We start from the raw sequence: 55,965 nt of genomic DNA, 5'->3' as shown, positions 1-55,965 counted from the left end.
TGGACCGCGTGGCCATGCACGGCTCCATCAGGTCCAGTTCCTCGCTGAGAACGATCCTGATGTCGGTGTCGGCGGCGTGCACGGGCGCCAGTCCGGCGGCGAGCATCAGCGCGCCAAGCGCAAGCGTAGTCTTCATCACAAACCTCCCAAGGCGATGCGGGACGCGGGCATGAAGCTCCTCCTCCGGACCCTCCCCATCTGCGGAAAGAACATGCGCCGGGGGTACAAAGTTGTCAATGTCGGTTTGTGTAAATGCGGAGATGTCCGGAAAACGAAGGTATATAACCCTTTATTTCATCACTTCTGGAAACGCATGAAGGCTGCCACGCCAAGAAGAAACTACGCTTCAACTTGACAACCTGTTGTTACGCGTTGACTGTCGGGGCAAGGATGGAGGAGGAGGATTCGATGACGCCGGAGCAGATCGCCCAGGCGATGACGGGGCGCGTGACGCCTGTGTCGCCGGAGCGGGCGGAAGGGTTCCTGCCCTCGCCCATGATCCAGAACCACGCCTCATTCCTGTCGCTGATGCCGGATGGCGCGCTGCTGTGCGTGTGGTTCGGCGGCACGCTGGAAGGGAAATCCGACATCTCCATCCATGGCAGCCTTCTGCCGGCGGGCGCGGATCAATGGGGCTCGGTCCGGGTGCTGAGCCATGATCCTGACCATTCCGAACAGAACCCCGTCGTGTTCCACGCGCCGGACGGGCGGATGTGGCTGTTCCACACCTCCCAGCCCTCGGGCAACCAGGACGAATGCCGCATCCGCATGGCGCACCTGACGCGCGATGCGGACGGCGTGACTGTCGGTGAAGGGCGCTATCTGGACCTGCCGCGCGGCTGCTTCGTGCGCGGCAACGTGGTCGTGCGCGACGATGGCGGCTGGCTGTTGCCGATCTTTCGCTGCGCGTCCCGCCCCGGTCAGAAGTGGAACGGCAGCCATGACGACGCCGCCATGGGCATCTCCCTCGACCAGGGCCAGACATGGCAGCTGGAGGCGGTGGAAGGCTCCATCGGTTCCGTCCACATGAGCCCGGTGCCCATGGACGGCGCCATGTCCGCCTTCTTCCGCCGCCGTCAGGCCGACCACGTCTTCCGCAGCGACAGCAGGGACGGCCGCCACTGGTCGGCACCCGAGGCGACGGATCTGCCGAACAACAACTCCTCCATCGCGGCCACACGGATCGCGGACGGGCGCATCGCGCTGATCTGCAACCTGTCCTCGGCCGCGACCAGCACCGACCGGCGCGCCTCGCTTTATGACGAGCTGGGGGAGGAGGACGACCGCCCCGACGCCGACCCCACGGGGGGATGCGTGCCCGTCTGGGGCGTGCCGCGCGCGCCGGTGGCGGTGTGCCTGTCGTCGGATGGCGGGCGCACCTTCCCCGACCGCCTGATCGTGGAAGACGGCCCCGGCACCTGCACGTCGAACGATTCCACCGACGGGCGGAACAAGGAAATGTCCTATCCCTGGCTTCTGGAGGGCCCGGACGGGACGCTGCACATCACCTACACCTACCACCGCCGCGCCATCAGATACGTCCGGCTGTCGCCGGGCTGGGCGGCCAACGCGACGAGGCTTGCATGAGCGACACCATCGGCATCACCATGGGCGACCCCGCGGGCGTCGGCCCCGAAATCAGCGTGAAGGCATTGGCCGGGATGTCGCCCGCCGACCGCGCCCGCACCCTGATCTATGGCAACCGCGCCACGCTGGAAGCGGCCAAGGTCGCCGTCGGCTGCGATGTGGAACTTGAGGGGCATGTCGTGGACCTGCCCATCGAAGGCGCCCCCCTGCCCTGGGGCCAGCTGTCGCCCGTGGCGGGGGACGCGGCCTTCCGCTTCATCGAACAGGCGGTGCGGGACGCGCAGGCGGGCAAGATCGGCTGCATCGTCACCGCCCCCATCAACAAGGAAGCGCTGAACGCCGCCGGTCACCACTATGACGGCCACACGGGAATGCTGCGGTCGCTGACCGGATCGGCCGCGGCCTACATGCTGTTGGCTTCGGAAAAGCTGAAGGTGATCCACGTCTCCACCCATGTCTCCTTGTCCGAGGCGATCCGGCGGGCGACGACGGAACGCGTGCTGGCCACGATCCGCGCCGGCAACGCCCACCTGAAGCGCATCGGCATCGCGGCCCCGCGCATCGCGGTGGCGGGCATCAACCCCCATTGCGGCGAAAACGGGTTGTTCGGGACCGAGGATGTGGACCAGATCGCCCCCGCCGTCGCCGCCGCGCGCGCCGAAGGAATCGACGCGTCGGGCCCTATTTCGGCCGACACGGTGTTCCACCGCGCCTTTTCCGGCGCCTTCGACCTGGTGGTCGCGCAGTATCACGACCAGGGGCACATCCCGATCAAGCTGGTGGCCTTCGACACGGCGGTCAACGTCTCGGTCGAGCTGCCGATCGACCGCACCTCGGTCGATCACGGGACGGCCTTCGACATCGCGGGCAAGGGCATCGCGAACCACGGCAACATGATCGAGGCCATCGCCTATGCGCGCAAGCTGGTCGCGGGGAAAGCAGCATGAGGAACATCACCATCCACCTGCCCAAGCGACTGGAGATCGGGGCCGGCGCCTCGGCCCGCGTGGGGGAGGTCTTTGCGGCCCAACGCGCCTTCGTGCTGGCCACGCCGCACACGGCCGCCTTCGCCGACAAGCTGGGCCTGACAGGGCAGATCACGATCTTCGACGACCTGCCGGGGGAACCGGACATCGCCTGCCTTGAGGCGGCGCTGACGGCGGCCCGTGCCGCGCGTCCCGATCTGGTCGTGGGCCTTGGCGGCGGGTCGGCCATGGACGTGGCGAAGCTGGTGGCCGCGCTGTGGGACGGCGAACAGACGCTGGCCGATGTGGCCGGTCCGAACAAGGTGGCGGGCCGGCGCACCGCGCTGGTGCAGGTCGCCACCACCGCCGGCACGGGGTCCGAAGCCGGCATCCGCGCGCTGATCACCGATCCGGGCGCGGGCGCCAAGATCGCCGTGGAAAGCCCGCATCTGATCGCGGATCTGGCCGTGCTTGATCCGGTCCTGACCTTCAGCGTGCCGCCCGCCGTCACGGCCGCCACCGGCATCGACGCCATGGCCCATTGCGTGGAGGCCTTCACCAACATCAACGCCCACCCCGTGATCGACGGCTTCGCCCGCATGGGGATCGGCCTTGTGGGCCGCTTCCTTAAACGCGCGGTGCAGGACGGCACGGACACCGAGGCGCGGGAGGGGATGATGCTCGCCTCCTTCTATGGCGGGATCTGCCTTGGACCGGTCAACACGGCGGCGGGGCATGCGCTGGCCTATCCGCTGGGCACGCTGCTGCACCTGCCGCATGGCTTGGCCAACGCGATCATCTTCCCGCATGTGCTGGCCTTCAACGAGGAGTCGGTGCCCGACAAGACGGCCGAAGTGGCGCGTGCGCTTGGTCTGACGGGCGATCTGGCCGAAGCCGCCCACCGCTTCTGCGCGGACCTGGGGGTGGAGATGCGCCTGTCGGCCCATGGCGCGACGGAAGATCAGCTTCCCCGTTTCGCCGCCGACGCCCATGCCATCCGCCGGCTGATGAACAACAACCCCCGGGACATGAGCGTGGAGGACGTGCTGGCCATCTATCGCGCCGCCTTCTGATCCCTATCCGTCGGACCAGAGGCTGGACAGCGGCACCGCGAACAGCTTTTCGCCGAAAGGCACCACGCGGTCGCCGTCATACAGCACCACGCCTTGGACGAAGCGATCCTCCAGCGCGGTGGCGAGCTTGCGCAGCCCCTTGAAATCCTCCGCCCGCACGGTGGCGGAGGCCTTGATCTCCACCCCCGCCACGGTGCCGCGGCGGGTTTCCAGCACGATGTCGACCTCGGTCTGGTCCTTGTCGCGGAAATGGCCGAAGGTGGGGCGCTCGTCGCTCCACGTCGCGATCTTGCGGAGTTCGGAAAAGACGAAGGTTTCCAGCACCGCGCCGAAGGCGGGCCGGTCCTGCCGCACGCGCTCGGGCGAGAGATCCCGCAGGGCCGCCAGAAGGCCCGCGTCCAGAAAATGCAGCTTCGGCGATTTCACCAGCCGCTTGATGCGGTTGTTGAACCAGGGCGGCAGCGTGTCCACGAGAAACAGGCTTTCGAACAGGCGCATGTATTTCAGGGTGGTGACGTGGTTCAGGTCCACTTGCGCGCCAAGCGCCGAGGCGTTGACGAGCTGCCCCGAATGTTCCCCCATCATCCGCAGAAGGCGCGGCAGAAGGCCCAGCTTCTCGATCTCGGCGATGTCGCGGACGTCGCGCTGCACGAGGGCGTCGACATAGTTCAGGTACCAGTCCTGCCGCCGGCTCCAGCGCGTCCGCGCCACGGCCTCGGGATAGCCGCCGCAAAGCACCATCTCCACCAGGTCCTGCCCCAGGATCAGGTCGCCCACCGTGGCCGGACGGCCGGTCAGCAGCTTGTCGAGGAAGCTGGACTTGCGGCCCAGGATCTCTCCGCGCGAGAGAGGAAGAAGGGGCACCGTCTCCATCCTCCCCGCCAGTGAATCGGCGACCTTCGGCAGGGTCATCAGGTTGGCGGAGCCGGTCAGCAGGAAGCGTCCGGGACGGCGGTCGCGGTCCACCTCGGTCTTGATGGCCAGAAGAAGGCCGGGGGCGCGCTGCACCTCGTCGATGACCACGCGGTCAAGGCCGCGCAGGAAGCCCACGGGATCGGTGCGTGCGGCCTCCAGCGTGGTGGGATCGTCCAGCGTGAAGAAGGCCCGCCCCTTGGCCGCCAGCCCCTCGGCCAGCGTCGTCTTGCCCGACTGGCGGGGGCCGGAGATCAGAACGACCCGCGTGTCCTCCAGCGCCTCGGCGATGCGGGCGGCGGCGTGACGTTGAAACATCGAAGAATCCTTTGACAGGCGTCGGCCGGTTGAAATCTGACGTTCGGCTGATTGAAAGTCAACCTTCGCAGATTTGAAAGCGTGACCGTGTCCGTTCGCAAGCCGTGCAGGGGCGGCGGCCTTCTGGCCGGTTTTGCGCGGCCGAACTTGAAAAACCCCTTGCCCGAATCCGGATTCTCCCTCATTCACTTACGGCAAGAAGCAGATATCACGAGTTCAAGCGTAACACACGCTGAACCACAAGGGGCGAAGATGAAGCGTCAGGAACGAATCGACGTTCTGGTGGGCGAACACGCCCAGCGGCTGTCCGAACGGCTTCAGGCGCATCGTGAACAGCTTTTCCCCCCGGATGCCAGCAAGGAATTGCGCAAGTTCACCAGCGGCGAAGTGGCGGACCTTCTGGGCGTCAAGGACGCCTATCTGCGCAAGCTGCATCTGGACGGGCGCGGTCCCAGCCCCGAAACGCGGGCGGGCGGGCGGCGCTATTACAGCCTGACGGACGTGCAGGATCTTCGCCAACTCCTTGAAAAGGGGACGAAAACACCCGGAACCTACATTCCCGGGCGCCGCAAGGACGACCATCTTCAGGTCATCACCGTCATCAACTTCAAGGGCGGATCGGGCAAGACCACGACGGCCGCCCATCTGGCGCAGAAGCTGGCGCTGGACGGATACCGGGTGCTGGCGGTGGATCTGGATCCGCAGGCCAGCTTTTCGGCCTTGCACGGGTTCCAGCCCGAATTCGACCTGATCGATGGCGGCACGCTGTATGATGCGATCCGATACGAAGATCCCCTGCCCCTGCGCGACGTGATTCGCAAAAGCTACTTCCCCGGGCTGGACATCATCCCCGGCAACCTCGACCTGATGGAGTTCGAGCACGAAACCCCGCGCGCGCTGGCCGAACGGTCGGCTCAGTTCTTCTTTACCCGCGTGGGCGACAAGCTGGCCGAGGTGCAGGACGATTACGACGTGGTCGTGATCGACTGCCCGCCGCAGTTGGGGTACCTGACCATGTCCGCGCTTTCGGCCGCCACGGCGGTTCTCGTCACCGTGCACCCGCAGATGCTGGACGTCATGTCGATGTGCCAGTTCCTACTGATGACCTCCAACCTCCTTGGCGTCGTGGCCGAGGCGGGTGGCAACATGAGCTATGACTGGCTGCGCTATGTCGTGACGCGGTACGAGCCCGGCGACGGGCCGCAGAACCAGATGGTGTCCTTCATGCGGTCGATGTTCGGCGAGCATGTGCTGAACCATCCGGTGCTGAAATCGACCGCCATCTCGGACGCGGGCATCACCAAGCAGACCCTCTACGAGGTGGAACGGGGGCAGTTCACCCGGTCCACCTACGAACGCGCGATGGAAAGCCTGAACGCCGTCAACGGCGAGATCGAGGCGCTGATCCAGCAGGCCTGGGGCCGGAAAGGGGTGACGTGATGGCGCGCAAGGATCTTCTGAAGGGCCTCCTGACCCCCTCGGCCAATCCCCCTGCCCTGTCGGCGCAGCCGCGGGTGACGAAGGGCGCCATCGGGGCGGTCAGCCAATCGATCGCGGACCTGCGGAACCGTTCCGTTATCGAGGTTCCCGTCGATATGATAGACCATGCCGGCCTGCGCGACCGTCTGGATGAAGATCCGGACGGCATCGCGCTTCTGGCCGAATCCATGCGCGAATATGGCCAGCAGGTCCCTGTCCTTCTGCGCCATTCCCCCAACACCGAGGGGCGGTACGAGATCGTCTATGGCCGCCGCCGCGTGGCCGCGATGAAGCTGCTGAACCAGCCCGTGAAGGCCATGGTGCGGGAGCTGAACGACCGCGACCTGATCGTGGCGCAGGGGCAGGAAAACACCGCGCGCAAGGACCTGTCCTTCATCGAGAAGGCGAACTTCGCCCGCCACATGCGCGACAGCGGCTTCGACCGCAAGGTGATCTGCGACGCCCTCCAGATCGACAAGACGTTGATTTCGCGCATGTTGTCCATCGCGGACGCCATCCCCCCTGCCCTTCTGACGGCCATCGGCGCGGCCCCCGGTATCGGCCGCGACCGGTGGCTGACGCTGGCCACGCGCATCAAGGACATGGACGTCCCGTCCCTGGTGGGGGCGGCCAAGGGCGACGCGTCCGATGCGCGGTTCGAGGCGGTCCTGACCCATGTCAGCGCCCCGCCAAAACCCGCCGAACGCCCCGTGCTGACCGGCGCGGATGGCACGCCGCTGGGCGAAGTCACGCGTGGTGCGCGGACGACCACATTGAACATCGCGCGCGACAAGGCGAACGGCTTTGACGACTGGCTTGTCGCGAACATGGACCGGCTTCACCGCGACTGGCTTTCCGGCCGCGGAGAATAAAAGCAACATCAACACAGGAGGCACGACAAGGGACCGCAAAAGAAAAGCCCCCCAGGACATGACATCCCGAGAGGCCGTTTCGTCGATCTAAGCACTCGCACGTAACGGCAAAAGTTGACAGCTGTCAACACCCGTCTGTCCGACGGACCGATTTTTGCATCCTCGTGAATGCGGATGAAACATATTTCCACGACGCCCTTCGGGCGGCGTCCGGCTGCGGCTGACCTTTCGGCACATCGCAGGCTGGCCGATGCCCCCTGCCCTGCCGTTCCCGCCGACAAGTGGGCTTTGCTGCGTGACCTTAGCGTCGCCCGGAAGAGCTTCCAGGTGAGCGACCGCGATCTCCATGTGCTTCAGGCCCTGCTGTCCTTCCTTCCCACCCCGATCCTCGCCGCCGACGTATCCCTGATCGTATTCCCATCGAACGCGCGCCTGTCGGAACGGCTGCACGGAATGCCCGAAAGCACCTTGCGCCGTCATCTGGCCGCCTTGGTGACGGCAGGACTGATCCTGCGCCACGACAGCCCCAACGGAAAACGCTTCGCCCGCCGCGACGCGACCGGCGGCATCTCCCGCGCTTTCGGCTTCGACCTGCGCCCCCTGCTGGTGCGCAGTGAGGAGATCATGACCGCTGCTCGACACGCCGAGGCCGAGGCCGAAGAACTTCAGCTTCTGCGGGAGGCTGCCGTATTGCATCTGCGCGATGCATCGCAGCTGCCGGCTCACGAGGAGCGGACGCTGGCCCTGCTGGACCTTCAACGCAGGCTGCGACGCAAGCTTTCGTTGACCGACATGCGGGAGTTGACGGCCGAAGCGGCCCATCTCGCGCATCAAGCACTCTCTCACCTGCCCCTTGCTGCAGAACATCCGGGCGGCAATGACAGCCAGATTGAGCGGCACATACAGAGTTCAAACAAAACTCTATCTGAATCTGGAACGCGCGTAGACACGGGCAAAAAGCCGTCCTTGTGCCTGGACACGATCCTGTCCGCATGTCCCGACAGTGCGGATTATGCGCAGAGTCCCATCACGACGTGGCGCGGGATGCAGGACACGGCCCAAAAGCTCTGCCCGATGATGGGCATAACTCCGGACGTGTGGCGACAGGCGGAGCAGCATATGGGGCCGAGCCAGGCCGCCACAGCCGTATTGTGCATCCTGCAAAGGTTTGGCCGTATCCAGCGCCCCGGGGCGTATCTGCGAACGCTGGTGTCCAAGGCGCGCGCGGGCAGCTTCGACGCGAGCGCCATGGTGCGGGCGTTGCAGGTCAGTCCCAAGGCGGTGCCAAGTTGACAGCTGTCAACTCTTCCTCATCGGGCGGCCGTACTGCGTCGGATCACAAGGTGCACGGGCATTTGGGTCGTGTCCACCGGACTTCCGTTCTCCATGAGCTCAAGAAGCACATCCGCCGCCTTGGCACCGATGTCGACCCGATGCTGCTGGACCGTCGTCAGTCCGGGCGTGACATGCGCGGCCATGTCGATGTTGTCAAAGCCGATGACCGAGATGTCTTCGGGCACGCGGATGCCTGTGCGCTGAAGCTCTCCCATCAGCCCGCAGGCCATCTCGTCATTGTGGCAAAGGACGGCGTCGGGCCGGTCCTTCATCGCCAGAAGCGTCCGCGCCGCCTGCTGGCCGGAGCCGAGCGAGAAGGTGCCTTCCAGAAGCCAGTCGTTCCGCTGCGTCACGCCCGCCTCGGCCAGTGCGTCGCGGACGCCTTTGGACCGTTCCACCGTCAGGGTGTTGCCGGCCGGGCCGGTCACTTCCGCAATGCGCCGATGACCCAGTTCGATCAGATGCCGGACGGCCAAGGCCGCGCCCCCGCGATTGTCGGCCATCACCCGGGGGGCGGCCAGGCCGTCGATCCATTCGCAAGCCTGGACCACGGGCGGGCAGGCGGGTTGGGTCAGGATCGACATGGGCAGGCTTCCGTCCAGAACGATCAACCCGTCGGCGCGCGAACTGTGGGCGAGGGCGCCCAGCTGCGCGTGCACATCGGGGCCGCCCTGCGTGTCCGCGACCAGCAGCGTCAGGCCACGCGTCCGCAGGACGGAGTTGATGCCCGCGATGATGTTGGAGAAGAACGGGTTCGCCAGGTTCGGCACCAAGGCCAGAACGCTGCCCGTCCGCTGGCGCCGCAAGTTGCGCGCGGCCACGTTCACCGTGTAGCCCGCATCCGCCACGGCCTTCAGCACCGCTTCCCGCGTGGAGGGGGACACGAGGTCGGGGCGGGACAGGGCACGGCTGACGGTCGCGGTCGAGACGTTGGCCATCCGGGCGATGTCCCTGACGCGCGGTGCGTTGCCATTCTTCATCCAAGGATCCTTTGCTGGTCCGCCGGGCTTGGCCGAACACGATCTTCTTGTAAAGTGAATGACGCTGTGCCACGGTTGATGCAACCGATTACATAAACGTGGAATCGGGGGTTGGGAGGATCAATGAAGACCATGAAGGGCCCCGGCCTGTTCCTGGCCCAGTTCGTGGGCGGGGAACCTCCGTTCGACAGCTGGCCCGCCATCACCGGCTGGGCGGCCGAATGCGGTTATCTGGGCGTGCAGGTGCCCACGGGCGATGCGCGTCTGCTGGATCTGGATCTTGCCGCAAGTTCGACCACCTATTGCGACGACCTGATGGCGCAGGCGGGGCCGGGGATCGTCATCACCGAACTGTCCAGCCACATCCAGGGCCAGCTGGTCGCCGTCCATCCGGCATATGACGAGGCGTTCGACGCCTTCGCCGCACCGCAGGTGCGGGGCAATCCCGCCGCTCGCACGGAATGGGCCGTGGATCAGGTAAAGAAGACCCTGTCCGCGTCGCGCAACCTCGGCCTGACGTCGATGGCGACCTTCTCGGGCTCCCTCGCCTGGCCCTACATCTACCCTTGGCCGCAACGCCCGCCGGGGTTGATCGAGACGGCCTTCGACGAACTGGCCCGCCGCTGGCGCCCGATACTGGACCATGCCGAAGATTGCGACGTCGATGTCTGCTTCGAGATCCATCCCGGCGAGGACCTGCACGACGGCGTCAGCTTCGAGATGTTCCTTGATCGCGTGAACCAGCACCCACGGGCCAGGATGCTCTACGATCCATCGCATTACGTGCTTCAGGGGCTGGATTATCTCGCAAATCTCGATATTTACGGGGATCGTATCGGCATGTTCCACGTCAAGGACGCCGAATTCAACCCCACGGGCCGCCAAGGCGTGTATGGCGGGTTCCAGCCTTGGGTGGATCGGGCGGGGCGGTTCCGCAGCCCCGGCGACGGGCAGGTGGACTTCGGGGCCATCTTTTCGAAGCTGACGGCGCAGGGCTTTGACGGCTGGGCGGTCGTGGAATGGGAATGCGCGCTGAAGCACCCCGAGGATGGGGCGCGGGAAGGGGCGCAGTTCGTGAAGGACCACATCATCCGCGTCACCCCCCACGCCTTCGACGACTTCGCGGCCGCCGGCACCGACGCGCAGGCCAACCGCCGCATGCTGGGGCTGGACCGATGAGGGCGCTGCGTCTGGGAATGGTCGGCGGCGGCAGCGGGGCCTTCATCGGCAATGTGCACCGCATGGCGGCGCGGCTGGATGGGCAGTTCGAATTGGTGGCGGGGGCGCTGTCGTCCGATCCCGGCCGCTCCCGCCAGTCCGGCGAGGATCTGGGCCTGCCCCGCATCTACGCCGACTTCACCGAAATGGCGCGGGCCGAAGCCGCCCGCCCCGACGGGATCGAGGTCGTGGCCATCGTCACCCCGAACCACATGCACGCTGCCCCCGCGCGCGCCTTTCTGGAACAGGGCATCCACGTCATCTGCGACAAGCCCCTGACCGCCACGCAAGAGGAGGCTCGCGATCTGGCCGCCGCCTGCGCCGCATCCTCCGCCCGGTTCTTTCTGACCCACACCTATTCCGGCTATGCGATGATCCGGCAGGCGCGGGCCATGGTGGCCGAAGGCGCGATCGGCACGATCCGCGTGGTGCAGGTGGAATACGCGCAGGACTGGCTGACCACGGACGCGTCCTCGAAGCAGGCCGACTGGCGCACGGATCCGGCGCGGTCCGGGGCAGGGGCCGTGGGCGACATCGGCACCCACGCCTGGCATCTTGCGACCTTCGTCACGGGGCTGGAGGTGGAAGCGCTGTCGGCGGAACTCTCCTCCTTCGTGCCGGGGCGGCGGGTGGATGACAACGTGCAGGCGATGCTGCGCTTTGCGGGCGGGGCGCGCGGTTCCCTTTGGGCCAGCCAGGTGGCGCCGGGGAATGACAACACGATCCGTTTGCGCGTCTTCGGCGACAAGGGCGGGCTGGACTGGACGCAGGACGCGCCGGGCCAACTGGTCTTCACCCGCTTCGGCCAGCCGCGCCAGATCCTGATGCAGAACGGCGCGGGGGCGATGGACGCCGCGCGCCACGTCTCACGCGTGCCTGCCGGCCATCCGGAGGGGTATATCGAAGCCTTCGCCAACATCTATGCCGAAGCCGCCCGCGCCATCCGGGGCGAGGCGTCCACCTGTCCCGGCATCGCCGACGGTCTGGGCGGCATGGCCTTCATCGACGCCTGCCTTCGGTCGTCGCAGCAGAACGGCGCATGGGTGGCACCGTGACGCCTGTCCTGGCGCTTGCCGCCGTCACCCGCAGCTTCGGCCCGATCGAGGTGCTGCACGGTCTGGATATCGACCTTCACGCCGGCGAGGTGCACGCCCTGATCGGCGAAAACGGCGCGGGCAAGTCCACCACCATGAAGATCATGGCGGGCTTCCTGTCCCCCACCTCCGGCACCGTGCGCATCGACGGCCAGCCCGTCACCCTGTCCAGCGCGGTGGAGGCCGAGGCCGCCGGCGTCGTGATGATCCATCAGGAGTTCAATCTGGCCGCCCACCTGACCGTCACGCAGAACGTGTTCCTTGGGCGCGAGATGCGGCGCGGCCTGTTCCTTGATCACAAGGGGATGCGCGCGCAGACGCAGGCGCTTCTGGACCGGCTGCACTGCCACGCCTCGCCCGACGCGCGGATTTCCGACATCTCGGTCCCCGACCGCCAGATGGTGGAGATCGCGAAGGCCCTGTCCCGTCGCGCCCGCGTGCTGATCATGGACGAACCCACCGCCGTGCTGACCGACCGGGAAACCGGGGTTCTGTTCGAACAGGTCGAACGGCTGAAGGGGGAAGGGGTCGCGATCCTCTACACCTCGCACAATCTGCCGGAGGTGCGGCGTCTGGCCGACCGCGTGACGATCCTGCGCGACGGCACCCGGGTGCAATCGGGCCCCGCGAACGGCATGACCGAGGATCACATGGCCAGCGCCATGGTGGGCCGCGACCTGTCGGACCTGTATCCCGCCAAACGCACGGGCGGATCCGGCGTCATCCTGTCGGCCACGAACATCCGCGTCCCCCGCTTCGTGACGGAGGCGAGCTTCGAGCTGCGTCAGGGCGAGATCCTCGGCTTCGCCGGCCTTGTCGGATCGGGCCGGACGGAGTTGATGGAGGCCATCGCCGGCCTGCGCCCCCGCGACGGCACCGTGACCGTGAACGGCACGACGCTGGCGGCCGAAGACATGCGCGGCGCGCTGGATCAGGGTCTTGTCTACCTGACGGAGGACCGCAAGGAATGCGGCCTTCTTCTGAACAAGTCGCTGCGCGAAAACCTGACGCTCCTCTCGCTGGAGAAGTTCTCGCGCGGGCTGATCGACCGCCGCGCCGAGGATGCGGCGCTGGACCGCGCCATCGCCGACTGGGACATCCGCATCCCGCACCGCGACGTGCTGGCCGGCAACCTGTCGGGCGGCAACCAGCAGAAGCTTCTGCTGGCGAAAACCATGCTGACCGGTCCGCGCATCGTCATCATCGACGAACCCACACGCGGCATCGACATCGGCACCAAGCAACAGATCTACCGTTTCATCCATCGCCTGGCCGAAAAGGGGCTGAGCGTGATCGTCATCTCCTCCGAACTGCCCGAGGTGATCGGGCTGTGCGACCGCGTGATCGTCATGCAGGCGGGCCGGGTCGCGGGGCAGGTGACGGGCGCGGATGTGAACGAACAGTCCATCGTCCGCATGGCGATGGGCCTTGAGGGAGAGGCCGCATGACCACCGTCGACACGCGCAAGGCGGCCCCGCGCCGCAGCGTCAACCTGCACGCCATCGGGCCACTGGCCGCGCTGGTCGTCCTTCTGCTGATCGGGATGGCGCTGAACGACAACTTCCTCAGCTATTCCAACCTCACGAACGTGCTGGCGCGGTCGGCCTTCATCGGCATCATCGCCGTGGGGATGACCTTCGTCATCACGGCCGGCGGGCTCGACCTGTCCGTCGGCTCCATGGCGGCCTTCGTGGCCGGGGTGATGATCCTGTCGATGAACGCGCTGCTGCCCACCATGGGCCTTGGCGTGGGGGTGATCCTTGTCGGCATCCTTGTCGGCCTGCTGAGCGGCCTGTTCGGCGGCGCGATCAACGGCCTTCTGATCACCCGCGGCCGGATCGAGGCGTTCATCGTCACGCTGGGCACGATGGGCATCTACCGCTCGCTCATCACGTGGCTGGCCGATGGCGGCACCCTGTCACTGAACTACGAACTTTCGGGCGTCTACCGCCCCGTCTATTACGGCACGGTGCTGGGGATCAGCTGGCCCATCCTCGTCTTCGCGCTGGTGGCGATTGGTGGGGAAATCGTCATGCGCCACACCCGCTTCGGCCGCCACTGCGCGGCCATCGGCTCCAACGAGCAGGTGGCGAAGTATTCCGCCGTGAACGTGATGCGGGTGCGCATGGCCACCTACCTGCTCCTGGGCATCCTCGTGGGCGTCGCGACGGTTATGTACGTCCCGCGCCTCGGCTCGGCCTCCGCCGCGACCGGCGTGTTGTGGGAGCTGGAGGCGATCGCCGCGGTCATCATCGGCGGCACCATGCTGAAGGGCGGCTTCGGCCGCGTCTGGGGCACCGTGGTCGGCGTCTTGATCCTGGGCCTGATCGGAAACATCCTGAACCTGACCGACCTTGTGTCGCCCTACCTGAACGGGGCGATCCAGGGCGTCATCATTATTCTGGCCGTCGTCCTGCAACGGGGCGGCCTGAAGGCCCACTGAAACGTCATAGGGAGGAACACCATGACCGTCCGCACGATCCTTGCGACCACGGCCCTGCTGGCGCTGGCATTGCCCGCCGGCGCCGAAACCATCGGCATCTCCATCCCCGCGGCCACGCATGGCTGGGCGGGTGGCCTGAACTATCACGCGCAGGAAACGGTGACCCGCCTGGAGGAGCAGTATCCCGACCTCGACTTCGTGATCGCCTCGGCCTCGGACCCGTCCAAGCAGGTGTCGGACATCGAGGACATGGTGGCCACCCGCAACATCGACGCGCTGGTCGTGCTGCCCTTCGAATCCGAACCGCTGACGGCCCCCGTGGCGCGCGTGAAGGACGCCGGCACCTTCGTGACGGTGGTGGATCGCGGCCTGTCGCAGGACGGGATCGAGGATCTGTACGTGGCGGGCGACAACGAGGGCTTTGGCCGCGTGGCCGGTGAATACTTCGCGGAAACGCTGGACGAGGGCGCCAAGATCGTCGTCCTGCGCGGCATCGCCTCCACCGTCGACAACGAGCGGGTGGAGGCGTTCAACGCCGCCCTCGAAGGTTCGGGGATCGAGGTGCTGGGGATGGAGCACGGCAACTGGAACCGCGACACCTCCTTCACCGTGATGCAGGACTACCTGTCCCGCTTCCCCGAGATCGACGCCGTCTGGGCCGCCGATGACGACATGGCGATGGGCGCGCTTCAGGCGATCGAACAGGCCGGCCGGTCGGACGAGATGTGGGTTGTGGGCGGCGCTGGCATGAAGGAAATCATCGCCCGCATCCGCGACAAGGACAAGATGCTGCCGGTGGACGTGACCTATCCGCCCGCGATGATCTCCACCGCGATCGAGCTGACGGCGATGCACTTCACGGCGGACGCGCCGGTGCGGGGGCGCTTCATCATCCAGTCGGAACTGATCACGCCCGACAATGCCGAAAGCTACTACTTCGAAGACAGCCCGTTCTGATCGACGGCGGGTCCGGCCGCAGGGCCGGACCCTTTTCCTTCACCCCGGCAGCGTGACGATCCGGCGGGACGTCCGTCCTGCGCCCCATTCCCCGAACACACCCGTTCCGAACCCCGGCGAATTCCGTTGACAGGCCGCCGTCTCCGTTGCCATATGTGATGCATGCGTATGCATCAGGCGGCGGGGAGGCTGCCTTCAGGGGAGGATATCATGAGAAACGTCGTCATCGGGGCCCTCGGCCTTGCCGCCATGCTGTGCACGCCCGCCGTCGCGCAGGACTTTCCGGCAAAGCCCGTCACCGTCATCGTGCCCTTCGCCCCCGGTGGCGCCAGCGACACGATCGGCCGGCTGACCACCCAGATCATGCAGCCCGACTTCGCCCAACCGCTGGTGGTGGAAAACAAGCCCGGCGCGAACGGCGCCGTGGGGGCCGCGCAGCTGGCCCGCGCCAAGCCCGACGGCTACACCATCATGGCCGCCTCCATCGGCACCTTCGGGATCAACCCGGCGCTGCAACCCGACCTTCAATACGACCCGCGCGAAGACCTGGACATGCTGACGATCGCCGTCCGCACCCCCAACGTGCTGGTGACCCGCCCCGATCTGGAAGCCACCACGGTCGAGGAACTGATCGCCGAGCTGAAGGCCGAGCCGGACACGATGCTCTTCGCCTCCTCGGGCGTGGGATCGTCGGATCACCTGACGGCGGAACTCTTCTGGCAGCAGACCGGCACCTCGGGCATCCACGTTCCCTACAAGGGCGGCGGGCCGGCACAGACGGACCTGATGGGTGGCCATGCGGACGCGTCGTTCCAGAACCTCGGCTCCATCGCGGGCTTCGTGCGGGACGGCAAGATGAAGATGCTGGCCATCGCCGCCGAGGAACGCGCCCCCGATTTCCCCGACGTGCCCACGTTCAAGGAGTTGGGGATCGAAGGGATGACCGTTTATTCCTGGCAGGCCTTCGCCGCGCCGAAAGGCCTTCCCGCCGAGGTGAAGGCCGCGCTGGCCGAAGACATCACGACTGCGCTGAAGACGCCGCAGATGACCGAACAGATGACGAAGATGGGCTTCGAGGTGCTGGCCAACACGCCCGAGGAAGCCGACGCCTTCGTCGCCGAAGAGATCGCCCGCTGGAGCGAGGTGATCAAGGCCGGCAACATTACCCCCGCCGACTGATTGGCGCGCGCCTTCGGGCGCCGCCACCAAACCTGCCAAGGAGACGATGGCCATGCACAGCCACCGCACCAAGGATTTCTGGGCCGGGGCCATCTATGTCGCCCTTGGCGGCGCGACCATCCTGCTGGCCCGCGACCTGCCGATGGGCACCAGCGCGCGGATGGGGGCGGGGTATTTCCCCGTCGTCCTCGGCGGTCTGCTGATCCTGATCGGCGTCATCTCCCTCGCCCGCGCCTTTCTGCGACCCGGAGAGGTGGTGGAGCGCATCCACCTGCGCCCGGCGCTGTTCGTGATCGGCGCCACCTGCTTCTTCGCCGCCACGCTGGAATGGTTGGGGCTGGTGGTGGCGCTGCCCGTCTGCATCCTGATCGCGGCCGCGGGCAGCCGCACCTTCCGCCTGAACCTTGCGACACTGGCCGCGACAGCGGGGCTGACGGCCTTCTGCGCGCTGGTCTTCATCAAGGGGTTGGGCGTCCCCATGCCGATGTTCGGCACGTTGTTCGGAGGCTGACCCATGGACATCCTGTCCGACCTTTGGCTGGGCGCGCAGACCGCGTTTTCCGTCTGGAACCTGCTTTATTGCCTTTTGGGCGTCTTCCTCGGCACCGCCATCGGCGTGCTGCCGGGGCTGGGGCCGACCGCCACCATCGCGATGCTGCTGCCGGTGACCTTCGGCCTGCCGCCGGAGACGGCCCTCATCATGCTGGCGGGCATCTTCTATGGCGCGCAATATGGCGGATCGACGACCGCAATCCTCGTGAACCTTCCGGGCGAATCCTCCAGCGTGGTCACCGCGCTGGACGGCTACCAGATGGCGCGGAACGGGCAGGCGGGGACGGCGCTGGCCACCGCCGCCATCGGGTCCTTTGCCGCCGGAACCGTGGCCACCGTGCTGATCGCCTTCTTCGCGCCCGCCCTGTCGGCCGTGGCGCTGACCTTCGGGCCGCACGAATACTTCTCGCTCATGGTCCTCGGCCTTGTGGCGTCGATCGTGCTGGCCAGCGGGTCGCTGCTGCACGCGGTGGGCATGGTCCTGTTCGGCCTGATCCTGGGCCTGATCGGCACCGACGTGAACACGGGCGAAATGCGCTTCACCTTCGGCCGGTTTGAACTGGCCGACGGGATCAGCTTCGTCATCGTCGCGATGGGCGTCTTCGGGCTGGGAGAGATACTGTCCAACCTGGAACACGAACACACGCGGTCCGTCTCTCTGGCGAAGGTTACGGGGCTGATGCCCACGCGCGCCGATCTGAAACGCATGATCGCCCCCGTCACACGCGGCACGCTGATCGGGTCCGTGCTGGGCATCCTGCCGGGGGGCGGGGCAATGCTCGCCTCCTTTGCCGCCTATGCGCTGGAAAAGAAATCCTCCAAGACCCCCGAACGCTTCGGCAAGGGCGCCATCGAAGGCGTCGCGGCGCCCGAGGCCGCGAACAACGCCGGCGCCCAGACCTCGTTCATTCCGATGCTGACGCTGGGCATCCCGTCCAATCCCGTGATGGCGCTGATGATCGGCGCGCTGATCATGCAGGGCATCCAGCCCGGACCGTCGGTGATCGAGGAGCAGCCGGTGCTCTTCTGGGGCCTGATCGTGTCGATGTGGGTCGGCAACCTGATGCTCTTGGTGCTGAACCTGCCGCTGATCGGGTTGTGGGTGAAGATGATCTCCATCCCCTACGGGTTCCTGTTTCCGGCCATCGTCGCCTTCTGCGTCATCGGCGTCTACAGCCTGAACAACGCCACCTTCGACATCTGGCTGATGGCGGGCTTCGGCTTTGCCGGCTACCTGCTGCGCAAGTTCGACTGCGAACCGGCGCCGCTTCTTCTGGGCTTCGTGCTGGGTCCGATGCTGGAGGAGCATCTGCGCCGGTCGATGCTGGTGTCGCGCGGCGACGCGACCACCTTCCTGACCCGCCCGATCAGCGCGATCCTTCTGCTGCTGGCGGTTCTTCTGGTCATCAGCATCCTCGCCCCCACCATCCGCAAGAAGCGCGAGGAGGCCTTCACCGACGAGGATTGAACTTTCGCGTCCGGCACGCCAGACAGGGCACCGTCTGGCGACCCTCCGGCCGCCCTTCAGGATGACCCTCATGCGCGCAGCCGAACCGGAGCCTTCGGGCGAACCCGTCACCATGGCGACCATCGCCCGCATCGCGGGCGTCACGCAGCCCACCGTGTCACGCGCGTTCAATCATCCCGAAAAGCTGTCGCCCGAGACGCTGGACAAGATCATGGACGCCGTCCGCCGCACGGGATACGTCCCGAACATGGTGGCGGGGGGGTTGGCCTCGAACCGCAGCCGGATGCTGGCCGCGATCGTGCCGTCCATCACCAACATCATCTATTCCGCGCTGGTCCAGACCTTCGCCGCGCTGGTGCGCGAACGCGGCTATCAGGTGATGCTGATGGAAAGCGGCTTCGACGCCGAGGAGGAGGCCCGGCTGGTCCGCACCGCGCTGGCCCGCCGCCCCGAAGGGTTGCTGCTGACGGGCGTCGATCACAGCCCCGCCTGCCGCCGCATGATCGAAGGCGCGGCCCTTCCCACGGTGGAGGTCTGGGACCTGAGCGCGCAGCCCATCGATGTCTGCGTCGGCTTTTCTCATGACGGGGCCGCCCGCGCGGCGGCAGAGTGGCTGCTGGCGCGCGGCTACACGCGCTTTGCCGTCGTGTCGGCCGACGACCCGCGCGCCCTGCGCCGCCGGACCGCCTTTTGCGAGGCCGTGGCCGCCGCGGGCCATCCCCCACCGGACGAGATCCTGTTTCCCGGCTTTGCCAGCCTGCGGCGCGGGCGGGACGCGTTGTCGCGGCTGGTGGCGGACGGCCTTCTGGCCCCGGGCGGCAAAAGCGCGATCTTCTGCAGTTCCGACGTCCTGGCCCAGGGCATCCTGATCGAGGCGCAGGCACGCGGCCTGTCGGTCCCCCGCGATCTGGGGTTGATGGGCTTTGGCGATCAGGATTTCGCGGTGGACCTGCATCCCGCGCTGACCACGGTGCGGGTGGACCGCAGCATGCTGGGCCAGCGCGCGGCTGAAGCGCTGATCTTGCGCATTGACGCGGTGGCAGGGTCGGAGCGGCGGATCGACATCGGATACCGGATCATCGAACGCGACTCGGCCTGACGCCTTTGGCGGAACAGATGGAGGCGGCGGGATGTTTCCCGTGCGGAAAGCCCGCACCACGGGCGGAGGAGGAGTTTCCATGACACGCACATCCCTACGTTCCCGGCTTCTGACGACCACGGCGGTTCTGTCCGTCGTGCTCGCCTCGATGACGCCGGCCCGCCTTCCGGCGCAGGAAACCGCACCCGCCGAGGTGCCGCCGGTGGCCGCCCCCACGCGAACCGCCCCGCCCGAAGCCGAGGCCCCGGCGCCCGAGCCCGAGGAGGCCGCCCCTGAAACTCCGCAAGCCGTGACCCCCGATATGGAGGTGATGGAGCCGGAACCCGAAGACGAAGCCCCCGCCCGCAAACCCGCCCCGGCCGAGGCCGAGACGCCGGAGGCACCCGATGAAGCCCCGGCCCCCCGCACCCCCGAGGCGACGGAGCGGGACGCCCCCGCCACAGCCCCTGACGAAGCCCCCGCGCCCCGCACGCCAAAGGCGACGGAACCGGAGGCCCCGGCCGAAGCCGTCCCCGAGGAGGAGGTTGCCCCCCGCGCGACCGAAGCACCCGAAGGCCGTGACACCAATGCCGCCGGATCCGAGGGGGCGCCTGCCCGACGCGACGCCCCCGAAACCGAAGCGGACGAACCGGACGCGACACCGGCCGAACGCAACAGCCTGACGCCCGAGGCGGAGGAACCAGAGGCCACCGAGTCCGAGGCACCGCCCGCCCGCCCTTCGGCCGACCGTGAAACCCCCGCCGCCCGCGACACCGAAGCGAAACCCACCGCCGACACCGCCAATGGCGATGACGCCGAGGCGGTGGACACGCTGAATTCCCTGCTGGAGCGGGACGATGCGGCGCCGGTGGCGGCCGCGGCCGCCGCAGCGGCGGCCACCGGCGACGAACCCCTGAACAACGCCACCGTAACGGAGGTCACGGAAGAAAACGCCCGTTCCAGCGACGAGGATTTCCGCACCTCCGCCTCGGGCGAGGAGCGGGAAGCGAACAGGGACAAGGACGACGATGACGACGACAACGATGGCGGGCTGAGCAACCTTCAGAAGGTTGGCCTTCTGGCGCTTGGCGGTCTGGCGGTCGGCGCGCTGATGAACAATGGCGACGAGGTGGTGTCGAACACAGGCGACCGCGTCGTGCTGCGCCAGAACGACGGCAGCTATCAGGTGCTGAAGGACGACGACGCGCTGCTGCGCCAGCCCGGATCGACCGTGCGGACGGAAAACTACGCCGACGGTTCCACCCGTTCGATCGTGGAACAGGGCGACGGGTCGCGGATCGAAACGATCCGCGACGCTTCGGGCCGCGTGCTGCGCCGGGCGCGCATCAACCCCGATGGAACGCAGACGCTGCTGATCGACGACACGCGGCAGGCGGCACCGGTGGACCTGTCCCGCCTGCCGCAAACGCGCGACGATGTGCGCGTGTCGGCCACGGACCGCACCTCGCTCCGCGACGCGCTGGACCGGATCGCGGCGCGGGACGATGCGCGCCTGTATTCGCTGTCGCAGATCCGCGATTACCGTCAGGTGCGTGCGATGGCGCCGGTGGTGGATGTGGACAACATCACCTTCCGCACCGGATCCGCCGCCGTGGAGGCGTCGGAGGCCGAGCAACTGTCCGACCTTGGCACCCTGATGCGCGACATGAACGACGAACGTCCGGGCGAGGTGTTCCTGATCGAGGGCCATACGGACGCCGTCGGCTCGGCCGCGTCGAACCTGGCGCTGTCGGACCGTCGCGCGGAATCGGTGGCGCTGGCGCTGACCGAATATTTCGACGTTCCGCCGGAAAACATGGTGGTGCAGGGCTACGGTGAAAGCGACCTGCGCGTGCAGGCCGAAGGAGACGAGGCCCGCAACCGCCGCGTCGCCGTGCGGATCATCACCCCGATCCTGCAAGTCGCGCAGAACCAGTAACGCGCCCCGCGCGGCAAAAGGAAGCGGGCAGATCCTTCACCGGATCTGCCCGCTTTTCGTTCCGGGGTCGCGGTCGGGGCTGCCCCCGACCGCGCCGCCATCACTCTTTCAGCGCATAGGCGATGACGTAGTCGCCCGGCTTCGTTCCGATGGAACCGTGCCCACCGGCCACCATCACCACGTATTGCTTGCCGCCCACGTCATAGGTCATGGGCGTGGACTGGCCGCCTGCGGGAAGGCGGGCCTTCCACAGTTGCTCGCCCGTGGTCAGGTCATAGGCGCGCAGGTAGTTGTCCACGGCCGCGCCCAGGAAGGCCACGCCGCCGCGCGTGACGATCGGACCACCGATGCCCGGGACGCCCAGTTCGATCTGCAAGGGCAGGGGCGTCATGTCGCGCACCGTGCCGTTCTTGTGCTTCCACGCGACCTCTCCGGTCGTGAGGTTCGCACCGGCGACGTAACCCCATGGCGGGGCCTGGCAGGGGATGCCAAGGGCGCCAAGGAACGGCCCCATGACCACACCATAGGGCGCGCCTTCGTTGCGGTTCAGACCCTGTTCGCTGGCGGTGGCCCCTTCCTCGGCCGGCGGAATGTCCGCGCGGGGCACAAGCCGCGAGGTGAAGGCGAGGTAGGTCGGCATCCCGAACATGACCTGGCGTTCCGGATCCACCGCGATGGAGCCCCAGTTGAACACGCCGAAGTTGCCCGGATAGACGATGGTGCCTTCCAGCGAGGGCGGCGTGTAGCGGCCTTCGTAATGCAGGCGGTTGAAGTCGATGCGGCACATCAACTGGTCGAAGATCGACAGGCCCCACATGTCCGCTTCGCGCAGCGGCGGCGGGTTGAACGTCAGCGCCGAGGTGGGCTGCGTGGGCGCGGTGAAGTCCTCGGCGATCGCGCCGCCAGGGGCGGGCTCTTCCGTCACGCCAAGGATGGGTTCACCCGTTTCGCGGTTCAGGACGTAGATGTCGCCCTGTTTCGTCGGGCCCACCAGCGCGGGCACCGACTGGCCTTGGATCGTCAGGTCCACCAACACCGGCTGGGCCGGCACGTCCATGTCCCACAGGTCGTGATGCACGGTCTGGAACACCCAACGCTGCTGGCCAGAGGCGATGTCGAGGGCCACGATGGAGGACGAATGCGCCTCCACCGCCTCGGACCGGCCCATGCCCAGCTGGTCGGGAACCTGATTGCCGAGGGGGATGTAGACCATCCCGCGATCCGCATCGACCGAGAAGACGGACCAGCTGTTGGGGCTGTTCGCGGTGTAGGTTTCGCCGCCCGCGATGTCGATCGGGGTGGTGTCGTCCGGATTGCCGCTGTCCCAGTTCCACAGCAGCGCGCCCGTGGCGATGTCAAAGGCGCGGATGACGCCGGATTGCGAGTGGATGGAGAAGTTGTCGTTCACGGCGCCGCCGATGATCAGCTTGCCGTCCACCGCCACCGGGGGCGAGGTGGAATAGTAGTAACCCGCCGGGTTGTAGGGCATCCCGGCTTCCAGACGCAGGGTGCCGTTGTCGGCGAAGGTGGAGCACACCTCACCCGTCTCGGCGTTCAGCGCGATCAGGCGCGCATCGGCCGTGGGCAGGTAGACGCGGGTGGGGCAGACCTCGGTCGCGGTGGCCGGGGCCTCGTTCGGGGTGGGGTCCGCGGGCAGGTTTTCCGCCGGCGGGGCCGGTTCGTCCTGCGCGATCTCCGAGCTGGACGGACCGTCCGGCGCCGGCGTGGTTTCGGTGTCGCCCGGCGCGGTCGGGGCCTCGGTATCCGGGCCGGCGGGGGCCGGGGCAACGGGGGCCTGCGTGCCGGCCGGGGCCGGGGCCGCGGCCTGGGTCGCCGGCATGGCGGCCATGTCCCAATAGGTGACGCCGCGGCAGGTCTGGTGCTGGCGGTCGGGGTTCATGCCCGAATTGGCGTCGAACCGCCAGATTTCCTTGCCGGTCGTCGCGTCCAGCGCGATGGCAAGGTTGTGCGGCGTGCAGATGAACAAGCGGTCGCCGACCTTAAGGGGCGTGACCTGATAGGTCGTCTCGTTCACGTCGTCGGGGCGCTTCACGTCGCCCGTCTGATAGCGCCAGACTTCTTCCAGATCGCCCACGTTCTCGGTCGTGACCTGATCCAGCGGGGACCAGCGCTGGCCGTAATTCGTGCGGCCGTACTGGTGCCAGTCGGTGTCGGCCATCGGGTTGCCGGTGTTCACGTTGCCGGCCAGCCGTTCGATGGGCAGTTCCCCGTCGATGTTGGACGGATCACGGAACATGGAGAAGACGGCCACCGCGATCGCGATCACGACGGCAAGACCCAACGGCAGGCCGGGCACGCGGCGTGTGTTGTTTCCGCGGGCCAAAGGCTCCACCCGGTGCAGCGTGTTGCGCACGAAGGGCAGCCACAGCCAAATGCCCATCAGCACCACAAGGCCGCCGCGCGGCATCAGCTTCCACCAGTCGAAGCCGACTTCCCACACCGACCACGCCAGCCACAGCACGATCGTGGCCGCGAACAGCGTCAGCGCCGCAGGCTGCCGCCTGAAAATGAAAAGAGCGGTCACAAGGACCGCCACACCCAGCAACAGATAGGCGACGCTGCCGCCCAGCACGGCCAGCCATCCCCCCATCACGAGCAATACGGCCCCGATCAGGCCGAATATCGCTCCGGTCAACACTCTCATATCCTATCCCCTCGTTCCAGTTGCGTCATTCCTGCTGGATGGCGTGCGGGCTCGCGCTTGGCTGCGACGTCTCCGGCCCGTCATCCTTGCCGAACAGGACGACCGCGAAAACGAACACGACGACGACGATGCCAAGGATCACCATGTTGCGCATGTTCATCCACCCCATCTGGCCCGGGGCGCAGGACCCCGCATCGCAACGCCCGTGCGGACCATTCGGTTCCGCCGGAGGCCGGGGCGTCCGCCGGAAAGGGATGTTTCCGGGCCGCCGAAGGCGGATCAGACGCTGCCCGCGCCCAGCACCATGGACGCGAAGAGCGAGCCGTCATCGCGCACGGTCACCTTCAGGATGTCCTCCATCCCTTCGACGCCGCTCTGCTTGCGGACCAGATCTTCCTCGTTCGTGTAGATGGACACGCCGCGATCCCCGTAGGCCGGATCCGTGGACTGGATGACATTCACCAGCGCCTGCGGGACGTAAAGCTGCGTCGTGATCATCTCGCTCGCACTCAGGAACGCGCGAAGGTGGATGTGGACGGCGCGCGGCGTGTACCAGCCCGGCACGATCGTCTTGAACGTCACCTTGCCTTCGGCGTTCGTGGTCTGCGCGCCGCGCAGGAAGCGTTCCTCGTCGCCCGTCTTGACATGGCCCGTCGCGTCCGGCGAGGCGAGGTCCGGCACCGTGTTCGGGTCGTTGAACAGGTAGCCGCTGTATTCGCCGGCGGCGTTGCAGTGCCAGATGGAGATGACGGCCCCCTCGATCGGGGCGCAGCTGGCATTGGCGTTGACCAGTTGAAGTTCCAGTTCCAGTGGAACACCGGGCTGATCCTCGCGGATGTCGGACCGGACGATCCGCTCATCGATGTAATAGGGCCCTTCGACGGCGGCGGTCGTGACGCGGCACATGTCCGGGATCTGCGACAGCATCTCGTTGGCCTTGGCGTACTGGTCCAGCCCGTTTTGCGCCCGCGCCGGCGATATCAGGCCGGTGATCGGTGTCAGAAAGGTGCCCAGCACGCCCATCAGGGCCGTGCGCCGCCGGATGATCAGCTCGTTCGGGGCTTCGTCATGCTCTTCGACCTCGGTGGAAGGGGCTTCCTGATGGTGGCGTTCTTTTTCCGGGCAATGTTCATCCGGTGAAATGGGGGTCGGGAAAGGCGTGCGGGCCGGGGCTTGATGATCGGGGGCAAGTGCGGCAGGGAAGAAATCACCCACCCCTGTACTGTTGCCTTCCGGCGGACCTGACTGTTCCATGCAAGCCTTTCCCTTCCTTCCGGCAAGGTGCCGGGCCGCCCGGTTGTCCAGGTGGCATGCGGATGAAAGTATACATCCACCACTGTATGTAAAGAGACATGAGAAAGTAAAGGCAGATCATGCGCAGAACCCGAGATGACGCGGAAGCGACGCGGCAGGCCATCATGGACGCGGCCGAGACGGTCTTCCTGAACCATGGCATCGCGAACACGAGCCTCGAGAAGGTGTCGCGGGCGGCGGGCGTCACCCGCGGCGCCTTCTACTGGCACTTCAAGGACAAGTCGGAGCTGTTGCGCGCCCTGAACCAACGGGTCGATCCGCCGCAGGCCGCCATGGCACGCGCCGCAGCCGCCGAGGGCCACGACGATCCGCTGGCCCTGATCGAAAGCGTGGGGCAGGAGATCCTGCGCGAGTTCGAGGGCGACGAACGCCGCCAGCGCATGTTCGAAATCGTGACCGCCAACCTGCGCGCGCTGGACGAGGACACCTCGCTGGCCGAAGCGAACGCCGATGTCTTCACCGTCCTGACGCAGCTGATGACGCTGGCGCGGGACCAGGGGCAGCTGGACCCCGACTTCACCCCGCAGGAGGCGGCCTTCGCGATGATGATCACGATGAACGGCGTGCTGGCCGAATGGCTGCGGGCGAAGAAGTCCTTCGCGCTGTTCGACCTGGGCGGAAAGCTGATCCGCCAGCAGATCCGCAGCCTGCGGGTGGGCTGAACGCCCGCCACAGGTTACAGCGTGATGCGGAACGTCTCGAACCCGCCTTCGGCCGGGCCCACATGGTCCAGCGCCACACCACGGGCGCGCACCTCGTCCAGATAGGTCACGGCCTTGGGGCCGGTCTGGAACAGCACGGTCGCGCCGCCCGCCGGGGCAAAGGTCCAGTTCGCATCGGCCGAAGGGCTGATCGTTTCCTGATCCTGGATGAAGCGCACGACCACGTCGCGGTTCGCGTCCGGCGCCTGCAGGATCGTGGTGCGGCCATCGGCCCCCGCGAACGTCCCCCCGCCCGAGGCACGGTAGTTGTTGGTGGCCACCACGAATTCCTGTTCGGGCGTCACGGGCTGGCCGTTCCACGCCAGATCGACGATGCGGTGCGCGCCTTCGTCCGCCAGCGCCCCCTCCATGTCGAAGCGGGACGGCTGGGTCAGGTCGATGCGATAGGTCACCCCGTCGATCACGTCGAAGTTGTAGGAGCGGAAGTCGGGGTTCAGCAGCGGCTGGTCCGCTTGTCCCGCCTGCACCTGATGGAAGGCCCCGGCCGACCGTTCCAGCCAGTCCGTCAGTTGCGCGCCCGTGATCCGCACGGCGCACAGCGTGTTGGGATACAGATACAGGTCCGACACGTTCTTGATGGCGACCGGCCCCACCGGCACATCGGTGTAATAGTCCGGCCCGCCGCGCCCGCCCGCCTTGAAGGGGGCGGCGGCCGACAGGATCGGCAGCCCTTCATGCTCCGTCCCTTTCAGAAGCTGGGCGACGTACCAGCTTTGCGCCAGGCTGACGATCTGGACCGAGGGATCGTCCGCCACCAGCGCGAAATAGCTGTGAAGCGGCGCGTCCGTGCGGCCCACCTCGGCGCGGATGTAATCCAGCGTCGCCGCATGCGCCGCGGCCGTCGCCTCCACCGCGGGGGCGTAATCGCCGACCAGCGCCACGGTCTTGCCATCCTCGTCCCGCGTCGCGATCGGGTGCAGCGCGGATTCGCCTTCCGACACCGTCCAGCGGTCGCCGTCGCGGGTCAGCATCAGGTCCACCACGCCCAGATGCGATCCCCAGAAACCGGCCATGACGGCGGGCCCGCCGTGGATGCGGCCGGTGGCGGGGTCCATGCCCTCCCCCTCATACGCGTCCGAAGGCCAGGTGGAATGGGCGTGGCCGGTGATCAGCGCGTCGATCCCCGGCACGCGCGCCAGGTGATAGGCCGCGTTCTCCATCCCCGGCGCATAGGCGGCCGTATCGATGCCCGAATGGCACAGGGCGACGACCAGATCCGCGCCTTCGTTCCGCAGCACGGGGATCCAGGCCTTCGCGGCCTCCACGATGTCGCGGGTCTGGAACCGGCCTTCCAGATTCGCGCGGTCCCATTGCAGGATCTGCGGCGGCACGAAGCCGATGATGCCGATGCGGATCGGGTGGGTCTGCCCCTCGCCGTCCTTCAGTTCGCGGTCCAGAAGGACATAAGGTTTTGCCCAAAGGTCATCCTCCACCGGCGAAGCACCCAGCGACCGCGCGAAGTTCGCGCAGACGACGGGGAAGGTCGCGCCCGCGTTCACCCGTTCGAGGAAGGGGACGCCATAGTTGAACTCGTGGTTGCCCAGGGTGCCCGCGTCATAGCCGACGGCGTTCATGGCCGCGATCACCGGATGCACGTCGCCTTTGGCCATGCCGCCATGCGCGGCCCAGTCCCCCATCGGGTTGCCCTGAAGGTAATCGCCATTGTCCACGGTCAGGCTGTTCGCCGCCTCGGCCCGCAGGCCGTCCAGGATCGTGGCGGTGCGCGCAAGGCCCAGCGTGTCGGCGCCCTTGTCGGCGTAGTAGTCGTAGGGGCGGACGTTGCAGTGCAGGTCGGTGGTGGCCAGGATCCTCAGATGCGCCTGCCCGGCGGCGGCGCGCGCGGTGAAGGGGTGCAGCAGCGTGACGGCCCCCGCCGCCCCCGTCAGAAGCAGCGCGCGACGGCTGAGGATGGTGGGCATGGGGCAGGTCCTTCGTTCCAGATTCCTGACCGGACCCTATCGGCCCGAAGGGTATGCGGCAACCTTCGCCATCTTGCGCGCGGCGGGTCTTCGGACCAAGGTGCAGCCCGCTGCAAGAAGGGGACGAACCGTGCGCTGTCTGCTGGTGGAGGATGATGCCGATCTGGCCCTGTGGCTGGTGAAGTCGCTGGCCGGTCACGGGATCATCGTGGATTGGGAAGACAGCGGCCTCATGGCGGTGAAGCGGGGGCTGGCGGGGGATTACGACGTGCTGCTGCTGGATCTGGGCCTGCCGGATCTGGACGGCGCGCAGGTGCTGGCCCGCATCCGCGCGGCGGGCGGCACGCTGCCCGTTCTGGTGCTGACCGCGCGCGACGACCTGTCGGACCGCATCGCCCTTCTGCACGCGGGGGCCGACGATTTCCTGTCCAAGCCCTTTGCCGTGCGCGAGGTGGAGGCCCGGCTGGTCGCCCTTGTCCGCCGCAGCCAGGGCCGCGCCAACGGCGCCTTTTCCTGCGGCGCGCTGGCCTATGACCACGCGACCCGCCGCTTCACGCTGGCGGGCGATCCGTTGCACGTGACCCCGCGCGAACATGCCATCCTTCAGCTTCTGATCCAGCGGGTGGGGGAGCCGTTGTCGAAGACCCACATCCTCGACCGTCTTGTGGGGGAGGACGCCGATCTTCAGCCCGAAGCGATCGAGGTGCTGATCCACCGCCTGCGCCGCAAGCTGGAAGGCCACGACATGCGCATCGTCACCCTGCGCGGCCTTGGCTATTTCCTTGAGGCCGAGGATGCCTGACCGCCGCGTCCGGTCGCTGCGCGCCACGCTGGCGCTGTGGATGATCCCGGCCAGCCTGTGCGTGTTCGGATCGTCGATCTGGCTGACGCAGAACGCCATCGCGCGGCTGGCCGACAGCGCCTATGACCGGTCCCTGTCCGGCGCCCTGCGCGCGATCGAGGCGGACCTGTCCGTGCAAAGCGGCGGCCTTGGGATCGAGCTGCCTTATGCCCTGTTCGCGAACCTTCAGGCGGCGGCCACGGGCACCGTGTATTTCCGCGTCAGCACCGATGACGGGCTGGTGCAGATCGGCGACACGCGTTTGCCCGACCCGCCGTCCCCCACCCGCAAGGCGCAGTTCTTTGACGCGACCTTTCTGGGGCAAAGTCTGCGGGTGGGGGCGGTCCGCAAGCAGCTGGCCGTGCCGCTGTATGGCGCCGCCACCCCCCAGACCGTGCTGATCGAGGTGGCGGAAACTACCGCCTCGCGTGAGGCGTTTCTGGGGCGGATCGCGCGGCTGGCCTTCTGGCGCGACGCGACGGCGCTTCTGGCGGCGCTGGCGGTTCTGGTGGTGGGGGTGGGGATGGCGCTGCGCCCCCTTTTGCGCCTGCGCGACCGCTTCGACCGCCGCGCGCCGGGGGATCTGTCGCCGCTGGACGGATCGGCCCTGCCGGCCGAGGTGCGGCCCCTGATCGACAGCTTCAACGCCCTGATGGCGCGGCACGCCGATCAGGCGGCGGGGCAGAAGCGGTTCTTCGACGATGCCTCGCACCAGTTGCGCACGCCCTTGTCGGTGCTGCGGATGCAACTGGATTACGCGCTGACCACCCCTGATCCCGCCGAACGCCACGCCACGCTGGAAGCGATGCGCGCCGTGGTGGACCGCACGGCCCGCACCACCGGCCAGCTTCTGGCGCTGGCGCGAGTGGACAGCGGCGCGGTGCCCCTGACCGACGTGGACCTGTCGGCCGTCCTGCGCGAGGTGGCGTTCCTGCACCTGCCCGCCGCCCGCCGCAAGCGCATCGCGCTGGATCTGGACCTGCCCGACACCCCCGTGATCCTGCCCGCCGCCGAAACCCTTCTGTACGAGGCGGTGAGCAACCTTCTGGACAACGCGGTCCGCCTGTCCCCTGCGGGCGGCGAGGTCACGCTGCGGCTGGACCGCCGCGCCCGCCACGCCGCGATGACCGTGTCCGACCGCGGCCCCGGCATGACCGCCGACCGTCTGGCCCGAGTGGGCGAGCGGTTCCTGTCGGATGGCGAGGGCGGCGCGGGGATCGGCCTGTCGCTGGCCGTGGCGGTAGCGCGGATGCATGGCGGGACCTTCACCGCCGCGAACCGCGCCGGCGGCGGGCTGGAGGTGGCGCTGGTGCTTCCGCTGACATCGACCTTGTCAAAAAATCGTCTTGTCGGGGGAAATGAAAGCCAATTGTAAGGTGACGTCCGCTACACCTTCCCTTGAGGGCGGGGGTCACACCCCGGAGGGGAACGACAGGAGGGGCAGCTGGTGGCGACCCGACATTTCCTGCATGTCTGGCTTTGGTCGATCGTCATGGCGGTCTGGGCCAGCGTTGCGCATGCGGCACCGCCGCGCGCGGTGAACTGCATCGCCCCCGCGCAGCCGGGGGGCGGGTTCGACCTGACCTGCCGTCTTCTGTCGGACGCGCTGGCCGGGCACGACATTGCCGTGAACCGCCGCTTCATGCCGGGCGGGGTGGGGGCCGTGGCCTTCAACGCCATGATCAACCAGACCCCCGCCGATCCGGCCACTGTGGTCGCCTTCTCCGAAGGCTCGATCTACAACCTGTCGCTGGGTCACTATGGTGATCGCGGTCTGGACGACGTGCAATGGCTGGCCGCGCTGGCCGTGGATCATGGCGCGGTCGTCGTGCGCGCGGATGCGCCGTGGCGCGGCCTGCCGGACCTTCTGGCGGCGGTGAAGGCTGAACCGCAGCGCATGGCCCTTGGCGGCGGCGGGGTGATCGGCGGGCAGGACTGGATGCGCGCGGCCACCATGGCGCGGCTGGCCGGCATCGATCCCGACCGGATGCGCTTTGTCGCCTTCGAAGGCGGCGGCGGCTGCATGGAGGCGCTGGTCGCGGGCTTTGTCGCGGCCTGCCTGAACGACGCGGGCGACAGCCAGACCTCCATCGACGAAGGCCGCCCGCTGCGCATCCTGGCCGTGCATTCGGCCGAACGGCTGCCAGGCGCGCTGGCCGCCATCCCCACCGCGCGCGAACAGGGCATCCCGCTGGACTGGCCCGTTCTGCGCGGGGTCTACACCGGCCCGCAGGTTCCGCAAGCGGATGTGCTGGCCTGGCAGCGGCTGCTGGACGATGTCCTGCGCAGCCCCGCCTATCACGACCTGCTGGCGTCCCGTCATCTGGAACCCATGCCCCTGACCGGCCCAAGGCTGAGGGAGCGGTTGTCCCGCATGTCGCAGGACGCCCGCACCCGCGCCGTCCAGCTGGGCCTTCCCTGACATCCCGCCCCTTCCGCGCCCCGACCCCGAAAAGACCGAAGACATCGCCATGACCCCATGGCGGTGAAAGGAGATCTCGTGCTTACATTCCTTGCCTACGCCATGATCATCACCTTCATGGCCGCCATCATGACCGGACGTCTTTCGGCGTTGATGGGTCTTATCCTTGTTCCGATCCTGTTCGCCGCCATCGCGGGCTTCGGCCCCGAGATCCCCGATCTTGTCATGGACGGGCTGCGCAAGATCGCCCCCACGGCGGTGCTGCTGCTGTTCGCGATCCTGTATTTTGGCCTGATGATCGACGTGGGCCTGTTCGACCCGCTGGTGCGGTTCGTGGTGCGCAAGTGCCATGGCGACCCCCTGCGCGTGATCGTGGGCACCTGCGCGCTGTCGATGTGCATCTCGCTCGACGGGGACGGGTCGACCACGTATCTGCTGGTGGTAACGGCGATGATGCCCTTGCACCTGCGGCTTGGCATCAACCCGCTGATCCTTCCGGCCGTCACGGTGATGCCCAACGCCATCATCAACGTGGCGCCGTGGGGCGGGCCGACGGCGCGCGTGATGTCGGCGCTGCACGTGGATGTGGGGCAGGTCTTCGTGCCGATGATCCCGGCCATCGCGCTGGCCTGCGCGGGATCGCTGGCGATCGCGGCCTATTTCGGCCTGCAGGAACGCCGCCGCCTGGGCACCATCCGCTTCGACCATGTCAGCGACGCCGACCTGGAGGAGCAGATCAACGAGGCCACCCGCGCGGTCGTGCCCCGTTCGGCCCTGCTGAAGGGCTTCAACGCCGCGCTGACCGCCGCGATGATGGCACTGCTGGTGGCGGACGTGTTCCCGCTGGCGCTGGTGTTCATGGTGGGCTTCGCCATCGCCATGGTCGTGAACTTCCCCAACGTGGCGGACCAGCGCGAACGCATCGCCTCGCACGCAAGTTCGGTCCTGAACGTGGTGGCCGTGGTGTTCGGCGCGGGCGCCTTCACCGGCATCATGATGGGCACGGGCATGACCGACGCGCTGGCGCAAAGCGTGGTCGCGATGATCCCGGACGCGGCGGGGCAGTACATCCCGCTGATCACGGCCGTCCTGTCAGCACCGTTCACCTTCTTCCTGTCCAACGATGCGTTCTACTTCGGGGTGGTGCCGGTTCTGGCGCAGGCCGCCGCCGAATACGGCATCCCGGCCGAGGTGATCGCCCGCGCCTCCCTTGTGGGCCAGCCGGTGCACATGCTGTCGCCCTTGGTGCCTGCGGCCTTCGTGCTGGTGGGCCTCGCGAAGGTGGAGTTCGGGGATCACCAGCGCTTCACCATGAAATGGTCGATCCTGCTGGTGGGGCTGATGCTGCTGGGCGCGGTGATCACCGGCGCCGTGCCGATCGGCTGAACAAGGTGCCCGGCCGGCGGACCTGCCGGCCGGGCTCTCGGCGCAAAGGGGTGGGCATCGTCACGATCACAAGGCAACCCACCACCAGCGCCACGCCCAGCCACCCCAAGGGTGGCAGCCGTTCCCCCACGACGACCACCGCCAGAAGGGCGGCCACCACCGGCTCCAGCAGCGTCAGCGTCGTGGCCATGCTGGCCCGCACCCGCGCCAGCCCGTAGCCGAAGGCGACATAGCCCAGGAACATCGGCACCGCCGCCATGTAGACCCCCACCGCCGCGTTGGTCCATGAGGCCAAGAACGCCCCGCCCGTGACGGCCAGCACCGGCATCAACAGAAAGCCGCCCAGCCCGAAGGTGGCCCCCATCGCGACCGCCGACGGCACGCCCCGCAGCATCATTCCCCGCGCCGTCCAGGAATAGAGCGCGTAGGTCAGCCCGCCCAGCAGGCCAAGCGCCACGCCCAAGGGGACGGAGGGACCGCCCGTGCCGTCCCCTTCGGCGCCACAGATCAGGACCATGCCCGCCAGCCCCACCAGCGCGCCGGCCATCCAGCGTTTCGTCAGCGGCGCGCGGTCCAGCCGGTATTCCAGCAGCGCCGACAGCAGGGGCGCCGATCCGATCGTGACCACCGTCCCGATCGTCACCCCCGCCAGCCGCATGGAGGCGTAGAAGGCCAGCGGATACATCGCCACCGCCAGCGCCCCCGCAATCAGAAGACGGCGCTGGTCCCGCAGGGCGGATCGGTGGCGGCGGATTCCGCCCAAGGCCAGCACTGCCTGCGCGAGCCCGCCCAAGCCCATGGCCGCCGCCCCGACGGCGGCCGCGCCGACGCCGGGTGCGAAGGTGGCGGCGGTTCCGGTCGTGCCCCAGACAATGGCCGCGAAAAGGATGGCGGCGGTTCCGGCAAGGTGCGGCGTCATGGGGGTCTTTCGGATGCGGTCGGTTCGGGCCAATACATCGGCAATCCTCCCCGGCGGCAAGACGATCTTCCGCGGCTATGGCGTCGCGAGTGGTAGACCTTTCGGCGGATCGCACTAGTTTCGGCCTTTACGATTCCGATCCTTCCCATGACTGGACACGACGTGACGTCACCGACGGTGCGCGACCTTCTCGCGGCTTTCCCCTCCGACTCCCCCCTGGGTCCCGTCGGGTCTTGGCCGGTCGAATTGCGGGTCGTCATGGAAACGGTCGAAAAGGCCGCCGTCCAGATCGTGCTGTTCTGGGGGCCGGACTACGTGGCGCTGTACAACGACACCTATGCGCCCACGATCGGGGTGAAGCATCCGGCCGCCTTCGGGCGTCCGGCGCGGCTTTACTGGAGCGAACTCTGGGACGACCTGCGCCCCCTGCTGGACCGGGTCCGGCTGGAAGGGGAGGTGATCGCGGCCAAGGACCGGGCCTTCTACATCGAGCGGAAGGGCCATCCCGAAACGGTGACCTTCGACATCTCCTATTCTCCGGTTCCGGCGGCGGACGGAACGGTGGCCGGCGTGCTCTGCGTCGTCAACGAGACGACGACCGCCCGCGCCTACGAGCGTCGCCTGATCGAGGGGGAGCAGCGCTTCCGCAACATGGCCGACAACGCGCCCGTGATGATGTGGGTCGTGAACGAGACGGGGTATTGCACCTATCTGAACACGCGGTGGTACGAATTCACCGGCCAGACACCGGAAGCCGCGGAAGGCTTTGGCTGGCTGGAGGCGACCCATCCCGAGGATCGCGCGCGGTCGGAAGAGGTGTTCCTGACGGCGCTGCAGACCCGCACGCCTTTCCGCCTGGAATATCGCCTGCGCCGGCATGACGGGGTGTACCGCTGGGCCATCGACGCCGCCGAACCCCGTTTCGGCCCGGACGGCACCTTCATGGGCTATGTCGGTTCGGTCCTCGACATCGACGAACGGCACGAGATGGAGCAGGCGCTGGACAGCAGCCGCCGCGACCTGTCGGCCATCGCCCATTCCGTGGACCAGATGATCTGGACCACCCGCCCCGACGGGTATCACGACTTCTACAACGACCGTTGGTACGAATTCACCGGCCTGACCCCCGGCAGCACGGATGGCGACGGGTGGGCCGGCGTGTTCCACCCCGACGATCAGCCCCTGGCGTGGGAGCTGTGGCGCGCCGCGCTGACCACCGGCCAGCCGTACGAGATCGAGTATCGCCTGCGCCACCGGTCGGGCGAATACCGCTGGGTGATCGGGCGTGCCAAGCCCGCGCGGGACGCCGAAGGCCGCATCCTGCGCTGGTACGGCACCTGCACCGACATCCACGACATGAAGATGCAGGAACTGCGGCGCGGCGCGCTGCTGGAGTTGCAGGAGGTGACCCGCAACCTCGAGGACCCGCTGGACGTCAAGCACGAGGCGTCGCGCCTTCTGGGCCAGTTCCTGAACGTGAACCGCGTGGGCTACGGCAACGTGACCGAGGATGGCGATATGGTCATCGTCGAACGCGAATGGACGGCGGGGGCACTGCCCAGCCTGAACGGCGTGCGCCGGTTCCGCGACTATGGCGCGTTCCTTGACGATCTGCGGCAGGGGCGGACGGTGGTCTGCGCCGACATCGACACCGACGCCCGCATGACCAGCCACGCCCCGCGGCTGCGCGAGGTGGGGGCGCTGGCCCAGGTCATCGTGCCGATCCGCGAACAGGGGCGGCTGGTCGCCATCCTGTTCGTGCACGCAGCCGCACCGCGCGACTGGCATCCCGCCGAAGTGGATTTCATGGGTGATTTCGCCGAACGCATCCGCCAGACCGTCGAACGGCGGCGGGCGGAGCGGGAGCTGCGCACCCTCGCCGCCTCGCTGGAGGAGCAGGTGATCGAGCGAACGGAGGCCCTGCGCCAGTCCGACGCCTTGTTGCGCCAAAGCCAGAAGATGGAAGCGATCGGCCAGCTGACGGGCGGCGTGGCGCATGACTTCAACAACAACCTGGCCGTCATCATCAGCGGCCTGAACCTGATCCAGCGCAAGCTGAACAGCGGCCGGACAGAGGATCTGGACATGCTGATGGCGGGGGCCATGGAAGGCGCGCAGCGCGCCGCCACCCTGACGCACCGGCTTCTGGCCTTCGCCCGCCGTCAGCCCCTGTCGCCCGAGGTGGTGGACTGCAACCGCATGATCGCCGGCATGAACGAGCTTTTGTCGCGCACGCTGGGCGAGGCGATCCGGGTGGAAACGGTGCTGGGCGCGGGTTTGTGGAAAACCTCCGCCGATCTGAGCCAGCTGGAAAACGCGATCCTGAACCTGGCCGTGAACGCGCGCGACGCCATGCCCGACGGCGGCCGCCTGACGATCGAGACCGCCAACGCCCATGTGGACGACGCATACGGCCGCCAGCACAACCTCGCGTCGGGCCAATACGTGCTTCTGGCCGTGTCCGACACGGGCGCGGGCATGACCGAGGATGTGCTGCAGCGCGCCTTCGACCCGTTCTTCACCACCAAGGGCGTCGGCAAGGGCACGGGACTGGGCCTCAGCCAGGTCTTCGGTTTCGTTCGTCAGACGAACGGCCACGTGAAGATCTATTCCGAACCGGGCGTGGGCACCGCCGTGAAGATCTACCTTCCCCGCTATTACGGCGAGGAGGAGCATCAGGCGCCCGCGCCCGTTTCGCTTGATCAGCCCGAGGGGCGGGGGGAGGGGATCCTGCTGGTGGAGGACGACGACCGCGTCCGCAGCTTCACCGAAAACGCCCTGCGCGATCTGGGCTACACCGTCACCGCCGCGTCCAGCGGACGCATGGCGCTGGAGATGCTGCGCGGCGGGCTGAAGGTGGACCTTCTGTTCACCGACATCATCATGCCGGAAATGACGGGCCGCAAGCTGGCCGACGCGGTGGCCGAGTTCCTGCCGCACCTGCCCGTGATCTACGCCACCGGCTACACCAGCAACGCGGTGGTGCATAACGGCATCCTCGATCCCGGGACGAACTTCCTGCAAAAGCCCTACATGCTGACGCAACTGGCGCAGAAGGTCCGGTCCGTGCTGGACCGGACCGGGCCGAAGGGCTAGTGGAGGGCGCCCGTAAGATCGGGCGCCTCCCAGCCCCGGCCGGGCATGGCCCCCAGAAGCTGGCGGGTGTAGGCGTCCTGCGGGTTGCCGAACACGTTGTCCACGGTGCCGCGTTCCACGATGCGGCCCTTGCTCATCACGATCAGGTTGTCGCAGATCTGGGCCGCGACGCGCAGGTCATGGGTGATGAACAGGATCGTCAGGCCCATGTCGCGCTTGATGTCGGCCAGAAGCTGAAGCACCTCCTTCTGCACGGACACGTCCAGCGCCGACACGGCTTCATCCGCGATCAGGATCTTCGGTTCCACCATCAGGGCGCGGGCGATGCAGATGCGCTGCCGCTGTCCGCCCGAAAACTGCGCGGGATAGCGGTGAAGGGCCTCCTCCTCCAGCCGGACGATCTTCATCAGCCGTTTCGCCCGTTCCCATGCCACCGCGCGCGACACGCCGAAGTTCATGGGCGCGCCGATCAGCTGTTCCCCGATCGTCCGGCGGGGGTTGAGCGAGCCGTAGGGGTCCTGGAAGACGATCTGGATGTCCTTGCGGGCCGCCCGCAGGCTTTCGCGCGACCCTTCGGCAAAGTTGCGGTTGCCGATCCAGATCGCGCCGTTGTCCGGATCCTGCAACCGGATCAGGCAGCGCACCAGCGTCGTCTTGCCCGACCCGCTTTCGCCCACGATTCCCAGCGTTTCCCCCTTGCGGACGGTGAAGTCGGCCGGGTGCAGGGCGTGAACGGTGCGGGGCTTCTTCATCAGCGTGCCCGGCACGTGATAGGTCTTTTCCAGCCCCTGGACCCGCAGGGCCACCTCCTCGTCCAGAACGGGGGCGGCGCCGTCGCGCTTGCGCGGAACGGCGGCGATCAGCTGGCGGGTATAGGGGTGCTGCGGGCGGTTCAGGACCTCCTCGACCGGGCCCTGTTCCACCACGACGCCCTTCTGCATCACCACCACGCGGTCCGCGATTTCGGCCACCACGTCGAAATCATGGGTGACGAACAGGATGCCCGCGTTGTGCGTGGTCTTCAGCGTCTTGAACATCGACAGGATCTGCGCCTGCGTCGTCACGTCCAGCGCGGTGGTGGGCTCGTCCGCGATCAGCAGCGTCGGGTCCATGGCCAGCGCGATGGCGATGACGATGCGCTGCCGCTGCCCGCCCGACAGCTGATGCGGGAAGCTGGAATACACGCGGGGCGGATCGGGCAGGCGCACCTCCTCCAGCAGGGCCATGGTGCGGGCCTTGCGTTCGGCTTTGGACAGGCGGGTATGGGCCTTGAAGATCTCCTCGATCTGGTCGCCGACGGTGAAGCAGGGGTTCAGCGCCGTCATGGGTTCCTGGAACACCATCGCGATCCGCTTGCCGCGCAGGGCGCCATGCGCGCGGCGCGACATCTTCAGCAGGTCCTTGCCTTCGAACAGCATCTGCCCGGCCGAAGGTTTCAAGGCCTTCGGCAGCAGCCCCATGGCGGTGAAGGCCGTGACGGACTTGCCGGACCCGCTTTCGCCCACCACGCACACGATCTCGTTCGGGTGGATGTCGAAGGACAGGTCCTGCACCGCGTGCGCGCGGTCGCCGCTTCTGGGCAGGTCCACCGTCAGGCCGCGGACGGAAAGGACGGGTCCGGTCATGGCTGCAACTTCCCTTCACCGATGTCCCAGAACAGGCCGGCCATCATCTCCGTCGCTTCCTTGGCGACGCTGACCATCATGTGTTCGTCCGGCGCGTGCTGGGAACAGGAGGGGTGGGAATGCGGGATCCACACCGTCGGCAGGCCCAGCGTTTCGGCAAACACCTCGTTCGGAAGCGATCCGCCGAAGTTGGGTTGCACCGCCGGCTCCTTCCCGGTGGTTTCGGTGATGGACTGCACGGCCAGACGGGTCCAGGCGTTGTCGGGATCGGTGCGGGTGGCGCTGAAGAAGCCGCGGTCCATCGGCTCGATCCGGATGTCGGGGAAACCGTGGGCGTCCAGATGTTCGCGCAGGGCGGGCAGGATGCGGTCGCGGTTCACGCCGACGACATAGCGCAGCTGGCAGGTGGCCTTGGCATGGCCGGGGATGGCGTTCACCGGCGCTTCGGGGCGGCCGCACTTGTAGGCCAGAACCTCGAAATTGCACCAGCCATAGACCTGTTCGGCGCCTTTCAGGTCCGGCTCCCCCCAGCTGTCGTCGATCTGCGGGTCGTCGGGCCCGAACTCCATCTCGATCTTTTTCAGGGCGGCGTGGACGTTGGCGGGGATGGTGCCCGGCGTCCATTCGCGGATGGCGATGCGGCCCCTGGCGTCGGTGATGGTGGCCAGCGCATGGGCCAGCCGGATGCCGGCATTGGGCAGCAGCCCGCCCCAGTTGCCCGAATGGTGCGCGCCTTCGCGCAGGTCGCAGATCAGGTGGAAGCCGTGCCCGCCCCGCGCGCCCAGGAACACCGTCGGCATATGCGTCGACACCCGAGGCCCGTCGGACGCGATGAGCACGTCGGCCGCCAGCAGGTCCTTGTGATCCTCCGCCATCTCGGCAAGGCCGGGGGACCCGGACTCCTCCCCCATCTCGATCAGGACCTTGGTGTTGAAGCCAAGGCGCCCGCGTTCGGCCAGCACGATCCGCAGCGCGGCGAGGTTGATCGTGTGCTGGCCCTTGTTGTCCACCGTGCCGCGGCCATAGATCCGGTCGCCCGCAAGCGTGGCCTGCCAAGGGGAGCGGTTTTCCTTCCAGTCGCCCGCCATGCCCCACAGCACGTCGCCATGGCCATAGGTCAGGATGGTGGGCAGGGACGGATCCTCGATCCGTTCGGCGAACAGCGCCGGGATGCGGTCCAGCTTCGTGTTGGGAAGGATGCGGCAGGAAAAGCCCATGCCTTCCAGCATCGGCACCATCTGTTCGTTCAGATAGCGCAGGTGGTCGGGGCCGCTGTCGTCGCGCGGGGATTCCGACGGGATGGCCAGGCGGGCCTGAAGTTCGGACAGGAAGGTGCCGTCGGTGACGTAGCGGCCGGCGGCGGTGACAACGGTCTGGCGGGTCATGGTGTCCTCAATTCCGGTTTTCGGGGGCAAGGGCGTCGCGCAGGCCATCGCCCATCATGTTGATCGCCAGCACCAGCACACAGATCGCGGCGCCGGGGATCAGGATCAGCCAGCTGTCGAACAGCAGGTATTGCCGCCCTTCGGCCACCATCAGGCCCCAGGACGGGGTGGGCGGCTGCACGCCAAGGCCAAGGAAGGACAGGGACGCTTCCAGCAGGATCGCGTGCGCCATCTCGAACGTGGCGATGACGGCGAGGCGGTCGAAGATGTTGGGCAGCAGTTCCCGGAACAGCAGCTTCGGCGTGGAATAGCCCATGGACTGCGCCGCCTGGATGTATTCCTGGTTGCGGATCTGCATCACCGCCGACCGCATGACGACGGCGAAGCGGTCCCACAGCAGAAGGCCCAGCACCAGCACCACGACGATCAGCGACCCGCCGAAGATCGCGACCACGGCCAGCGCCACCATGATCACCGGCAGCGTCAGCCGCGTCATGATCAGGAAGTTGATGACCAGATCGACCCTGCCGCCGAAATATCCCGCCAGCACCCCCATCACCGTGCCGATGATGCCCGAACAGATGACGGTGAAGATCCCGATCAGAAGCGAGATGCGGGCCCCGTAGATGATCCGGCTGAGGTAGTCGCGGCCAAGGCCGTCGGTGCCCAAGGGATGGGCCCAGTCCGCCCCCTTCAGCCAGAAGGGCGACACGGTGCGGTGCAGCATGTCCTGCTTCAGCGGATCGTAGGGGGCGATCCACGGCGCGAAGACCGCCATCAGGAAGATCAGCCCCAGCAGGACCGAGCCGAAGAGGAAGACGCGGTTCGCCATCGCGCGGGCCACGAGGCCCTTGCGGCGCGGCGTGCCGGCGGCGGGAAGGGTCAGTTCGGGGCTGGTCATTGGATGCGGATCCTCGGGTCGAGCCAGGCGTTGATGAAGTCCGCCAGCAGGACCATGACGACATAGAAGATGGCGACGATCAGCAGCACCGCCTGCACCACCGGCAGGTCCATGCGCGAGATCGATTCCCAAGCGAGGAAGCCGAGGCCCTGGATGCCGAACACCGTCTCGATCACCACGGACCCGCCCAGCATGTTGCCGAACTGCACGGCCGACAGCGACACGACCGGGATGACCGCGTTGCGCAGGGCGTGCTTGAACACGATCTTCCACGAGGAGATGCCCTTCGCCCGCGCCGTGCGGATGTAGTCCGAGGACATCGCCTCGATCATGCCCTGACGGATCAGGCGCATCATCGGCGGGGTGGAATAGTAGCCGAGCGCGATGGAGGGCAGCACGAAATGCCCCAGCGTGGCCGATCCCGAGGGCGGCGCGATCCCCAGCGTCAGCGAGAAGACGACGATCAGGATCAGCGCGAACCAGAAGTTCGGCATCGCCTGTCCCATCACCGCCACCAGCATCGCCGCCCGGTCGATCAGCGAGTTCGGCCACAAGGCCGCCGCCACCCCCAGCGGGATCGACAGCGCCAGCATCACCGCCAGCGACATCACGGCCAGCGTCAGCGTGTTGGGCAGGCGGTGGGCGATCAGTTCGGCCACCGGTTGGCGGAAGAACAGGGAATCGCCGAAATCGCCCTGCACGGCCTGCCCCAGCCATTCGGCATAGCGCACGGGCAGGGGACGGTTCAGGCCCAGATCCTCGCGGATGGCGTCGATCTGGGCTTCGGTCGCCTCTTCGCCCGCGACGGCGATGGCGACGTCGCCCGAAGCGTTCAGAAGCGTGAAGGCAAGAAGCGAGACGGCCACGCAGACAAGCGCCGCAAGACCGATCCGCTGCATCAGATATCGCAGCATGTGTCACCGATGGTTGGCCCGCGCGGTGCACGCACGGGCGCGGGGGTCACTCGTTCCAGGTGGCTTCGAAGAAGCGCGGCGTTTCGTCCGGCACGGGCGTGAAGTTCAGCTCGGCGTTGTAGACGTAGTTCAGCGCATAGGTGAAGATCGGCACCTGATACGCCTGGTCCGAGATGCGGGCGAGGGCCTTGGCATAAGCCGCCTTGCGCGCCTCGGGGTCGATGACGCTGTTGCCCTGTTCCAGAAGGGCCGTCGTCTCGGCGTCGCGGGCATAGTCCACGGCCGATCCGTCATACCAGTAGCCCGGCCCCGCGCTGACATCGAGGATCGAGGACGATCCCCACGCCTGGAACCACATCGGCGTCTTGCCTTCGGACCGCGCCTGCGCGATGGCCGAGGCCTGAAGCATGGTCAGGTTCGCGTCGATGCCCACGGCGGCCAGATCGCCGATGATCGCCTCCACGATGGGACGGTCGCGATAGCCGAAGAAGTCGATGGCGAAACCGTCGGGATATCCGGCCTCGGCCAGCATGGCCTTGGCCTTTTCGGGGTCGTAGTCATAGGTCGTCACGCCGTCGGCGATGCAGCCGAACTGGGCGGGGGCGCAGGCGGCGTTGATCGTTTCCGACCCGGGGCCGACCAGCGCCTCGCGGATGCCGTCGCGATTGATCGCGTGGTTGATGGCCCGGCGCACGTCCACGTTCTTCAGGGGCGTGTCCCCGGTGCGGCCTGCCGCGTCCATGTTCAGCGAGGCGACGCGCAGCGTGGCACCGGATTCGACCTTCAGCTGGTCCTGCCCTTCGAACTGCTGCACGGCGTCCGGCGGGACGCGCCAGATCCAGTCGAGGTTGCCGGTCATCAGCTCGATCGCCTGGGTGTTGAATTCGGCGATGCGGCGGAATTCCAGTGTCTGGATGGAGGGCTTGCCCTTCACGCCGCCGAAGTAGTCCGGGAACGCCTCCATCTTGACGCTTTCGCCGGGGACGATGTCCGTCACCCTGTAGGGGCCGGTGCCGATGGGTTTGCGCGACATGCCATCCGGACCGGCCTCGGCGTAATAGTCGGACGGATACATCGGCACGACGTTGGCGAGGTATTCAAGGACCGCCGGGAAGATGCCCTTCGTCTTCAGGCGGACCGTGTAGTCGTCGATCTTCTCCGCCCCCTCCAGGAAGAAGATGGGCTGGACGGTGGTGTGGGTCGTCACGTAGTCGATGGTGCCCACCACGTCATCGGCCGTGAAGTCGCTGCCGTCGTGAAACTTGACGCCGTGGCGCAGCTTGAATTCCAGCGTGGTGTCGTCGATCCACTCGAACGACTCTGCCAGGTGGGGTTCGATCTGGTTGGTGTCGTTGTTGCGATAGATCAGGGTGTCCCAGATGTGGTGGCCCAGCACGATCCCTTCGCGGATGGTGTGGGTGTAGAAGTCGATGCTGGACGGCATGCTGTCGGACGCCCACACGAGGGAGTTGTCCGCCGGCCCGGCGGTTGCCGGGGTTTGCATCAGCCCGGCCACAAGGGCCGTCGTAAGCGCGAGCGTTCGTTTCATGGGCATCCCTGTCGGTGTTCTTGCTTATGATTTGATCGCCGCTGCAACGGCGCCTGAGTTGAGCGTAATTTTGTATACATAATCCTGTAAAGCCCCCAGCGTGGGGGAAAGGACGATCTTGCCTTCGGAAAGGCGACTGGCGACAAAATGGGCAGGGGCCGCAGCGTTTGACGAAAATAGAGCCGATACAAAGAAGAAGCCTGCCGAACGAGCTGGTGCAGCGCCTGAAGGGCCTGATCGCCGAAGGCGCCCTGCCGCCGGGGGCGAAGCTGGTGGAAAAGGAGTTGTGCGACAGTTTCGGCGTGTCGCGCACCCCGCTGCGCGAAGCGATCCGCGCGCTGGCCGCCGAAGGTGTGGTCGTGGTGACCCCCAATCGCGGCGCGGCCGTGGCCACGGTGACCGAGGATCAGATCCTCGAATCCTTTCTGGTCATGGGCGCGCTGGAAGGGCTGGCGGGGGAACTTGCGGCGCCCCGCATCACCCCGGTGCAGCTGGACGCGCTGCGGCAGGCGCATGCGGCGATGCTCGATCATCGGCGGGCGGGGGATCTGGACGGCTATTACGCGCAGAACCGCGCGATCCATGACGCGATCTTCGACGCCGCCGGCAACAGCACGCTGAGCGAGACGCGCCAGATCATCCACCGCCGCATCGTCAACCTGCGCTTCATCGCGCGCATCGGCGACGATGAATGGGCCACCGCGATCGCGGAGCATGAGGAGATGCTGCTGGCGCTGGAGGCGCGGGACGGCCCCGCCCTGGGCGCGGTGCTGCGCCGGCATCTGGAATCGAAGCGCCGGCAGGTGGCGCGCTGGCTGGCGCGGCAGGGTTAGGGCGTCCGGCGGGAATGCCGCCGGACGGATGCGTCAGATCAGGGTTTCGGGATGGATGGGGAAGCGGCGCGGCCGCACCCCCGTCGCGTGCCACACCGCGTTGGCGATGGCGCCCACCGTGCCGGTCACGCCCAGCTCCCCCACGCCCTTGATGCCAAGGGTGTTCACGAAGGGATCATCCTCGTGCACGGTCAGCGCCTCGATCATCGGGATGTCGGCGTTGACGGGGATGTGGTAGCCCGCCAGATCGTTGTTGGTGAAGCGGCCGGTGCGGGCGTCGTGGATCGCTTCCTCGTGCAGGGCGAAGCCCACGCCCCAGATCATGCCGCCCAGAAGCTGGCTGCGCGCCAGTTGCGGGTTCACGATGCGGCCCGCGGCAAAGGCGCCGACCAGCCGGCTGACCCGGATCTGGCCAAGGTCGGGATCGACCAGCACCTCGGCGAACACCCCCCCGTGAGAGAACATGGCCCGCTGCGCGTCGCCTTCGCGCGCGCCCTTGCCTTCGCCGCGCACGAGGTCCAGCCCCGCGCGGGCGAGGATGTCCTCGTAGGCCTCGCTCCGGCTGTCGTCGTCGTTGCGGTACAGCCGCCCGCCCCGCGCCGTGACGCCCGCGTTCCCCGACCCGAAAAGGGGGGAGGCCGGATCGTTCGTCGCAAGGTCCGCCAACTGCCGCACGGTGTCGGCGCCCGCGTTGAACAGGGCGGTGCCGGCGGTGGCGGTGTGGCCCGACCCCCCCGCGACGCCCGCATCCGGCAGGTCCGAGTGGCCGGACCGGAACTCCAGCCGGTCGACATCGATGCCAAGGCCATCGGCGGCGATCTGCGCCAGCGCCGTCCACGCCCCCTGACCCATATCGGCGGCCGAGGTTTCGACGACCGCGCTGCCATCGGCGCGCAGGGTCGCGTGGGCAGCGGCCTGGAACATCGGGCAGGGGAACTGCGCGGTGCCCATGCCCCAGCCCTTCAGCAACCGGCCCTGCCGCATCGTCCGGGGTTCCAGCGGGCGGTCGTTCCAGCCGAACAGGTCGGCCGCCTGCGCATAGCATTCGCGCAAGGCTTTGGACGAAAACGCCATGCCGGTGGACGGATCGGTTTCGGCATAGTTCCGCAGGCGGAAGGCCAGCGGGTCCATGCCAAGGGCATAGGCGGCCTCGTCCACCGCCACCTCCAGCGCCGCCGAACCGGGGGCTTCGCCGGGGGCGCGCATCGGGCCGGGGGTGCCGGTGTCGGTGCGCACGGCGCTGTGCGTGGTCCGCATCGCGGCGGTGGCATACACGCTGTGCGACGCGTTGGACGCGCTTTCGATGAAGTCGTCGAACGAGGAGGCGACGGCCAGCGTGTGATGGTCCAGCGCCGCGATGTGGCCGTGTTCGTCCAGATCCAGCCGCAGCGTCTGGCGCGTCGCGGGGCGGTGGCCGACGGGGCCGAACATCTGGTCGCGCCGCAGGGCCAGCTTCACGGGCCGGTCCAGATCCTTCGCCACGATCACGGCCAGAAGCTGCGCGCCGAACAGGATCGCCTTGGACCCGAAGCCGCCACCCAGGAAGGGGCTGCGGATCAGGATCTGCGAAGGCTCGATCCCCAGATAGGTGGCGAAGCTTTGCTTGGCGAGGCCGATGGCCTGGTTCGGGGTGTCGATCTCCAGCCGGTCGCCGAACCATTGCGCCACGATGGCGTGGGGTTCCAGCGCGTTGTGATACTGGGCCGCGGTTTCGACGACCGTTTCCAGATGGCGCGCGGCGCCGGCACGGGCGGCGTCCATGTCGCCCGCCTCCAGCGAAGGGGGGCGGCCGATGCTGACGGTTTCAGGCGAATAGGGGTTGTTGCCGTCCAGCCCGATGCGCGGGGCCTCGGCCTCGTATCGGGGGTTCAGAAGACGGGCGCCTTCGGTGGCGGCTTCCAGCGTTTCGGCGACGACGACCGCGATGGGCTGGCCGGCATAGCGGACGGTGTCGTCCTGCAACGCCTCGGTCCGCCAGGCGAAACCGTGGATCTTCGTGTCGGGATGCACGGCCAAGGGCGGCCGGTTGGCGGGGGTGTAGACCTTGACCACGCCCGGATGGGCCATGGCCGCCCCCGTATCCAGATGCGCGACCCGTCCGCGCGCGATGCCGGCGGTGGCAGTTACGGCGTGCAGCATCCCGGCGGGGCGGTTGTCGGCCGCATAGGGCGCCTGCCCCGTGACCTTCAACAGCCCGTCGCGCCGCGTCATGGACTGCCCGGCATTGGACCCAAGGCGCACGTGGCGCTGGATGTTCATCACGTCAGCCATGGACATCTCCTTCAAAGACAGAGGCGGGGAGGGCGGGCATCCGGTCGGGCGTTCCCGCGGCGGCAAGCGACAGGGCGCGCACGGCGATGCGGCGTGCCAGCACGATCTTGGCCGCGTTGTCGCCCGACGGCGCGGCGGCTTCCAGCGCCTGTTCGGCGGCGCGGGCAAAGGCGTCTTCGGTCGGGGGCTGGCCCAGAAGGGCGGCCTCCGCATCAAGGCAGCGCCAGGGGCGGGCGGCGACGCCGCCAAGGGCAAGGCGGGCGTTCACGATCCGGCCCTGCGCCACCTCCACCCCCGCCGCGGCGGATACGATGGCAAAGGCGAAGGAGGTGCGCTCGCGCAGCTTCACATAGCGGGCATGGCGGGCCATGCCGCCGGGGTCGGGCAGGCGGATATGGGTGATAATCTCGCCCGCCGCCAGCGCGGGGGCGACGCCGTTCGCGTCGGGCAGGGGGTGGAAGGTGGCCATGGGCACCTCCCGCGTGCCGGACGGGCCCGCGATCTCCACAACCGCATCGAAGGCGGCGAGGGCCACGCAGAGGTCCGACGGATGGGTGGCGATGCAGCCCGTGGTCCAGCCGAGGATGGCGTGGTTGCGGGTTTCGCCGCCGATGGCCGAACAGCCCGTGCCCGGTTCGCGCCGGTTGCAGGGCGACAGCGGGTCCATGAAATACGGGCAGCGCGTGGATTGCATGACGTTGCCGCCCGTGCTGGCCGCGTTGCGCAACTGGGCCGACGCACCGGACAAAAGCGCCTCGGCCACCGCCGGAAAGCGGGCCAGCACCTGCGGATGACGGGCGAGGTCGGCGTTGCGGACCATCGCGCCGATGCGCAGGCCGCCGCCCTCATGCTCCTCGATCCGGGTCAGGGGCAGGCGCGTCACGTCCACCAGCCGCGAGGGGGTGGCGACGCCGATCTTCATCAGGTCCAGAAGGTTCGTGCCGCCCGCCAGAAGAGCCCCTTCGGCCCCTACGGCAGCGCCCAGCGTGTCGGCGCGGGTGTAGTCGAACAGGTTCATGCCGCGTCCTCCCGCGTCATCGTCCGGGTCGCGTCCAGCACCGCCTCGGTGATGCCGGCATAGGCGGCGCAGCGGCACAGGTTGCCGCTCATCCCCTCGCGCACGCGCTCGGGATCAAGGCCGGCCTCGGCCTCGGCGATCAGGGCCACGGCGGACATGATCTGGCCGGGGGTGCAATAGCCGCACTGGAAGCCATCATGGCGCAGGAAGGCGTCCTGCACGGGGTGCAGGCGATCGCCTTCGGCCAGCCCCTCGATCGTGGTGATGTCGGCCCCGTCATGGGACAGCGCCAGCGCAAGGCAGGAATTCATGCGCCGCCCGTCGATTAGCACGGTGCAGGCGCCGCACTGGCCACGGTCGCAGCCCTTCTTGGTGCCGGTCAGGCCAAGGCGTTCGCGCAGGACGTCCAGAAGCGTCGCGCGGGGATCGTCGAGGGCGATCGCCTGCGCGGTTCCGTTGATGGTCAGGTTCAGGGTCTGTGTCATCTTTCCCTCTTTGGCAGTAAGCTGGTGGGGAATCCGGCCAAACGCCGGCCGTGGACGAATCTATACGGAGGGTGCCTCCGTTTTGCAAGCGTGAAGGGGCGCAACCCGGGACATGGGCGACGAGACGCCAAAGGCAAGGAAACCGCGCGCCGATCAGGTCCGCAACCGCGACCGCCTTCTGGCCGCCGCGCGGGAGGTGTTCCGCGCCGACGGTGCCAGCCTCGAGGCCGTGGCGCGGCGGGCGGAGGTGGGGATCGGCACGCTCTATCGCCACTTCCCCACGCGCGAGGCGCTGTTCCAGGCCGTCTATGCCCGCGAGGTGGAGGCGCTGGAAACGCTGGCGCGAAAGGATGACCTGGCCGCGTGGATGCGCGCGGCGCTGGAGATGATGGCCACCAAGAAGGGCATGGTCACCGCGCTGGCGCCCGTGCTGGACAAGGACGCGCCCTTCTTCACCGAGCAGTCGGCACGGATGATGACGGCGGTGGCGGGCTTGCGCGACCGGGCGGTGGCGGCGGGGCAGGTGCGGGACGACGTGTCGGCCGATGACCTGATGCGCGTGCTGCTGGGCCTCAGCTATGGGCCGGGGGCGGATGCGTCGCGGGCGGGGCTGCTGCTGGACGTGTTCTTGGACGGTCTGCGGCCGCGCTAGGCCAGCGGCAAAAGCAGCGTGGCCTTCAGCCCGCCCTTTGGCGCGTTGGACAGGATCAGCCGCCCGTCGTAAAGGTGCACGAGGTCGGACACGATCGACAGGCCAAGGCCGCTGCCGTTCACGCCTTCGTCCAGCCGCGCCCCGCGGGCAAGGACCGTGTCCAGATGATCCTGCGCGATGCCCGGCCCGTCATCCTGCACCGTCAGCGCGAAACCGTCGCCCTGACGCTGGCCCGACACGCGGATCGATCCCGCCGCCCATTTCACCGCGTTTTCCAGGATGTTGCCCAGCATCTCCTCCAGATCCTCCCGCTCTCCGGCAAAGGAAAGGTCGGGAAAGGTGGTGGTCAGGGTCAGGCCGCGGTCGCCGATGTCGCGGCACAGCACGGCCAGAAGATCGTCCAGCACCGGGCGCACCGGCGTGACCTGGCCAAGGCTGCGCTTTTGCGCGGCGGTGCGCGCGCGCTTCAGGTGCCAGCGCAGGATGCGGTCCATGCGGGCGACCAGCTCCGGCTCCGCCCCCGCATTGGCGAGGGCGGCCAGCGGGGTCTTCAGCGCATGGGCGAGGTTGCCGACATGCGTCCGCGCCCGAAGGATGATCGAATGGTTCTCGGCGATCAGGTGGTTCAGATCCTCCACCAGCGGGCGAAGTTCGCGGGTGCGGGGCAGGGCAAGCTGTTCGGCGCGGCCCGCCCGCACCGCGTCCAGCCCGTGGCGCATCCGGTCCAGCGCGCGCAGTCCGATCGTGACGCTGAGGATGGAGGCCGCGACCAGAACCGCGCCAAGGATCGCCAGCGCGGCGGCGAGGGGGTGCAGGATACGCCGTTCCTCGGCCGTCATCACGGATTGGGGCAGGGCCACGGTCACGGTCAGGGGCGTGCCGGCGCCGGGGGCGGTGAAGGCGCGCTGCTGGCGGAACAGCGCCGCCCCGTCCGGCCCGAACAGCCGCCCGTCCGGCCCAAGATCCGAGGTCCAGAGCGAGCCGGACTTCGCCAGCACCTGCCGCCCGTCGCTGACCTGCCAGTACCAGCCGGACAACGGCTCCTCGAACCGGGTGTCGCCGGGGGGCGTGACCGACAGGGCGCCGCGCCATTCGGCCCGGGCCATCACCGCATCGGACACCGAATGCAGTTCCGCGCTGAACCGCCCTTCCATGAAATCCTGCAACAGGGCCGAGATGAAAAGCCAGGCCAGTGCCAGCGCCACCGCCGTCCACAGGGCCGAAAACGCCAGAAGGCGCCCGCGCAGCGAGCTCATGCCGGTTCCGTGGACAAAAGGCGGTAGCCTTCGCCGCGCAGGGTTTCCAGCCGCCCCGCCCCGATCTTGCGGCGCAGGCGGCCGATGACCACCTCCAGCGACTTGAAATCGCGGTCGGCGGCGGCGTCGTACATGTGTTCGGAAAGTTCCGTGCGGCTGACGACGCGCCCCCCGTGCAGGATCAGATAACGCAGAAGCCGCGTCTCGAACGGGGTCAGGCGCAGGGGCATCTCCTCCAGCGTGATGAGGCCGGTGTGGTTGTCCAGCTTCAGCGCGCCCGCCGCCACGATGTTGCTGGCGTGACCGGCGGCGCGGCGCAGCAGGGTCTGGGCGCGCATCACCACCTCCTCCATCCGGAAGGGCTTCAGGACGTAGTCGTCGGCCCCCGCGCGGAAGCCGCGCACCTTGTCGGCCCATTCGCCCCGCGCGGTCAGGATCAGCACGGGCAGCGTCAGGCCCTGCGCGCGCCAGCGGGTCAGAACCTCGATCCCGTCCATGCGCGGCAGGCCGAGATCGAGGATCGCGACATCATAGGTTTCCGTCGCCCCCAAATACTCTCCCTCGCGCCCGTCGGCGGCGCTGTCGGCCACGAACCCTGCATCCGTGAAGGCCTGCACGATCTGGCCGCGCAGGGTGGCGTCGTCTTCCACGATCAGGCACTTCACGGCAGGACCCTCGCCTCGGTCTGGCCGACGCCGTCCACCAGCACGAAGCCGCCCGTTTCCCCGTCCAGCCGGACGCGCAGCACGTTGCCCTGCGGGGTCAGCCAGCGGAATTCGTAGAAGGGGCGGTCCTCCTCCTCCACGATTTCGGCCGCGATCATGCGACCCTGGTAGCGGGCGGCGACGAGGTCCACCGCCTGCCCGATGGGGATCAGGGCGTCCAGCCTTGCGGGATCGGGATCGTCGGCCCGCACCGCAAGGGCGGACAGGGCCAGAAGCAGGGCGGGCAGGATCATGCGAATGTTCATGCCCCGCAGCATAGGGGGTTGAACCCAAATGAAAACCAAACGGATCATTGGCGGGGCGTTGGGCCTTTGGGGCGCAAAAGGGGGGCAGGACATATGAAAGGACGATTCGCATGAAGACGCTCGGAACCTCGCTGGCCGTGACGGCGCTGCTGCTTTCGGCCGGGGGCGCGTTGGCCCAGTCGGGCCCGGCCGACCTTCCCGAACCCTTGCGCGGCCTGACCCTGACCGACCTTCACGACCGCCGGAACAACGACGACGAACGCCGCATCAGCGCCCGCATGGCCGGCGGGGCGGAACTGCGCGTGGAATACAACCGCGACGGATCGTTGGAGGAGGTGGAAACCGACCATTCCGGCGCGATCCCCGCCGTTCTTTTGCAACGCATCCTGCCCGCCGCCCTGATCGGCGCGCAGGAATATGGCCAGATGGCCCGCGTGATCGAGGTGGAGTTCGACGAGGGCGAGATCCAGGTCGAAGGCCTGGCCGAGGATGGCGCCCAGATCGAACTGACCGCCGGAACCGACGGCCGCATCTTCGCCTACGAGCGGGAGATCGACCGCGACGCCCGCCGCGCCATGGCCGAAGCGCCGGCGCGGGAGGCCTTGGCAAAGCTCGGCTACACCAACCCCGAGGGCGGGGAGGAACGGGACGGGCTGCGCCTGTTCACCGCCACCAACCCTTACGGCGAACGCGTGTCGGTGCGGATCGACGGGCAGGGGCGCGTGACCCGCGAAGAAGCCGCACGCTGAAGGGGGTTTGTCATGCACGCACGCCAGACCCGCGCCTTTCGCGTCGCCCGCCTGGCCGCCGCGCCGAAGCGGACGCCGGAAACCGACCGCAGCCTTGGCATCCTGCTGGCGGGCATCGCCGGCAGCCTGAACGTCGGCGGCTTTCTTTTGTTGTCGCAATACACGTCCCACATGACGGGGCACCTGTCGAACATCGCGGGCAGCCTTGTCTTCACCAACCTCATGATGCTGCTGGACAGCCTGGCCGCGATCGGCGGCTTTGTGACGGGGGCGGCGGTGTCGGCGGCGATGATCGCCTGGGGCCAGACGCGCAGCGCGCGGCTGTGCTATGCGCTGCCGCTTGGGGTGCAGGGGGCGCTGCTGGCGGCACTGCCCCTGATGACCGCGCTGCCCGACCGGGCGGAGCATCGGATGGCCATCGTCATCGTCTGCTTCGTGATGGGCCTGCAGAACGCCACGATCACCCGCATTTCCGGCGCGCGCATCCGCACCAGCCACGCGACCGGCCTGATCACCGACATGGGGATCGAGATCGGGCGTTCGCTGTATCACGCGGCGAAGCCCCGCGCTGAGGTGCCCTATGACGGCGGCAAGCTGTGGCTGTATGTGCAGCTTGTGGCGGCCTTCATCGTCGGCGGCGTTCTGGGGGCCATCGGCCACGGGATGATCGGCTGGGCCTTTGCCATGCCGCCGGGCCTGATGCTCATCACCCTCGCGGTGTGGAGCCCGCGGCACCGCACGGCCTTTCGCGGCGGAAAGGCCGTGGCCTGACCGTCAGCGCCAGGTGGTTCCGTCGCCGGCCGCGCAGCCATAGGGCGGAACCACGTTGCCGAAGGTGGCGTGCAGCTTGTCGCAGCCCCACTGGTTCAGCCGGGCGGGAAGGCGGCTGTTGATCTCGATCCCCACCTCGTCATAGGGGGAGTCGGTGTTCGACACGTAGCTGTACCAGCGGAAGCCGAAAACGGCCGTCGCCGCGATCAGCACGACAATCACGATGGTCACGATCTTCGCCATGTGGCCTCCCCCCGCCTTGATGGTGACACGGGTAGACCGCATTCGCGGCGGGACGGCAAGGCCGCGTTCAGGATCAAAGCGCGGCCGAGGTCATGCGCGTTTCCGCAAGGTCCAGTTCGCGGATCAGCTTTTGCGCGATGCCGTCGGGAATGCGGCGATGCCGGGCCAGCCGGAAGATCTCCTCCCGCTCGGCCTGAAGGGCCTTCATGCGCAGGCGCTGTTCGACGGCGGTGGCGCGGCGGATCTCCTCGGCCTCGGTGGCGCCGAAGCCGCCCGCGTCCAGACGCGCGCGGTAGACCTCGGTCACGCGGACGCCCGCGTTCATGTAAAGGTCCGCGTCGGGACGCCCTTCGGACTGGCTGTGCAGCTCCTCCTCCACGGCGCGGATGGCGGCGCGGGCGGCCAGCGCGCGGGCGGCGTCCAGCCGTTCCTCGTGATCGTCCACGGGCACGTCCAGCCGCTTCAGCAGGATCGGCAGCGACACCGAGGCCGTGATCAGCGTGACGATGATCACCCCCGAGGCGATGAAGATCGCAAGATCCCGCGCGGGGAAGGGCGACCCGTCCGGCAGCAGAAGCGGCAGCGTGAGGATGCCCGCCAGCGTAACGGAGCCTCGGACCCCTGCCATCGTGGCCGCCGCCGGAATGCGCCAGTCCAGACGCGCCACGTCTTCGCCCTTGCGGCGTTGGCGGAACGTCGTGAAGCGCAGGTTCAGCCAGATCCAGGCCAGCCGCAGAACCAGAAGAACGGCCGTGATCGCCAGCACGTGCAGGATCAGGATCAGCGGGCCGCCCGTCGTCCCTTCGACAAGGGTGGACACGCTGGTCCAGATCGCGGGAAGCTGTTCGCCCAGCAGCACGAAGATGATGCCGTTGATCGACACCGACAGCATGTCCCACACCACGCGGCGCCGGATGCGCGTGGCAGCCAGCGCGGTGCCGCGCAGTTCCGCAAGGCTCATGGTGATGCCGGCCGCGGCGGCGGCGAGGATGCCCGACACGTGGATGTGTTCGGCCCCGAAATATACCCCGAACGGGATGAGGAGCGAGATCATGATCTGAAGGCCCGGCTCCTCTCCCACGCGGCGGGACATGAAGCGCTGGACATAAAGGATCGCCAGCGTGATGACGACACCGGCCGCGACGCCGCCCAGGGCAGAAAACAGGAACTCCATCGCGGCGTCCTGAAGCGAGAAGGCCCCCGTCATCATGGCCGCCACCGCGATCCGGAAGGCCGAGATGCCGCTGGCGTCGTTCAGCAGGCTTTCGCCTTCCAGCACGTGCAACAGCCGCTTGGGCATCGGCAGCTTCGCCGTGATCGCCGACACCGCCACGGGATCGGTGGGCGCAAGGATGGCCGCCAGCGCGAAGGCCACGGGAAGCGGCATCACCGGCAGCAGCCAGTGGATCGCATAGCCCAGACCCACCACCGTCAGGAACACGAGCCCGACCGCCAGCCCAAGGATGGGCCGGCTGTCGCGGAAGAAGTCGTCCTTCGGGATGCGCCAGCCGTCCAGAAACAGAAGGCAGGCGATCACGGCCAGGAAGACGTGGGGCTCCAGCGCCACCTCGTTGTTGGTGAAGGTCGCGATCCCGACGCCGAAGGCGATCTGCACGATCGGCAGGGGGATGCCGAAGGGAATCGCCCGCGCGATCCAGCTGGACAGCACGACGGCAAGGATCAGGAACAGGCAGGTGGTGATGACGTCCATGGACACTCCGCAGGTCTTGAGGTCGGGGCGGCGGAAGGGGCGGGGCCTTTCGCCGGCGGCAGGGTCCCGGCCCCCGCGGGCGCGGCGTCCGGAAAGGGGCGGTCTGACCGCAGGCGCCCCGATGTGCAAGCCGGTTGTCGCGGATCAGTCGGCCGTCACCGGCTGGTCGGTATCGATGCTCACCTCCACCGACAGGCCGGGAAGCAGGCGATCGGCCAAGGGCTGGTCCTGATCGAAGCCGATGCGGACCGACAGGCGCTGCGTGATCTTGGTGAAGTTGCCGGTAGCATTGTCCGTCCGCAGCACGCTGAATTCGTTCCCCGTGGCCGGAGAGAAGCTTTCCACGTGGCCGGTCAGCGTCTGCCCGTCCGCCGCGTCCACGCGGATGGTGGCCTGCTGGCCGATCTTCATGCCGTGCAGCTGCGTTTCCTTGAAGTTCGCGATGACCCAGGCGCGGTGCGGCACCAGCCCCATCATCTGCGTGCCGGCGCTGACATACTGGCCGACGCGGGTGCCGATCTCGCCCAGACGGCCATCCTCGGGGGCAAGGATGCGGGTGTTGTCGAGGTCGATCTGCGCCAGTTCCCGGGCGGCCTCCGCGGCCTCGATCCCGGCCTGCGCACTTCCGCGCGAGGTTTCGGCCGCCAGCACATCCTGGTGGGCGATCTCCACCTGCGCCTCGGCGGTGTTGACGTTGGCCGAAGCCTGGTCAAACGAGGCGCGGGCGTTGTCGAGGTCGGATTGCGAGGTCACGCCCCGTGCCTGCAGCGTGGTCAGCCGGTCGAATTCGCGCTTGGCCACCTCGTTGTTCACCCGGGCGGCGTTGAGCGAGGCTTCGGCCGCCGTCACCTGCGCCTCGGCCGAGGCGCGCTGCTGCGCGGCCGTGGCCAGCGCCGCCTGCTGCTGGGCCAGGTTCGCCTTGGCCTGCGCGACCTTCTGGACATAGATGCGGTCGTCGATTCGGGCCAGAAGGTCGCCGGCCTTCACCTCCTGATAGTCGGTGACCAGAACCTCCACGACATGGCCCTGCACCTGCGGCGCGATGAAGGTGATCTTGCTGCGCACATAGGCGTTGTTCGTCCGCTGGACCGCGCTGGTGAACGGGGGAAGCTGCCAGACATACAGCACGAGCAAAACGCCGATCAGCCCGATGATCACGGCCACGACGGACCCTACGTGTTTGGAAAGCTTGTTCATGTGGTCATCCGTTCGCCGTTGCGCCGGCCAGCTGGCGCTTGTTCCGTTCGATCATCGCCCAATGCGCCAGCAGGATCGCCAGCGCGCCCGCCGCCACGCAGGCGACCAGAAAGAAAATGTCGTTGTAGGCCAGCACCGTCGCCTCTCGTTGCACGGTTTGTGCCAGGGTGGAGGTGGCCTGCCCCTGCCGCGCCCCCGCATCGGCCAGCGTGCCGGTGTAGGACCCGGCATAGGTTTGCAGGCGCTGGATCACCAGCGGGTCGCTTTGACCCAGATCGGCGTAAAGCCGGTTCGTGTGGGCGTTCTGGCGGAACTGCAGCACCGTCTGGAACAGGGCCGAGCCGAGGGAGCCGCCGATCCGCTGCGTCAGAAGAAAGACGATGATGAAGCTGAGGATGTAGAGCTGCCCCTTCTTCAGCGCCACGATCAGCCCCGCCGCCATGGCGGCCGGCAGGAACAGGGCGCTGGCAAAGGCGATCATCGCCTGGCTGACCATCATCTGCGGCGGCCGCGTCAGGCTGGTGGAGCGCGAGTCGATCAGGGCGCCCACGATGATCAGCACCAGTGCGACCGCGTGGATCGCGTGTTCGCGCCCCGGTTTCAGCACGGCCGCGCTGACCAGCCCGCCCAGCACGGTCATGGCCACGATCAGCCAGAACAGGCCCTGCATCTCGGCGTTCTGAAGGCCCAGCGTCTGGAACA

49 protein-coding genes (2 of these 49 cut by a window edge) are annotated in these 55,965 nt (G+C 67.7%); 26 read left to right on the top strand and 23 right to left on the bottom strand.

Annotated elements, in window-relative coordinates; all coding sequences use genetic code 11:
- Positions 1 to 136, bottom strand: partial view of an ABC transporter substrate-binding protein gene (locus tag ACSHZY_RS13345; RefSeq protein ID WP_435169887.1) — the beginning only. The gene continues 1,364 nt to the left of window position 1, outside the view; only the first 136 of its 1,500 coding nucleotides appear in the window; it begins with the start codon at positions 134 to 136; its stop codon lies beyond the left edge, outside the window.
- 272 nt (positions 137 to 408) lie between these two features.
- On the opposite strand from ACSHZY_RS13345, the gene ACSHZY_RS13340 reads away from it, so the two are divergent.
- The 3 genes from ACSHZY_RS13340 to ACSHZY_RS13330 are packed head-to-tail and all read left to right on the top strand — an operon-like array spanning position 409 to position 3,625.
- Positions 409 to 1,587 carry a sialidase family protein gene (locus ACSHZY_RS13340; RefSeq protein WP_435169885.1) on the top strand — a complete coding sequence of 393 codons (1,179 nt, stop codon included), beginning with the start codon at positions 409 to 411 and terminating at the stop codon, positions 1,585 to 1,587.
- Positions 1,584 to 2,534 carry a 4-hydroxythreonine-4-phosphate dehydrogenase PdxA gene (gene pdxA, locus ACSHZY_RS13335; RefSeq protein ID WP_435169882.1) on the top strand — a complete coding sequence of 317 codons (951 nt, stop codon included), beginning with the start codon at positions 1,584 to 1,586 and terminating at the stop codon, positions 2,532 to 2,534. Before ACSHZY_RS13340 ends, pdxA begins: the two co-directional genes overlap by 4 nt.
- A complete protein-coding gene (locus tag ACSHZY_RS13330) occupies positions 2,531 to 3,625 on the top strand; it encodes an iron-containing alcohol dehydrogenase (protein WP_435169880.1) in 1,095 nt (364 codons plus the stop codon). The genes pdxA and ACSHZY_RS13330 overlap by 4 nt, the downstream gene beginning before the upstream one ends.
- A gap of 3 nt (positions 3,626 to 3,628) precedes the next feature.
- On the opposite strand, the gene ACSHZY_RS13325 is transcribed toward ACSHZY_RS13330, so the two are convergent.
- Positions 3,629 to 4,855, bottom strand: a complete 1,227-nt coding sequence (locus ACSHZY_RS13325) for an ATP-binding protein (RefSeq protein ID WP_435169879.1) — start codon at positions 4,853 to 4,855, stop codon at positions 3,629 to 3,631.
- A gap of 252 nt (positions 4,856 to 5,107) precedes the next feature.
- On the opposite strand from ACSHZY_RS13325, the gene repA reads away from it, so the two are divergent.
- The 3 genes from repA (at position 5,108) to repC (ending at position 8,499) form a co-directional block, all read left to right on the top strand.
- Positions 5,108 to 6,295, top strand: a complete 1,188-nt coding sequence (gene repA / locus ACSHZY_RS13320; protein ID WP_435169877.1) for a plasmid partitioning protein RepA — start codon at positions 5,108 to 5,110, stop codon at positions 6,293 to 6,295.
- Positions 6,295 to 7,206, top strand: coding sequence for a plasmid partitioning protein RepB (gene repB / locus ACSHZY_RS13315; RefSeq protein ID WP_435169876.1), 912 nt, complete (start codon positions 6,295 to 6,297; stop codon positions 7,204 to 7,206). The genes repA and repB overlap by 1 nt, the downstream gene beginning before the upstream one ends.
- Positions 7,207 to 7,374: 168 nt before the next feature.
- Positions 7,375 to 8,499, top strand: coding sequence for a plasmid replication protein RepC (repC, locus tag ACSHZY_RS13310; RefSeq protein ID WP_435169875.1), 1,125 nt, complete (start codon positions 7,375 to 7,377; stop codon positions 8,497 to 8,499).
- Positions 8,500 to 8,516: 17 nt separating this feature from the next.
- Here the strand turns inward: repC and ACSHZY_RS13305 are convergent, their stop codons facing one another.
- Complete coding sequence (locus tag ACSHZY_RS13305; RefSeq protein ID WP_435169873.1) at positions 8,517 to 9,521, bottom strand: LacI family DNA-binding transcriptional regulator; 1,005 nt, start codon at positions 9,519 to 9,521, stop codon at positions 8,517 to 8,519.
- Between the two features lie 123 nt (positions 9,522 to 9,644).
- On the opposite strand from ACSHZY_RS13305, the gene ACSHZY_RS13300 reads away from it, so the two are divergent.
- The 10 genes from ACSHZY_RS13300 to ACSHZY_RS13255 all read left to right on the top strand — a co-directional run bounded on the left by ACSHZY_RS13300 (position 9,645) and on the right by ACSHZY_RS13255 (position 21,449).
- Entirely contained in the window at positions 9,645 to 10,700 is a 1,056-nt protein-coding gene (locus ACSHZY_RS13300) for a sugar phosphate isomerase/epimerase family protein (protein ID WP_435169871.1), read from the top strand.
- Entirely contained in the window at positions 10,697 to 11,794 is a 1,098-nt protein-coding gene (locus tag ACSHZY_RS13295) for a Gfo/Idh/MocA family protein (RefSeq protein ID WP_435169869.1), read from the top strand. Before ACSHZY_RS13300 ends, ACSHZY_RS13295 begins: the two co-directional genes overlap by 4 nt.
- Positions 11,779 to 13,281 carry a sugar ABC transporter ATP-binding protein gene (locus ACSHZY_RS13290; protein WP_435169867.1) on the top strand — a complete coding sequence of 501 codons (1,503 nt, stop codon included), beginning with the start codon at positions 11,779 to 11,781 and terminating at the stop codon, positions 13,279 to 13,281. Before ACSHZY_RS13295 ends, ACSHZY_RS13290 begins: the two co-directional genes overlap by 16 nt.
- On the top strand, positions 13,278 to 14,276 hold the full coding sequence (locus ACSHZY_RS13285; RefSeq protein WP_435169865.1) for an ABC transporter permease: 999 nt from the start codon (positions 13,278 to 13,280) through the stop codon (positions 14,274 to 14,276). Before ACSHZY_RS13290 ends, ACSHZY_RS13285 begins: the two co-directional genes overlap by 4 nt.
- Before the next feature lie 21 nt (positions 14,277 to 14,297).
- Positions 14,298 to 15,233, top strand: coding sequence for an ABC transporter substrate-binding protein (locus tag ACSHZY_RS13280; RefSeq protein WP_435169862.1), 936 nt, complete (start codon positions 14,298 to 14,300; stop codon positions 15,231 to 15,233).
- A 210-nt stretch (positions 15,234 to 15,443) separates the two neighbouring features.
- The gene (locus ACSHZY_RS13275; protein WP_435169860.1) at positions 15,444 to 16,412 is read left to right on the top strand and encodes a Bug family tripartite tricarboxylate transporter substrate binding protein; all 969 of its coding nucleotides are present in this window, start codon (positions 15,444 to 15,446) and stop codon (positions 16,410 to 16,412) included.
- 52 nt (positions 16,413 to 16,464) lie between these two features.
- Positions 16,465 to 16,923, top strand: a complete 459-nt coding sequence (locus ACSHZY_RS13270; RefSeq protein ID WP_435169858.1) for a tripartite tricarboxylate transporter TctB family protein — start codon at positions 16,465 to 16,467, stop codon at positions 16,921 to 16,923.
- 3 nt (positions 16,924 to 16,926) lie between these two features.
- Positions 16,927 to 18,432, top strand: a complete 1,506-nt coding sequence (locus ACSHZY_RS13265; RefSeq protein ID WP_435169856.1) for a tripartite tricarboxylate transporter permease — start codon at positions 16,927 to 16,929, stop codon at positions 18,430 to 18,432.
- A gap of 70 nt (positions 18,433 to 18,502) precedes the next feature.
- Positions 18,503 to 19,531 carry a LacI family DNA-binding transcriptional regulator gene (locus ACSHZY_RS13260; protein ID WP_435169854.1) on the top strand — a complete coding sequence of 343 codons (1,029 nt, stop codon included), beginning with the start codon at positions 18,503 to 18,505 and terminating at the stop codon, positions 19,529 to 19,531.
- A gap of 79 nt (positions 19,532 to 19,610) precedes the next feature.
- Complete coding sequence (locus ACSHZY_RS13255) at positions 19,611 to 21,449, top strand: OmpA family protein (protein ID WP_435169853.1); 1,839 nt, start codon at positions 19,611 to 19,613, stop codon at positions 21,447 to 21,449.
- Positions 21,450 to 21,549: 100 nt separating this feature from the next.
- Here ACSHZY_RS13255 and ACSHZY_RS13250 read toward each other — a convergent pair whose 3' ends face one another.
- The 3 genes from ACSHZY_RS13250 to ACSHZY_RS13240 form a co-directional block, all read right to left on the bottom strand.
- Positions 21,550 to 24,114, bottom strand: coding sequence for a glucose/quinate/shikimate family membrane-bound PQQ-dependent dehydrogenase (locus ACSHZY_RS13250; protein WP_435169850.1), 2,565 nt, complete (start codon positions 24,112 to 24,114; stop codon positions 21,550 to 21,552).
- A gap of 25 nt (positions 24,115 to 24,139) precedes the next feature.
- On the bottom strand, positions 24,140 to 24,274 hold the full coding sequence (locus ACSHZY_RS13245; protein WP_435169849.1) for a hypothetical protein: 135 nt from the start codon (positions 24,272 to 24,274) through the stop codon (positions 24,140 to 24,142).
- Between the two features lie 119 nt (positions 24,275 to 24,393).
- Positions 24,394 to 25,368 (bottom strand): hypothetical protein, encoded by a 975-nt coding sequence (locus ACSHZY_RS13240; protein WP_435169847.1) that lies wholly within the window; start codon positions 25,366 to 25,368, stop codon positions 24,394 to 24,396.
- Positions 25,369 to 25,487: 119 nt separating this feature from the next.
- On the opposite strand from ACSHZY_RS13240, the gene ACSHZY_RS13235 reads away from it, so the two are divergent.
- Entirely contained in the window at positions 25,488 to 26,090 is a 603-nt protein-coding gene (locus tag ACSHZY_RS13235) for a TetR family transcriptional regulator (protein WP_435169846.1), read from the top strand.
- A 14-nt stretch (positions 26,091 to 26,104) separates the two neighbouring features.
- On the opposite strand, the gene ACSHZY_RS13230 is transcribed toward ACSHZY_RS13235, so the two are convergent.
- Positions 26,105 to 28,069 carry a bifunctional 2',3'-cyclic-nucleotide 2'-phosphodiesterase/3'-nucleotidase gene (locus ACSHZY_RS13230; protein WP_435169844.1) on the bottom strand — a complete coding sequence of 655 codons (1,965 nt, stop codon included), beginning with the start codon at positions 28,067 to 28,069 and terminating at the stop codon, positions 26,105 to 26,107.
- 130 nt (positions 28,070 to 28,199) lie between these two features.
- Between ACSHZY_RS13230 and ACSHZY_RS13225 the strand changes: the two genes are divergently transcribed.
- From ACSHZY_RS13225 to ACSHZY_RS13210, 4 genes are all read left to right on the top strand, one after another.
- On the top strand, positions 28,200 to 28,871 hold the full coding sequence (locus ACSHZY_RS13225) for a response regulator (protein ID WP_435169842.1): 672 nt from the start codon (positions 28,200 to 28,202) through the stop codon (positions 28,869 to 28,871).
- Positions 28,864 to 30,285, top strand: a complete 1,422-nt coding sequence (locus ACSHZY_RS13220; protein WP_435169841.1) for a sensor histidine kinase — start codon at positions 28,864 to 28,866, stop codon at positions 30,283 to 30,285. The genes ACSHZY_RS13225 and ACSHZY_RS13220 overlap by 8 nt, the downstream gene beginning before the upstream one ends.
- Positions 30,286 to 30,357: 72 nt before the next feature.
- Positions 30,358 to 31,332: a tripartite tricarboxylate transporter substrate-binding protein gene (locus ACSHZY_RS13215; protein WP_435169839.1), complete on the top strand. Its 975-nt coding sequence runs from the start codon at positions 30,358 to 30,360 to the stop codon at positions 31,330 to 31,332.
- A gap of 78 nt (positions 31,333 to 31,410) precedes the next feature.
- On the top strand, positions 31,411 to 32,718 hold the full coding sequence (locus ACSHZY_RS13210; RefSeq protein WP_435169837.1) for a CitMHS family transporter: 1,308 nt from the start codon (positions 31,411 to 31,413) through the stop codon (positions 32,716 to 32,718).
- Here ACSHZY_RS13210 and ACSHZY_RS13205 read toward each other — a convergent pair.
- Positions 32,693 to 33,637, bottom strand: coding sequence for a DMT family transporter (locus ACSHZY_RS13205; protein ID WP_435169835.1), 945 nt, complete (start codon positions 33,635 to 33,637; stop codon positions 32,693 to 32,695). The genes ACSHZY_RS13210 and ACSHZY_RS13205 overlap by 26 nt on opposite strands.
- 147 nt (positions 33,638 to 33,784) lie before the next feature.
- On the opposite strand from ACSHZY_RS13205, the gene ACSHZY_RS13200 reads away from it, so the two are divergent.
- Positions 33,785 to 36,733 (top strand): PAS domain S-box protein, encoded by a 2,949-nt coding sequence (locus tag ACSHZY_RS13200; protein WP_435169832.1) that lies wholly within the window; start codon positions 33,785 to 33,787, stop codon positions 36,731 to 36,733.
- On the opposite strand, the gene ACSHZY_RS13195 is transcribed toward ACSHZY_RS13200, so the two are convergent.
- From ACSHZY_RS13195 to ACSHZY_RS13175, 5 genes are read right to left on the bottom strand one after another with little or no spacing between them, the layout of a single operon-like run.
- The gene (locus ACSHZY_RS13195) at positions 36,730 to 38,358 is read right to left on the bottom strand and encodes a dipeptide ABC transporter ATP-binding protein (protein ID WP_435169830.1); all 1,629 of its coding nucleotides are present in this window, start codon (positions 38,356 to 38,358) and stop codon (positions 36,730 to 36,732) included. The two genes, ACSHZY_RS13200 and ACSHZY_RS13195, sit on opposite strands and share 4 nt — an antisense overlap.
- Positions 38,355 to 39,743 (bottom strand): M20 family metallopeptidase, encoded by a 1,389-nt coding sequence (locus ACSHZY_RS13190; RefSeq protein ID WP_435169829.1) that lies wholly within the window; start codon positions 39,741 to 39,743, stop codon positions 38,355 to 38,357. The genes ACSHZY_RS13195 and ACSHZY_RS13190 overlap by 4 nt, the downstream gene beginning before the upstream one ends.
- 7 nt (positions 39,744 to 39,750) lie before the next feature.
- Positions 39,751 to 40,644, bottom strand: coding sequence for an ABC transporter permease (locus ACSHZY_RS13185; protein WP_435169827.1), 894 nt, complete (start codon positions 40,642 to 40,644; stop codon positions 39,751 to 39,753).
- Complete coding sequence (locus ACSHZY_RS13180) at positions 40,641 to 41,558, bottom strand: ABC transporter permease (RefSeq protein ID WP_435169825.1); 918 nt, start codon at positions 41,556 to 41,558, stop codon at positions 40,641 to 40,643. Before ACSHZY_RS13180 ends, ACSHZY_RS13185 begins: the two co-directional genes overlap by 4 nt.
- Positions 41,559 to 41,604: 46 nt before the next feature.
- The gene (locus tag ACSHZY_RS13175) at positions 41,605 to 43,107 is read right to left on the bottom strand and encodes an ABC transporter substrate-binding protein (RefSeq protein ID WP_435169824.1); all 1,503 of its coding nucleotides are present in this window, start codon (positions 43,105 to 43,107) and stop codon (positions 41,605 to 41,607) included.
- 215 nt (positions 43,108 to 43,322) lie between these two features.
- Here ACSHZY_RS13175 and ACSHZY_RS13170 point away from each other — a divergent pair, with 215 nt between their 5' ends.
- Positions 43,323 to 43,940, top strand: a complete 618-nt coding sequence (locus ACSHZY_RS13170; protein ID WP_435169822.1) for a GntR family transcriptional regulator — start codon at positions 43,323 to 43,325, stop codon at positions 43,938 to 43,940.
- 33 nt (positions 43,941 to 43,973) lie between these two features.
- Here ACSHZY_RS13170 and ACSHZY_RS13165 read toward each other — a convergent pair whose 3' ends face one another.
- The 3 genes from ACSHZY_RS13165 to ACSHZY_RS13155 are packed head-to-tail and all read right to left on the bottom strand — an operon-like array spanning position 43,974 to position 47,714.
- Positions 43,974 to 46,211, bottom strand: coding sequence for a xanthine dehydrogenase family protein molybdopterin-binding subunit (locus ACSHZY_RS13165; protein WP_435169820.1), 2,238 nt, complete (start codon positions 46,209 to 46,211; stop codon positions 43,974 to 43,976).
- Positions 46,204 to 47,229 (bottom strand): FAD binding domain-containing protein, encoded by a 1,026-nt coding sequence (locus ACSHZY_RS13160; protein WP_435169818.1) that lies wholly within the window; start codon positions 47,227 to 47,229, stop codon positions 46,204 to 46,206. The genes ACSHZY_RS13165 and ACSHZY_RS13160 overlap by 8 nt, the downstream gene beginning before the upstream one ends.
- The gene (locus ACSHZY_RS13155) at positions 47,226 to 47,714 is read right to left on the bottom strand and encodes a (2Fe-2S)-binding protein (RefSeq protein WP_435169816.1); all 489 of its coding nucleotides are present in this window, start codon (positions 47,712 to 47,714) and stop codon (positions 47,226 to 47,228) included. The genes ACSHZY_RS13160 and ACSHZY_RS13155 overlap by 4 nt, the downstream gene beginning before the upstream one ends.
- 112 nt (positions 47,715 to 47,826) lie before the next feature.
- Here ACSHZY_RS13155 and ACSHZY_RS13150 point away from each other — a divergent pair, with 112 nt between their 5' ends.
- Entirely contained in the window at positions 47,827 to 48,366 is a 540-nt protein-coding gene (locus tag ACSHZY_RS13150) for a TetR/AcrR family transcriptional regulator (RefSeq protein WP_435169815.1), read from the top strand.
- Here ACSHZY_RS13150 and ACSHZY_RS13145 read toward each other — a convergent pair.
- From ACSHZY_RS13145 to ACSHZY_RS13135, 3 genes are read right to left on the bottom strand one after another with little or no spacing between them, the layout of a single operon-like run.
- Positions 48,363 to 49,622, bottom strand: coding sequence for a sensor histidine kinase (locus tag ACSHZY_RS13145; protein ID WP_435169813.1), 1,260 nt, complete (start codon positions 49,620 to 49,622; stop codon positions 48,363 to 48,365). The genes ACSHZY_RS13150 and ACSHZY_RS13145 overlap by 4 nt on opposite strands.
- Positions 49,619 to 50,287, bottom strand: coding sequence for a response regulator (locus ACSHZY_RS13140; RefSeq protein ID WP_435169811.1), 669 nt, complete (start codon positions 50,285 to 50,287; stop codon positions 49,619 to 49,621). Before ACSHZY_RS13140 ends, ACSHZY_RS13145 begins: the two co-directional genes overlap by 4 nt.
- Positions 50,284 to 50,592, bottom strand: a complete 309-nt coding sequence (locus ACSHZY_RS13135) for a PepSY domain-containing protein (RefSeq protein WP_435169809.1) — start codon at positions 50,590 to 50,592, stop codon at positions 50,284 to 50,286. Before ACSHZY_RS13135 ends, ACSHZY_RS13140 begins: the two co-directional genes overlap by 4 nt.
- Before the next feature lie 110 nt (positions 50,593 to 50,702).
- On the opposite strand from ACSHZY_RS13135, the gene ACSHZY_RS13130 reads away from it, so the two are divergent.
- Entirely contained in the window at positions 50,703 to 51,341 is a 639-nt protein-coding gene (locus ACSHZY_RS13130) for a hypothetical protein (protein WP_435169807.1), read from the top strand.
- Positions 51,342 to 51,353: 12 nt separating this feature from the next.
- Positions 51,354 to 52,112: a YoaK family protein gene (locus ACSHZY_RS13125; protein ID WP_435169805.1), complete on the top strand. Its 759-nt coding sequence runs from the start codon at positions 51,354 to 51,356 to the stop codon at positions 52,110 to 52,112.
- Between the two features lie 3 nt (positions 52,113 to 52,115).
- Here ACSHZY_RS13125 and ACSHZY_RS13120 read toward each other — a convergent pair whose 3' ends face one another.
- From ACSHZY_RS13120 to ACSHZY_RS13105, 4 genes are all read right to left on the bottom strand, one after another.
- Positions 52,116 to 52,355: a hypothetical protein gene (locus tag ACSHZY_RS13120; protein ID WP_435169803.1), complete on the bottom strand. Its 240-nt coding sequence runs from the start codon at positions 52,353 to 52,355 to the stop codon at positions 52,116 to 52,118.
- 73 nt (positions 52,356 to 52,428) lie between these two features.
- Positions 52,429 to 54,066 (bottom strand): Na+/H+ antiporter, encoded by a 1,638-nt coding sequence (locus ACSHZY_RS13115; RefSeq protein WP_435169801.1) that lies wholly within the window; start codon positions 54,064 to 54,066, stop codon positions 52,429 to 52,431.
- 144 nt (positions 54,067 to 54,210) lie between these two features.
- Positions 54,211 to 55,263 carry an HlyD family secretion protein gene (locus ACSHZY_RS13110; RefSeq protein ID WP_435169799.1) on the bottom strand — a complete coding sequence of 351 codons (1,053 nt, stop codon included), beginning with the start codon at positions 55,261 to 55,263 and terminating at the stop codon, positions 54,211 to 54,213.
- 4 nt (positions 55,264 to 55,267) lie between these two features.
- Positions 55,268 to 55,965, bottom strand: partial view of an MFS transporter gene (locus ACSHZY_RS13105; protein WP_435169797.1) — the 3' portion only. Its footprint extends 910 nt past the window's final position; 698 of the gene's 1,608 nt are visible here — the last part of the coding sequence; its start codon lies beyond the right edge, outside the window; its stop codon occupies positions 55,268 to 55,270.

This window comes from Falsirhodobacter sp. 1013, assembly GCF_051195255.1.
Classification (GTDB): Bacteria; Pseudomonadota; Alphaproteobacteria; order Rhodobacterales; family Rhodobacteraceae; genus Falsirhodobacter.
The sequence above is the reverse complement of the archived record's forward strand: the minus strand, read 5'-3'. Positions and strand labels throughout refer to the sequence as shown.

What these genes read in the sequence shown, in the direction of transcription:
- ACSHZY_RS13340 (WP_435169885.1), top strand. Translation starts at nt 409, where the DNA reads ATGACGCCGGAGCAGATCGCCCAGGCGATGACGGGGCGCGTGACGCCT.
- pdxA (WP_435169882.1), top strand. Translation starts at nt 1,584, where the DNA reads ATGAGCGACACCATCGGCATCACCATGGGCGACCCCGCGGGCGTCGGC.
- ACSHZY_RS13330 (WP_435169880.1), top strand. Translation starts at nt 2,531, where the DNA reads ATGAGGAACATCACCATCCACCTGCCCAAGCGACTGGAGATCGGGGCC.
- ACSHZY_RS13325 (WP_435169879.1), bottom strand. Translation starts at nt 4,855, where the DNA reads ATGTTTCAACGTCACGCCGCCGCCCGCATCGCCGAGGCGCTGGAGGAC.
- repA (WP_435169877.1), top strand. Translation starts at nt 5,108, where the DNA reads ATGAAGCGTCAGGAACGAATCGACGTTCTGGTGGGCGAACACGCCCAG.
- repB (WP_435169876.1), top strand. Translation starts at nt 6,295, where the DNA reads ATGGCGCGCAAGGATCTTCTGAAGGGCCTCCTGACCCCCTCGGCCAAT.
- repC (WP_435169875.1), top strand. Translation starts at nt 7,375, where the DNA reads ATGCGGATGAAACATATTTCCACGACGCCCTTCGGGCGGCGTCCGGCT.
- ACSHZY_RS13305 (WP_435169873.1), bottom strand. Translation starts at nt 9,521, where the DNA reads ATGAAGAATGGCAACGCACCGCGCGTCAGGGACATCGCCCGGATGGCC.
- ACSHZY_RS13300 (WP_435169871.1), top strand. Translation starts at nt 9,645, where the DNA reads ATGAAGACCATGAAGGGCCCCGGCCTGTTCCTGGCCCAGTTCGTGGGC.
- ACSHZY_RS13295 (WP_435169869.1), top strand. Translation starts at nt 10,697, where the DNA reads ATGAGGGCGCTGCGTCTGGGAATGGTCGGCGGCGGCAGCGGGGCCTTC.
- ACSHZY_RS13290 (WP_435169867.1), top strand. Translation starts at nt 11,779, where the DNA reads ATGGGTGGCACCGTGACGCCTGTCCTGGCGCTTGCCGCCGTCACCCGC.
- ACSHZY_RS13285 (WP_435169865.1), top strand. Translation starts at nt 13,278, where the DNA reads ATGACCACCGTCGACACGCGCAAGGCGGCCCCGCGCCGCAGCGTCAAC.
- ACSHZY_RS13280 (WP_435169862.1), top strand. Translation starts at nt 14,298, where the DNA reads ATGACCGTCCGCACGATCCTTGCGACCACGGCCCTGCTGGCGCTGGCA.
- ACSHZY_RS13275 (WP_435169860.1), top strand. Translation starts at nt 15,444, where the DNA reads ATGAGAAACGTCGTCATCGGGGCCCTCGGCCTTGCCGCCATGCTGTGC.
- ACSHZY_RS13270 (WP_435169858.1), top strand. Translation starts at nt 16,465, where the DNA reads ATGCACAGCCACCGCACCAAGGATTTCTGGGCCGGGGCCATCTATGTC.
- ACSHZY_RS13265 (WP_435169856.1), top strand. Translation starts at nt 16,927, where the DNA reads ATGGACATCCTGTCCGACCTTTGGCTGGGCGCGCAGACCGCGTTTTCC.
- ACSHZY_RS13260 (WP_435169854.1), top strand. Translation starts at nt 18,503, where the DNA reads ATGCGCGCAGCCGAACCGGAGCCTTCGGGCGAACCCGTCACCATGGCG.
- ACSHZY_RS13255 (WP_435169853.1), top strand. Translation starts at nt 19,611, where the DNA reads ATGACACGCACATCCCTACGTTCCCGGCTTCTGACGACCACGGCGGTT.
- ACSHZY_RS13250 (WP_435169850.1), bottom strand. Translation starts at nt 24,114, where the DNA reads ATGAGAGTGTTGACCGGAGCGATATTCGGCCTGATCGGGGCCGTATTG.
- ACSHZY_RS13245 (WP_435169849.1), bottom strand. Translation starts at nt 24,274, where the DNA reads ATGAACATGCGCAACATGGTGATCCTTGGCATCGTCGTCGTCGTGTTC.
- ACSHZY_RS13240 (WP_435169847.1), bottom strand. Translation starts at nt 25,368, where the DNA reads ATGGAACAGTCAGGTCCGCCGGAAGGCAACAGTACAGGGGTGGGTGAT.
- ACSHZY_RS13235 (WP_435169846.1), top strand. Translation starts at nt 25,488, where the DNA reads ATGCGCAGAACCCGAGATGACGCGGAAGCGACGCGGCAGGCCATCATG.
- ACSHZY_RS13230 (WP_435169844.1), bottom strand. Translation starts at nt 28,069, where the DNA reads ATGCCCACCATCCTCAGCCGTCGCGCGCTGCTTCTGACGGGGGCGGCG.
- ACSHZY_RS13220 (WP_435169841.1), top strand. Translation starts at nt 28,864, where the DNA reads ATGCCTGACCGCCGCGTCCGGTCGCTGCGCGCCACGCTGGCGCTGTGG.
- ACSHZY_RS13205 (WP_435169835.1), bottom strand. Translation starts at nt 33,637, where the DNA reads ATGACGCCGCACCTTGCCGGAACCGCCGCCATCCTTTTCGCGGCCATT.
- ACSHZY_RS13200 (WP_435169832.1), top strand. Translation starts at nt 33,785, where the DNA reads ATGACTGGACACGACGTGACGTCACCGACGGTGCGCGACCTTCTCGCG.
- ACSHZY_RS13195 (WP_435169830.1), bottom strand. Translation starts at nt 38,358, where the DNA reads ATGACCGGACCCGTCCTTTCCGTCCGCGGCCTGACGGTGGACCTGCCC.
- ACSHZY_RS13190 (WP_435169829.1), bottom strand. Translation starts at nt 39,743, where the DNA reads ATGACCCGCCAGACCGTTGTCACCGCCGCCGGCCGCTACGTCACCGAC.
- ACSHZY_RS13185 (WP_435169827.1), bottom strand. Translation starts at nt 40,644, where the DNA reads ATGACCAGCCCCGAACTGACCCTTCCCGCCGCCGGCACGCCGCGCCGC.
- ACSHZY_RS13180 (WP_435169825.1), bottom strand. Translation starts at nt 41,558, where the DNA reads ATGCTGCGATATCTGATGCAGCGGATCGGTCTTGCGGCGCTTGTCTGC.
- ACSHZY_RS13175 (WP_435169824.1), bottom strand. Translation starts at nt 43,107, where the DNA reads ATGAAACGAACGCTCGCGCTTACGACGGCCCTTGTGGCCGGGCTGATG.
- ACSHZY_RS13165 (WP_435169820.1), bottom strand. Translation starts at nt 46,211, where the DNA reads ATGGCTGACGTGATGAACATCCAGCGCCACGTGCGCCTTGGGTCCAAT.
- ACSHZY_RS13160 (WP_435169818.1), bottom strand. Translation starts at nt 47,229, where the DNA reads ATGAACCTGTTCGACTACACCCGCGCCGACACGCTGGGCGCTGCCGTA.
- ACSHZY_RS13155 (WP_435169816.1), bottom strand. Translation starts at nt 47,714, where the DNA reads ATGACACAGACCCTGAACCTGACCATCAACGGAACCGCGCAGGCGATC.
- ACSHZY_RS13150 (WP_435169815.1), top strand. Translation starts at nt 47,827, where the DNA reads ATGGGCGACGAGACGCCAAAGGCAAGGAAACCGCGCGCCGATCAGGTC.
- ACSHZY_RS13145 (WP_435169813.1), bottom strand. Translation starts at nt 49,622, where the DNA reads ATGAGCTCGCTGCGCGGGCGCCTTCTGGCGTTTTCGGCCCTGTGGACG.
- ACSHZY_RS13135 (WP_435169809.1), bottom strand. Translation starts at nt 50,592, where the DNA reads ATGAACATTCGCATGATCCTGCCCGCCCTGCTTCTGGCCCTGTCCGCC.
- ACSHZY_RS13130 (WP_435169807.1), top strand. Translation starts at nt 50,703, where the DNA reads ATGAAGACGCTCGGAACCTCGCTGGCCGTGACGGCGCTGCTGCTTTCG.
- ACSHZY_RS13125 (WP_435169805.1), top strand. Translation starts at nt 51,354, where the DNA reads ATGCACGCACGCCAGACCCGCGCCTTTCGCGTCGCCCGCCTGGCCGCC.
- ACSHZY_RS13120 (WP_435169803.1), bottom strand. Translation starts at nt 52,355, where the DNA reads ATGGCGAAGATCGTGACCATCGTGATTGTCGTGCTGATCGCGGCGACG.
- ACSHZY_RS13115 (WP_435169801.1), bottom strand. Translation starts at nt 54,066, where the DNA reads ATGGACGTCATCACCACCTGCCTGTTCCTGATCCTTGCCGTCGTGCTG.
- ACSHZY_RS13110 (WP_435169799.1), bottom strand. Translation starts at nt 55,263, where the DNA reads ATGAACAAGCTTTCCAAACACGTAGGGTCCGTCGTGGCCGTGATCATC.